The organism is Undibacterium sp. Ji50W (genome assembly GCF_049340445.1).
Lineage (GTDB): Bacteria > Pseudomonadota > Gammaproteobacteria > Burkholderiales > Burkholderiaceae_D > Undibacterium.
This window is the reverse complement of the sequence record NZ_JBMPOX010000008.1, coordinates 115,344-173,014: the sequence shown is the minus strand read 5'-3', so window position 1 is coordinate 173,014 and position 57,671 is coordinate 115,344. Positions and strand designations below refer to the sequence as shown.

57 protein-coding genes and 2 pseudogenes (1 of these 59 only partly in view) are annotated in these 57,671 nt (G+C 50.1%); 30 read left to right on the top strand and 29 right to left on the bottom strand.

What is annotated here, in order from left to right; genetic code table 11:
• Positions 1-71: 71 nt before the first annotated feature.
• The 3 genes from pal to ACO0K9_RS14130 all read right to left on the bottom strand — a co-directional run bounded on the left by pal (position 72) and on the right by ACO0K9_RS14130 (position 2,801).
• Complete coding sequence (gene pal / locus ACO0K9_RS14140; protein ID WP_422986006.1) at positions 72-593, bottom strand: peptidoglycan-associated lipoprotein Pal; 522 nt, start codon at positions 591-593, stop codon at positions 72-74.
• Between the two features lie 223 nt (positions 594-816).
• Entirely contained in the window at positions 817-2,142 is a 1,326-nt protein-coding gene (locus ACO0K9_RS14135; RefSeq protein ID WP_422985940.1) for an ATP-binding protein, read from the bottom strand.
• Positions 2,139-2,801, bottom strand: a complete 663-nt coding sequence (locus ACO0K9_RS14130; protein ID WP_422985938.1) for a response regulator — start codon at positions 2,799-2,801, stop codon at positions 2,139-2,141. Before ACO0K9_RS14130 ends, ACO0K9_RS14135 begins: the two co-directional genes overlap by 4 nt.
• Positions 2,802-3,010: 209 nt before the next feature.
• On the opposite strand from ACO0K9_RS14130, the gene ACO0K9_RS14125 reads away from it, so the two are divergent.
• From ACO0K9_RS14125 to ACO0K9_RS14110, 4 genes are all read left to right on the top strand, one after another.
• Positions 3,011-3,475: a cell division protein gene (locus ACO0K9_RS14125; RefSeq protein ID WP_422985936.1), complete on the top strand. Its 465-nt coding sequence runs from the start codon at positions 3,011-3,013 to the stop codon at positions 3,473-3,475.
• Positions 3,472-4,932, top strand: a complete 1,461-nt coding sequence (locus tag ACO0K9_RS14120; RefSeq protein WP_422985934.1) for a TIGR01777 family oxidoreductase — start codon at positions 3,472-3,474, stop codon at positions 4,930-4,932. Before ACO0K9_RS14125 ends, ACO0K9_RS14120 begins: the two co-directional genes overlap by 4 nt.
• A gap of 22 nt (positions 4,933-4,954) precedes the next feature.
• Positions 4,955-5,413, top strand: a complete 459-nt coding sequence (locus ACO0K9_RS14115) for a hypothetical protein (RefSeq protein ID WP_422985932.1) — start codon at positions 4,955-4,957, stop codon at positions 5,411-5,413.
• A 119-nt stretch (positions 5,414-5,532) separates the two neighbouring features.
• Complete coding sequence (locus ACO0K9_RS14110) at positions 5,533-5,664, top strand: hypothetical protein (RefSeq protein WP_422985930.1); 132 nt, start codon at positions 5,533-5,535, stop codon at positions 5,662-5,664.
• Positions 5,665-5,756: 92 nt separating this feature from the next.
• On the opposite strand, the gene ACO0K9_RS14105 is transcribed toward ACO0K9_RS14110, so the two are convergent.
• The 4 genes from ACO0K9_RS14105 to ACO0K9_RS14090 form a co-directional block, all read right to left on the bottom strand.
• Positions 5,757-7,463: a long-chain-fatty-acid--CoA ligase gene (locus ACO0K9_RS14105; RefSeq protein WP_422985928.1), complete on the bottom strand. Its 1,707-nt coding sequence runs from the start codon at positions 7,461-7,463 to the stop codon at positions 5,757-5,759.
• A 254-nt stretch (positions 7,464-7,717) separates the two neighbouring features.
• The gene (locus tag ACO0K9_RS14100; protein ID WP_422985926.1) at positions 7,718-8,944 is read right to left on the bottom strand and encodes an acyl-CoA dehydrogenase; all 1,227 of its coding nucleotides are present in this window, start codon (positions 8,942-8,944) and stop codon (positions 7,718-7,720) included.
• 62 nt (positions 8,945-9,006) lie between these two features.
• Complete coding sequence (locus ACO0K9_RS14095; RefSeq protein WP_422985924.1) at positions 9,007-9,771, bottom strand: SDR family oxidoreductase; 765 nt, start codon at positions 9,769-9,771, stop codon at positions 9,007-9,009.
• 172 nt (positions 9,772-9,943) lie between these two features.
• Entirely contained in the window at positions 9,944-10,675 is a 732-nt protein-coding gene (locus ACO0K9_RS14090) for a histidine phosphatase family protein (protein WP_422985922.1), read from the bottom strand.
• Between the two features lie 101 nt (positions 10,676-10,776).
• Here ACO0K9_RS14090 and ACO0K9_RS14085 point away from each other — a divergent pair, with 101 nt between their 5' ends.
• A complete protein-coding gene (locus tag ACO0K9_RS14085) occupies positions 10,777-11,688 on the top strand; it encodes a LysR family transcriptional regulator (protein ID WP_422985920.1) in 912 nt (303 codons plus the stop codon).
• A gap of 55 nt (positions 11,689-11,743) precedes the next feature.
• On the opposite strand, the gene ACO0K9_RS14080 is transcribed toward ACO0K9_RS14085, so the two are convergent.
• The 8 genes from ACO0K9_RS14080 to rpsP form a co-directional block, all read right to left on the bottom strand.
• A complete protein-coding gene (locus ACO0K9_RS14080) occupies positions 11,744-12,076 on the bottom strand; it encodes a DUF3579 domain-containing protein (protein WP_422985918.1) in 333 nt (110 codons plus the stop codon).
• 509 nt (positions 12,077-12,585) lie between these two features.
• Positions 12,586-13,158, bottom strand: a complete 573-nt coding sequence (locus ACO0K9_RS14075; protein ID WP_422985916.1) for a GNAT family N-acetyltransferase — start codon at positions 13,156-13,158, stop codon at positions 12,586-12,588.
• A gap of 115 nt (positions 13,159-13,273) precedes the next feature.
• The gene (locus ACO0K9_RS14070) at positions 13,274-14,224 is read right to left on the bottom strand and encodes a CobD/CbiB family protein (protein WP_422985914.1); all 951 of its coding nucleotides are present in this window, start codon (positions 14,222-14,224) and stop codon (positions 13,274-13,276) included.
• A 118-nt stretch (positions 14,225-14,342) separates the two neighbouring features.
• Entirely contained in the window at positions 14,343-15,011 is a 669-nt protein-coding gene (locus ACO0K9_RS14065) for a CoA pyrophosphatase (protein ID WP_422985912.1), read from the bottom strand.
• A gap of 181 nt (positions 15,012-15,192) precedes the next feature.
• Positions 15,193-15,576 carry a 50S ribosomal protein L19 gene (rplS, locus tag ACO0K9_RS14060; RefSeq protein WP_186947495.1) on the bottom strand — a complete coding sequence of 128 codons (384 nt, stop codon included), beginning with the start codon at positions 15,574-15,576 and terminating at the stop codon, positions 15,193-15,195.
• Between the two features lie 130 nt (positions 15,577-15,706).
• Positions 15,707-16,453 (bottom strand): tRNA (guanosine(37)-N1)-methyltransferase TrmD, encoded by a 747-nt coding sequence (trmD, locus tag ACO0K9_RS14055; protein WP_422985910.1) that lies wholly within the window; start codon positions 16,451-16,453, stop codon positions 15,707-15,709.
• Between the two features lie 169 nt (positions 16,454-16,622).
• Positions 16,623-17,165 carry a ribosome maturation factor RimM gene (rimM, locus tag ACO0K9_RS14050; protein ID WP_422985908.1) on the bottom strand — a complete coding sequence of 181 codons (543 nt, stop codon included), beginning with the start codon at positions 17,163-17,165 and terminating at the stop codon, positions 16,623-16,625.
• 11 nt (positions 17,166-17,176) lie between these two features.
• Positions 17,177-17,425, bottom strand: a complete 249-nt coding sequence (gene rpsP, locus ACO0K9_RS14045; RefSeq protein ID WP_186947492.1) for a 30S ribosomal protein S16 — start codon at positions 17,423-17,425, stop codon at positions 17,177-17,179.
• A gap of 185 nt (positions 17,426-17,610) precedes the next feature.
• Between rpsP and ACO0K9_RS14040 the strand changes: the two genes are divergently transcribed.
• Together ACO0K9_RS14040 and ACO0K9_RS14035 are read left to right on the top strand one after the other, a co-directional pair.
• The gene (locus ACO0K9_RS14040) at positions 17,611-18,042 is read left to right on the top strand and encodes an NINE protein (RefSeq protein ID WP_422985906.1); all 432 of its coding nucleotides are present in this window, start codon (positions 17,611-17,613) and stop codon (positions 18,040-18,042) included.
• Positions 18,043-18,204: 162 nt separating this feature from the next.
• On the top strand, positions 18,205-19,140 hold the full coding sequence (locus tag ACO0K9_RS14035) for an alpha/beta hydrolase family esterase (protein ID WP_422985904.1): 936 nt from the start codon (positions 18,205-18,207) through the stop codon (positions 19,138-19,140).
• A 346-nt stretch (positions 19,141-19,486) separates the two neighbouring features.
• Here the strand turns inward: ACO0K9_RS14035 and ACO0K9_RS14030 are convergent, their stop codons facing one another.
• The 5 genes from ACO0K9_RS14030 to ACO0K9_RS14010 all read right to left on the bottom strand — a co-directional run bounded on the left by ACO0K9_RS14030 (position 19,487) and on the right by ACO0K9_RS14010 (position 25,671).
• Positions 19,487-20,386 (bottom strand): hypothetical protein, encoded by a 900-nt coding sequence (locus ACO0K9_RS14030; RefSeq protein WP_422985902.1) that lies wholly within the window; start codon positions 20,384-20,386, stop codon positions 19,487-19,489.
• A gap of 226 nt (positions 20,387-20,612) precedes the next feature.
• A complete protein-coding gene (locus ACO0K9_RS14025) occupies positions 20,613-21,524 on the bottom strand; it encodes an alpha/beta hydrolase family esterase (protein WP_422985900.1) in 912 nt (303 codons plus the stop codon).
• Positions 21,525-21,840: 316 nt separating this feature from the next.
• Entirely contained in the window at positions 21,841-23,631 is a 1,791-nt protein-coding gene (locus ACO0K9_RS14020) for an acyl-CoA dehydrogenase (RefSeq protein ID WP_422985898.1), read from the bottom strand.
• A 269-nt stretch (positions 23,632-23,900) separates the two neighbouring features.
• On the bottom strand, positions 23,901-24,830 hold the full coding sequence (locus ACO0K9_RS14015; protein WP_422985896.1) for an electron transfer flavoprotein subunit alpha/FixB family protein: 930 nt from the start codon (positions 24,828-24,830) through the stop codon (positions 23,901-23,903).
• An 88-nt stretch (positions 24,831-24,918) separates the two neighbouring features.
• Entirely contained in the window at positions 24,919-25,671 is a 753-nt protein-coding gene (locus ACO0K9_RS14010) for an electron transfer flavoprotein subunit beta/FixA family protein (protein ID WP_422985894.1), read from the bottom strand.
• 529 nt (positions 25,672-26,200) lie between these two features.
• Here ACO0K9_RS14010 and ACO0K9_RS14005 point away from each other — a divergent pair.
• The 10 genes and pseudogenes from ACO0K9_RS14005 (at position 26,201) to ACO0K9_RS13960 (ending at position 37,645) form a co-directional block, all read left to right on the top strand.
• On the top strand, positions 26,201-27,454 hold the full coding sequence (locus tag ACO0K9_RS14005) for a cytochrome-c peroxidase (protein ID WP_422985892.1): 1,254 nt from the start codon (positions 26,201-26,203) through the stop codon (positions 27,452-27,454).
• A 53-nt stretch (positions 27,455-27,507) separates the two neighbouring features.
• On the top strand, positions 27,508-28,881 hold the full coding sequence (locus tag ACO0K9_RS14000) for a hypothetical protein (RefSeq protein WP_422985890.1): 1,374 nt from the start codon (positions 27,508-27,510) through the stop codon (positions 28,879-28,881).
• A gap of 9 nt (positions 28,882-28,890) precedes the next feature.
• On the top strand, positions 28,891-29,427 hold the full coding sequence (locus ACO0K9_RS13995; RefSeq protein WP_422985888.1) for an FMN-binding protein: 537 nt from the start codon (positions 28,891-28,893) through the stop codon (positions 29,425-29,427).
• Entirely contained in the window at positions 29,424-30,254 is an 831-nt protein-coding gene (locus tag ACO0K9_RS13990; RefSeq protein ID WP_422985886.1) for an FAD:protein FMN transferase, read from the top strand. Before ACO0K9_RS13995 ends, ACO0K9_RS13990 begins: the two co-directional genes overlap by 4 nt.
• Positions 30,255-30,287: 33 nt before the next feature.
• A complete protein-coding gene (locus ACO0K9_RS13985; RefSeq protein ID WP_422985884.1) occupies positions 30,288-30,776 on the top strand; it encodes a DUF4405 domain-containing protein in 489 nt (162 codons plus the stop codon).
• A gap of 353 nt (positions 30,777-31,129) precedes the next feature.
• Positions 31,130-31,273: pseudogene (locus tag ACO0K9_RS13980) on the top strand (two-component sensor histidine kinase); the annotation flags it as partial.
• Between the two features lie 305 nt (positions 31,274-31,578).
• On the top strand, positions 31,579-34,485 hold the full coding sequence (locus tag ACO0K9_RS13975; RefSeq protein WP_422985882.1) for a TonB-dependent receptor plug domain-containing protein: 2,907 nt from the start codon (positions 31,579-31,581) through the stop codon (positions 34,483-34,485).
• Complete coding sequence (locus tag ACO0K9_RS13970; RefSeq protein WP_422985880.1) at positions 34,485-35,510, top strand: PstS family phosphate ABC transporter substrate-binding protein; 1,026 nt, start codon at positions 34,485-34,487, stop codon at positions 35,508-35,510. The genes ACO0K9_RS13975 and ACO0K9_RS13970 overlap by 1 nt, the downstream gene beginning before the upstream one ends.
• The gene (locus ACO0K9_RS13965) at positions 35,507-36,538 is read left to right on the top strand and encodes a PstS family phosphate ABC transporter substrate-binding protein (RefSeq protein ID WP_422985878.1); all 1,032 of its coding nucleotides are present in this window, start codon (positions 35,507-35,509) and stop codon (positions 36,536-36,538) included. Before ACO0K9_RS13970 ends, ACO0K9_RS13965 begins: the two co-directional genes overlap by 4 nt.
• Before the next feature lie 15 nt (positions 36,539-36,553).
• Positions 36,554-37,645: a PstS family phosphate ABC transporter substrate-binding protein gene (locus ACO0K9_RS13960; RefSeq protein WP_422985876.1), complete on the top strand. Its 1,092-nt coding sequence runs from the start codon at positions 36,554-36,556 to the stop codon at positions 37,643-37,645.
• 274 nt (positions 37,646-37,919) lie between these two features.
• Here ACO0K9_RS13960 and ACO0K9_RS13955 read toward each other — a convergent pair whose 3' ends face one another.
• Positions 37,920-38,687 carry a hypothetical protein gene (locus tag ACO0K9_RS13955; protein WP_422985874.1) on the bottom strand — a complete coding sequence of 256 codons (768 nt, stop codon included), beginning with the start codon at positions 38,685-38,687 and terminating at the stop codon, positions 37,920-37,922.
• Positions 38,684-39,736 (bottom strand): YncE family protein, encoded by a 1,053-nt coding sequence (locus tag ACO0K9_RS13950; RefSeq protein ID WP_422985872.1) that lies wholly within the window; start codon positions 39,734-39,736, stop codon positions 38,684-38,686. Before ACO0K9_RS13950 ends, ACO0K9_RS13955 begins: the two co-directional genes overlap by 4 nt.
• Before the next feature lie 214 nt (positions 39,737-39,950).
• Between ACO0K9_RS13950 and ACO0K9_RS13945 the strand changes: the two genes are divergently transcribed.
• The 8 genes from ACO0K9_RS13945 (at position 39,951) to ACO0K9_RS13910 (ending at position 48,453) form a co-directional block, all read left to right on the top strand.
• On the top strand, positions 39,951-40,616 hold the full coding sequence (locus ACO0K9_RS13945) for a response regulator transcription factor (RefSeq protein WP_422985870.1): 666 nt from the start codon (positions 39,951-39,953) through the stop codon (positions 40,614-40,616).
• Complete coding sequence (locus ACO0K9_RS13940; protein WP_422985868.1) at positions 40,613-42,022, top strand: ATP-binding protein; 1,410 nt, start codon at positions 40,613-40,615, stop codon at positions 42,020-42,022. Before ACO0K9_RS13945 ends, ACO0K9_RS13940 begins: the two co-directional genes overlap by 4 nt.
• An 89-nt stretch (positions 42,023-42,111) precedes the next feature.
• Positions 42,112-43,113, top strand: a complete 1,002-nt coding sequence (locus ACO0K9_RS13935; RefSeq protein ID WP_422985866.1) for an ABC transporter substrate-binding protein — start codon at positions 42,112-42,114, stop codon at positions 43,111-43,113.
• Positions 43,113-43,934: an ABC transporter ATP-binding protein gene (locus tag ACO0K9_RS13930; protein ID WP_422985864.1), complete on the top strand. Its 822-nt coding sequence runs from the start codon at positions 43,113-43,115 to the stop codon at positions 43,932-43,934. Before ACO0K9_RS13935 ends, ACO0K9_RS13930 begins: the two co-directional genes overlap by 1 nt.
• Positions 43,935-43,950: 16 nt before the next feature.
• Positions 43,951-44,829 (top strand): ABC transporter permease, encoded by an 879-nt coding sequence (locus ACO0K9_RS13925; RefSeq protein ID WP_422985862.1) that lies wholly within the window; start codon positions 43,951-43,953, stop codon positions 44,827-44,829.
• A 323-nt stretch (positions 44,830-45,152) separates the two neighbouring features.
• Positions 45,153-45,698 carry a hypothetical protein gene (locus ACO0K9_RS13920; RefSeq protein ID WP_422985860.1) on the top strand — a complete coding sequence of 182 codons (546 nt, stop codon included), beginning with the start codon at positions 45,153-45,155 and terminating at the stop codon, positions 45,696-45,698.
• Positions 45,699-46,054: 356 nt separating this feature from the next.
• Entirely contained in the window at positions 46,055-47,542 is a 1,488-nt protein-coding gene (locus tag ACO0K9_RS13915) for a substrate-binding domain-containing protein (protein ID WP_422985858.1), read from the top strand.
• Between the two features lie 41 nt (positions 47,543-47,583).
• Entirely contained in the window at positions 47,584-48,453 is an 870-nt protein-coding gene (locus ACO0K9_RS13910) for a hypothetical protein (RefSeq protein WP_422985856.1), read from the top strand.
• Here the strand turns inward: ACO0K9_RS13910 and ACO0K9_RS13905 are convergent.
• Positions 48,442-48,720, bottom strand: coding sequence for a DUF6444 domain-containing protein (locus ACO0K9_RS13905; protein ID WP_422985854.1), 279 nt, complete (start codon positions 48,718-48,720; stop codon positions 48,442-48,444). The genes ACO0K9_RS13910 and ACO0K9_RS13905 overlap by 12 nt on opposite strands.
• Positions 48,721-48,955: 235 nt before the next feature.
• Here ACO0K9_RS13905 and ACO0K9_RS13900 point away from each other — a divergent pair, with 235 nt between their 5' ends.
• On the top strand, positions 48,956-49,645 hold the full coding sequence (locus ACO0K9_RS13900; RefSeq protein WP_422985852.1) for a DUF1345 domain-containing protein: 690 nt from the start codon (positions 48,956-48,958) through the stop codon (positions 49,643-49,645).
• 232 nt (positions 49,646-49,877) lie between these two features.
• On the opposite strand, the gene ACO0K9_RS13895 is transcribed toward ACO0K9_RS13900, so the two are convergent.
• The 4 genes from ACO0K9_RS13895 to alaS form a co-directional block, all read right to left on the bottom strand.
• A complete protein-coding gene (locus ACO0K9_RS13895) occupies positions 49,878-50,105 on the bottom strand; it encodes a sulfurtransferase TusA family protein (RefSeq protein ID WP_186947484.1) in 228 nt (75 codons plus the stop codon).
• Between the two features lie 396 nt (positions 50,106-50,501).
• Positions 50,502-51,017: an NUDIX domain-containing protein gene (locus tag ACO0K9_RS13890; protein ID WP_422985850.1), complete on the bottom strand. Its 516-nt coding sequence runs from the start codon at positions 51,015-51,017 to the stop codon at positions 50,502-50,504.
• A gap of 101 nt (positions 51,018-51,118) precedes the next feature.
• A complete protein-coding gene (locus ACO0K9_RS13885; RefSeq protein ID WP_422985848.1) occupies positions 51,119-51,637 on the bottom strand; it encodes a GNAT family N-acetyltransferase in 519 nt (172 codons plus the stop codon).
• Entirely contained in the window at positions 51,634-54,246 is a 2,613-nt protein-coding gene (gene alaS / locus ACO0K9_RS13880; protein ID WP_422985846.1) for an alanine--tRNA ligase, read from the bottom strand. Before alaS ends, ACO0K9_RS13885 begins: the two co-directional genes overlap by 4 nt.
• Before the next feature lie 295 nt (positions 54,247-54,541).
• On the opposite strand from alaS, the gene ACO0K9_RS13875 reads away from it, so the two are divergent.
• Positions 54,542-55,216: a hypothetical protein gene (locus tag ACO0K9_RS13875; protein ID WP_422985844.1), complete on the top strand. Its 675-nt coding sequence runs from the start codon at positions 54,542-54,544 to the stop codon at positions 55,214-55,216.
• A gap of 61 nt (positions 55,217-55,277) precedes the next feature.
• Here ACO0K9_RS13875 and ACO0K9_RS13870 read toward each other — a convergent pair.
• Positions 55,278-55,389, bottom strand: a pseudogene (locus ACO0K9_RS13870) (helix-turn-helix domain-containing protein); the annotation flags it as partial.
• A 197-nt stretch (positions 55,390-55,586) separates the two neighbouring features.
• Here ACO0K9_RS13870 and ACO0K9_RS13865 point away from each other — a divergent pair.
• Positions 55,587-55,955: a VOC family protein gene (locus ACO0K9_RS13865; protein WP_422985842.1), complete on the top strand. Its 369-nt coding sequence runs from the start codon at positions 55,587-55,589 to the stop codon at positions 55,953-55,955.
• Between the two features lie 219 nt (positions 55,956-56,174).
• Positions 56,175-56,516, top strand: coding sequence for a hypothetical protein (locus ACO0K9_RS13860; RefSeq protein ID WP_422985840.1), 342 nt, complete (start codon positions 56,175-56,177; stop codon positions 56,514-56,516).
• A 90-nt stretch (positions 56,517-56,606) separates the two neighbouring features.
• Here the strand turns inward: ACO0K9_RS13860 and ACO0K9_RS13855 are convergent, their stop codons facing one another.
• On the bottom strand, positions 56,607-56,921 hold the full coding sequence (locus tag ACO0K9_RS13855; RefSeq protein ID WP_422985838.1) for a DUF1330 domain-containing protein: 315 nt from the start codon (positions 56,919-56,921) through the stop codon (positions 56,607-56,609).
• 135 nt (positions 56,922-57,056) lie between these two features.
• Between ACO0K9_RS13855 and ACO0K9_RS13850 the strand changes: the two genes are divergently transcribed.
• Positions 57,057-57,671: the 5' portion of a LysR family transcriptional regulator gene (locus ACO0K9_RS13850; protein WP_422985836.1), read on the top strand. The gene runs 294 nt beyond the window's last position; 615 of the gene's 909 nt are visible here — the first part of the coding sequence; the start codon lies at positions 57,057-57,059; the stop codon falls past the right edge of the window.

Below are 57,671 nucleotides of genomic sequence, written 5' to 3'. Positions count from 1 at the left end.
GCATTTGATCGCTATCAAATGTGCCGCGCATGGTTTAGTCATATAGCGGAAGCATAGCTCCCCTATAAGTATTACTTACCAGAATAAACGATATCGGCGCGGCGGTTTTCTGCCCAGGAAGCTTCGTCGCTACCAGTTGCTTTTGGTTTTTCCTTACCGAGGGAAACTGCTTCCATTTGTGCTTCAGGCACGCCCAGCAGGGACAAAGACTTGCGCACGGCTTCAGCACGTTTCTGACCCAGTGCCAGATTGTATTCGCGGCCACCACGTTCATCGGTATTACCCTGGATCAGGATTTTTTTAGCTTTGTTGGCACTCAGGTTTTTGGCATTGCCATTCACTACTGTTGTAAATTCAGATTTGACGACGTATTGGTCAAAATCAAAATAGACGCTGCGGTTAGCGAGTTCGTTGAAGTCATTCTTACCAGCGTCTACGGTAGTCACTGTCGTGGCACCATCGCCGCCTTTTGGTTTTTCTAAACCGGCTGTTTTTTCTTCTTTAGCCCCGTCTTGTTTTGCTATTGGTGTACTGCAGGCTGCCAATAAAACTGCTACTGCTGCCAGGCTGGCCGCGCTTTTGATTGTGTTGATTGCACGCATGAAAATTTCCTCGAAGTTTTAATTAATCAATTCAAACCTGAAGCGGGAAAGTACACACCACAGGTATTACAAAACTTCGCTATGGTGCCTTAGGAAACTTAGGTGAATCTTAAAAAATACCTGTGGATGGAGATAAAACAAGGATTTTTTCCTTGAAATTGGTGATTTTTACAATATTTCCCGGCTTATTTTCAACTCGCTTTCAAGCCTTTTTTCAACTTGCATGGCGCAGGGAAGCCGGAAATTGTATGCGCACTTCCAGCCCGCCGATGGCAGCATGGGCCAGTTGTATGCGTGCCTGATGGCGATCGGCGATGGCTTTGGCAATCGCCAGGCCCAGACCGCTGCCGCTGGTACTGCTGCCCGCCACACGGTAAAAACGATCAAAAATGCGTTCACGCTCGGCTTCGGGAATGCCGGGGCCAGAATCCTGGATCACCAGTTGTATGCCCCCAATATCATCAATCAGCGTAATGTAGACTGCCTCTTCGTCATGGATATAGCGCACGGCATTATCAAGCAGGTTGCGTATCATGACGCGCAGGCTTTCGGCATCGCCCATTAATTCTGTATTGGCGGCCATCTGGCTGCTGATGCTGATTTTTCTGGAAACGGCAAACGGCATCACGTCGCTGATGGCCTGTTCCACACAGGCATTCAGCAAGGTCGGGCAGAAACTCAGAGCCGCCTGCGAAGATGGATCTTGCCTGGCCAGTGCCAGCAGCTGTTCCACCAGGCGCGATGCTCGGTCCACCCCGCCCAACAGACGGTTGACTGCCTGGGCATGGGTGTTTTCATCCTTGGCACGGCCCAGATTTTGCACCTGCAGGCGCAAGGCCGTAATCGGCGAACGCAGTTCATGCGCGGCATCTGCCACAAAGCGCTGCTGTGCCTGCAAGGCCTGACCCATGCGGCTAAGCAGCGAATTCAATTCTGTCACCAGCAACGACACTTCACCCGGCAAACCTTTGTCTGACACCGGGTCAATAGAATTGGCGCGGCGATTAGCCAGCTCACTACCAATGCGATTGAGTGGCGCAAGTACAGAACTGACGCCCCACCAGGCGGCACAAAACAGCAAGATGGAAACCGGGATGACCGGCCACAGGGTACTGAGGGCAAATGAAAATGCGCGCTCACGACGGGCACTGATTTTTTGCGCGACCTGGATCACGCGCTTGTTTTCTTCAGCGGCATACACGCGCCAGTCACCATTTTCCAGGTTGACGGTGGAATAACCCAGCGCTGCCTGCTTAGGCAAGCTGCGATGCTGGCGCGACTGGTAGACCCGGGCGCCATCTTCTGACCATACCTGTACCACAAAATCAAAGTCATCGATCTCGGTACCGGGCAGGGTATGCCAGTCTACCTGGTCAAAATCACCATCTTGCAGGGCCAGTGCCATTTGCTGCATGTGGTAGTCAAACAATTTGTCGGCTTCGCTGATGGCGGCGTGCAGGGATGTGGCAAACTGCAGGGCGGCTGCCGTCAAAATGGCGACACCAAACAGCAGCATCATTTGCAGGCGCAGGGATTTCATGCGTTTTTCTCAACCATGTAACCGACACCACGCACATTGACGATGAATTTCTGGCCCAGTTTTTTTCTCAAGCCGTGGATATATACTTCAACGGCATTGCTTTCAATTTCTGAGGTATAGCCAAACAGTAGTTCTTCCAGCCGGCTGCGCGACAGGATGGCACCTGGCCTGGCGATAAGGGCGTCCAATATGGTCCATTCACGCGCTGACAAGATGACTTGCTCCTTGCCGTTGAAGACCAGGCGCGTGGTGGAATCCACCTCCACTTCGCCACAAACGTAAGAGCTGTCCACCCGTCCGCGTGAACGGCGCAGCAATGCATGCATGCGGGCAATCAGTTCATCCAGGTCAAAGGGCTTGATGAGGTAATCGTCCGCCCCGGCATGCAGGCCCTGCACTCTTTGCGCTACGGTATCACGCGCCGTCATCACCAGCACTGGCAGGGCATCACCACGCTTGCGCAAGGCTTTCAGGATATCCATGCCATCGCGCTGCGGCAGGCTCAGGTCGAGCAGCAGCACATCGTAGCTATGAATTTGCAAGGCTGCCTCTGCCGCTTCGCCGCTGGTCAACCAGTCGACCAGGTTGGATTCACTTTCCAGCGCGATCTGGATGTTTTCACCTATCATGGGATCGTCTTCGACGAGCAGGACTTTCATGTTTAATATGGGTTTAATATGGGTTTAATATGGGTTTAATATGGGTTAGATACGGGTTTGGTCTGTGAGGAAAACGTGCAGCGAGGATTGTACGCTATGGCTTGAGTTGAACGATATGTTAATGAATATGCCGCAAATGACTTGACAGGTCATGCTATATGATCTTTAATTTCTGTAATGACAGAAATTAAAGAAATGAAGGAAAAGAAATGCCACAGAAGCAACATCCCTTACTTAGAACCTGGTTGATACGCTGGCTGTATGCAGCAGCCATGGTCCATTTTGTGATTGGCGCCCTGCTCCCATGGATAGTGAACATAGGGCTGGTTGAGGCATATCACCAGCTCATCGAACGTCACTTCTGGCCGCAGGCCGCACCCGATGCGGCCCGCAATATGCAGGTCTGGTGGATGAGCCTGTTTGGCCCAACCGTGCAGACGGTCGGCTTGTGGATGGGTGCGCTGGTGTATCTGGGCAACCGGCACCGCAGTCGCTTTGCCTGGCTATGGCTGATGATAGGTATCCTGGTATGGGCACCGCAGGATATGCTGATTTCCATGCAGGCGGATATGCTGGTGAATGTCTGGGTTGATGCGTTTGCTGTATTGAGCATGATCCCGCCGCTGTTCATACTTTGGAAAATGGATGCTCCCGTCTCTGGAAGAAATCTATGAACACTCACCTCATTGCCCTGCAATTGATGGCCGCACAAGGCTTGCTTGGCGCATTCGATACTCTCTACCATCATGAGTTAACCGAGGCGCTGCCGCAACGCGCCAGTGCCCGCACAGAGTTGGGCATACATGCCACCCGCGCCCTCATCTACAGCTTGCTCTTCATGGGTTTGTCGGCATGGACATGTCATGGTGCCTGGGCCATCGTGTTGTTGCTGGTGTTTGGTGTGGAAATAGTCCTGACCTTGTGGGATTTTGTCATCGAAGACCAGACCCGCCTTTTGCCAGCCACTGAACGCGTGACGCATACCGTACTTGCAATCAATGGCGGTGCCTTTATCATCTTGTTGATATTGAATACTCCTGCATGGTTTGCCGCCCCTACACAAATGCTGTGGCAGCCGCAGGGCTGGCTCAGTGTGTTCCTGGCCCTGTGTGGTGTAGGTGTGGGCTTCTCTGGCATCCGCGACGGGCTGGCTGCACTGCGTCTGGGCAAGCTGGCTGACAAGGAAAAACAGGCATCCATCATCCATTTCAGCGAGAAATCAGAACAGGTTCTGGTCACTGGCGCCACCGGCTTTATCGGCAGCTTGCTGGTCAAAGCCCTGCTGGCCGATGGTCAGCAGGTGACCATACTCAGCCGCAATCCAAAACAGGCAAGCTGGAAGTTTGATGGCAAGGCCAGGGTCATTGCATCCATGCAGGAGCTACCTGCAAATCAGCGCATTGATGTCATCATCAATCTCGCTGGCGCACGCATACTGGGCTGGCGCTGGTCAGAAAAACGCAAGACAGAATTGCGCCGTAGTCGCACCGGTTTGACAAAAGAAATCACTGCGTGGATCAGTCGTGCAGAAAGCAAACCCAGGCTCTTGCTGGCAGCTTCAGCCATCGGCTATTACGGCATACAGGCCCCGGGTGACGACAAGGAATTGACCGAAAACGCAGCATCACAATCCATCTTCATGTCAGAACTGTGCCAGGAATGGGAGCAGGCCAACCAGGCTGCCAGCACTTACGGCGTCAAGGTCGCCAGGATGCGCTTCGGCGTTGTCCTGGGCCAGCAGGGTGCATTGGGCATGATGCTCCTGCCCATCAAGCTGGGTCTGGGTGGTGCGCTGGGTAGTGGCAAGCAATGGCAATCGTGGATACATGTACACGATGTATTGCGCGGCATTGCCCACCTGTGGCAGCATGAAGCCAGCCTGCCACCGGACAGTGCTTATAATTTCACCGCACCTGAAGTAGTCACGCAAAAACAGTTCAGCAGTATCGCCGCCAATGTCTTGCATCGCCCCAGCTTCTTCCCTACCCCTGGCTGGCCTATGCGCCTGATGCTGGGTGAGCAAGCTGATTTATTACTGGAAGGCCAGCGCGTGCTGCCAGCAAAATTATTGGAAGATGGTTTTGTATTTGATTACCCAGATTTGCGCAGCGCCCTGATAAACCTGGTCTAAACCGACTGATTAAGATGCGAAGATGCCTATGCCACGCAGAAGACAAATCAAATCGATAGCTGCAGGAATTGCGGATAGCTTTAACAGCCGCAATAATGATCTTGAAGGCTATTGGACCATAGGCAAGCTTTGCCGCTTTGCACATGCACATACTACTTCTTTGCTTGCACTGAATTTGCTCAATATCATCTGTGCTCCGGCAAACACAGAGTTCAATGCTGTAATGCATGACTATAAGGTGAAGTTGCGTGTCATCATGAACAAGCAAGGTATTCCAGAAGACTGGCTAAAGGCAGCAATAATAGAGATTGATTTTCAGCCTGACTATGAAGCATATTTGCACTATTTTCGTTCTGCACTGGGAAGCCCCTACACTGTCACTGCCAAATTGATGACGGACCAGGGAAAAATATACAGCGCCAGAACTGGCGGTAATTGCAAACCTCATGATCCGCTAAGGGAAACCCGACGAAGCGTTTAACTGTCATACGAGATACCCTCACTTGAAATTTGAGATTAAATCTCAATCTATTCTGCAAATTCACAGAGCAAGCCATGTTTTTCCTGCGCCATCCTCAGCCTGTAAGGCCAAGAAAAGCCGTGCCTGAACTACAAGTCAGTAGCCAGAACCAGGCAATAGATACCAAAACCATCGTGGTGGACCGCAGCAAAGAAGAATTGCGTACGCTGCAATTGTCGATGCAAGCCAAAGCGCCTGCTGACAGCAAGTAAAAGAAACAAAAATACTGCGGCTTCCCTCACAACGAAGAAAAGCCGCAGAAGCGCTCACAACACAAATGGAATGGATAGTTGAACTGATTGGCTTATGAAGCGGCCCCTTCCCGCTTCCTGGCCTCTTCTTCATATAATTCTTTCTTGGACAATTTGCCTACCGGGGTTTTCGGTAATTCAGCGCGAATGTCCATGGCTTGCGGCATTTCATGCTTGCCCAGTCTGTCTTTGAGGAAGTCTTTCAATTCATCAAAACTGAAGGCGGCCTGCCCTGCCTTGAGTTTGATAAAGGCCTTGGCAGCCTGCCCGCGATAAGCATCGGGGATGCCGATGACACTGACTTCGGCCACGGCTGGGTGTTCATAAATCGCTTCTTCGATATTGCGTGGATAGACGTTATAACCGCCTGACAAAATCATGTCCTTGGTACGATCAACGATGTACACAAAACCGTCTGCATCCATATACCCGACGTCGCCGGTGCGGAAGTACCCATCGGCAGTGAAAGCTTCACGAGTGGCGTCTGGCTTGTTCCAGTAGCCTTTCATGATATTCGCGCCGGCCACGCAGATTTCCCCGCGTTCACCCAAGGCTAATTCCTGACGTGGATCATCGATACTGACAAACTTGAAGCGTATGCCCGGTGTTGGCAAACCGCAAGAACCTGTCTTGCGCACGGCACCCAGTGGGGTAAAAGTGCCAGTGGGTGAAGTCTCGGTCATGCCCCAGCCTTCCAGCAGGGTACAGCCCGTCAATGCCTGGAATTGTTGCAGCACTTCTGTCGGCAAAGGGGCGCCGCCGGAATTACAGAACTTCAGTGCGCTGAGATCATATTCTTTGATTTGCGGATGATTGATGATGGCGGTGTACATGGTGGGCACGCCTGGGAATACAGTGATCTTCTTGTTCGCCAGATCCTTCACCACGGCATCGGTATCAAAGCGGGTATGCAAGACAATTTCTGCCCCCATGCGCAGGCCAAACAGCATGTCCACCGTCAATGCATAGATGTGGAATAGTGGCAGCACGGCCAGCAGTTTTTCTTTACCCTCTTCCAGCACACGGGGCTGGATATTGGTGGTTTCCATGATCTGGCTGCAAGCCGTGGTCAGGTTACCATGCGTGAGCATTGCGCCCTTGGGCAGGCCGGTAGTGCCCCCCGTGTATTGCAGGGTAGCGATGGTTTCCCTGGGGTCTATTGCCGGGATGGGGATGTAGTCGCCATCATTGCCCAGCAGCTTTGCAAACAGCAGATGCCGTGTATCGGCAGGGATGGTGCTGAGTTGGCCGGCCTTGTCCAGGTTCGCTTTGACAGCATCCGGGTAAGGCGTCATCTCCGGGATATTGCCGATGATGAGTTTTTGCAGGCGGGTATGGCCCAGCATCTTGGCCATTTGCGGATACAGCATGACCATGTCCAGCGTCACCAGCATGTCGGTATGGCTGTCGGCAATTTTATGCTCAAGCACTTTCTCGGCGTCCAGCGGTGAATAATTGACGACGGTGCCACCGGCCTGCAAGATGGCAAAAAAGCTGATGACGTAGTGCGGTGTATTCGGCAAATACAGGCCTACATGTACCCCAGACTTCACACCCAGTTGCTGGAAACCTTTGGTGGCTTGATTCACCAGCTTTTGCAATTCGGCATAGCTGGTTTTTTTCCCCATGAATTCCAGAGCGGGCAGGTCTGGCCATTTGGCGGCAGCATCATGCAGCAATTGCGGCACGCTGCTGATGGGCAGCTTGGCATCCCAATGCACGCCTGCGGGGTAAGATTTGATCCAGGGAGTGTCACGCATTTTTGTCTCTCTTTTTAAGTGGGACTTACGCAAAATCGCCCCAGCTGCGTTGTAGCGACCGTCAGTACAAACTTTGTACTAAAGTACTGTCTTCGTCGCTACGCCTTGCTGGGACAATTTTGCGTAAGTCCCGTTTAGAACCGCTTTAAAATGTCAGCCAACTGGGAAGTTAACGCAGGAAAAGCCCTGCCTCAAAAAAGAGGAAGAGCCAATCCGGAACTACCCGCAAATCGCACTTATGAAACTACAAGTATTTATTTTTTCTCCATATATTTTTTCAACTCCATCTTGCCTATCTGATTCCTGTGTACTTCATCCGGGCCATCGGCCAGACGCAAGGTACGGGCTTGTGCGTAGGAATATGCCAGGCCAAAATCGTCAGACACACCACCACCACCATGGGCCTGTATCGCCCAGTCGATGACCTGGCATGCCATGGTCGGCGCGGCTACCTTGATCATGGCGATTTCTTTGGCTGCGGCCTTGTTGCCGACGGTATCCATCATCTGTGCCGCATTCAGTACCAGGAAGCGCGCCTGGTCGATCAGGATACGGGCATTGGCAATACGTTCCAGTGTCACGCCCTGCTCTGCGACCCGTTTGCCAAAGGCTACGCGTGTCAAAGAGCGTTTGCACATATCTTCCAGTGCGCGTTCTGCCAGACCAATCAAACGCATGCAGTGATGGATGCGACCAGGTCCCAGGCGGCCCTGGGCAATTTCAAAACCACGGCCTTCACCCAGCAAGATATTGGATGCCGGTACCCGCACGTTTTCAAACAGGACTTCGCCATGGCCATGCGGTGCATCGTCATAACCAAATACCGGCAAGGCGCGCAGGATAGTCACGCCGGGCGTATCGCGCGGCACGATGATCATCGATTGCTGCTTGTGACGGTCGGGGTTGGCCGGGTCACTCTTGCCCATGAAGATGAATACTTTACAGCGCGGATCATTGGCACCAGAGGACCACCATTTGCGGCCATTGATGACATATTCATCGCCATCACGGACGATGGATGCTTCGATATTGGTGGCGTCAGAAGAGGCGACTGCCGGTTCTGTCATGGCGAAGCAGGAACGGATTTCACCACGCAATAAAGGCTTCAGCCATTGTTCCTGATGTTCTGGTGTGCCATAGCGGGCAAACACTTCCATATTGCCGGTGTCAGGTGCCGAGCAATTGAATACTTCGGGCGCCCAGACGGCGCGGCCCATGATTTCGCACAAGGGTGCATATTCCAGATTGGTCAGACCTGCGCCATGGCCAGATTCTGGCAGGAAGAGATTCCACAAACCGGCATCGCGGGCCTTGGCCTTCAGTTGCTCGACCACTTTGGTCGGTATCCAGGCATTGCCGGCCTTGCGGTTGGCAGCGATCTCACCAAAGAAAGTTTTTTCATTCGGGTAGACGTGCTCATCCATGAAGGCGATCAGGCGTGCCTGCAAATCTTTGACTTTGGGGCTGTATTGAAAATCCATGATGTATCCTTTATTAATATGCTTCTGTCAGGCTTGAAATTGATGCGTCATTCGGGCGGAAGCTAGCTGACCAGATACCCACCATCGACATTGATGCAGGTACCTGTGGTATAGCTCGACGCATTCGATGCCAGGTACAAGACCGTACCGGCCATTTCATCTGGTTCGGCAATGCGCTTCATCGGTATGCGGGTCAGTGCTTTTTCGAGGATGACGGGGTTGTGGAACAGGGCCGAGGCAAACTTGGTATCCGTCGCCCCCGGCAGCAAGGCGTTCACGCGCACACCCATGGACGCGCATTCCAGCGCAAAGGATTTGGTCATGGCGATGACTGCCGCCTTGGTGATGGAATAAATCCCCTGCATGGCACCTGGCACCACACCGTTGACGGACGCCACATTGATGATGCTGCCACCACCATGTTTTGCCATCAGTTTGGCACCGGCAGAAGACATGAAGAAGTAGCCGCGTATATTGACGTCCACCGTTTTTTGGAAAGCACCGACATCGGTCTCGGTGATATGCCCGAAATGCGGGTTGGTGGCTGCATTGTTGACCAAAATATCCAACCGGCCATGCGCGGCTGTAATGTCGGCAAACAGGGTATCAATCTGTGCCATTTCACCGATATGGCAGGCGCGTGCTTCTGCCTTGCCGCCAGCAGCGACTATCGCTGCCACCACGGCTTCGCAAGCTTCGGCCTTGCGGCTGGAAACGATGACATAGGCGCCGTTAGCAGCCAGGGTTTTGGCCACGGCTTCACCTATGCCACGGCTGGCACCGGTAACCAGTGCGACCTTGCCGGTTAAATCGAACATTGCTGTCATCTCTAATCTCTCTTGTTTTTTAGAACCTGTTTGCGATCTGTGGCGAGCGAGCGTCAGCGGGGTAAGGGTAACAAAAACGCAGCGCAAAAAGCGGAATGTACTTTGGTACATGAGCATTTTGAGCAGCGCATGAGCCCCGATCACGCTCGCGCTTAAGATCGCAGACAGGTTCTTATACGTAGGTAATTGCTTTTGGGTTATTCAACACTTCAAGATGCGAAAAATTATTCAGGTAAGCCAGCGCAGGGCGCAATACGCCTTCTGCTGTCGGCTGCAAATGAAAACGCGTCACGGCACTGTTTACCAGCGACCAGTTGAGTTCGGCAAAGCGCGGGTCTGGAAAGCCCAGCACATGCTGGCATAGCGCCGAGATAGTGCCGCCAGAAGTGAACACGACAATGTTTTTGGCGTCATCAGCAATCGCCAGTTGTTTGTGCATGGCAGCGACACAACGCTGGCGAAATGCATTCCAGCTTTCCACATACTCGGCATCATGCTCACCCGACATCCAGCGGCTGATGGCCTGGGCAAAAATGTCCTGGAAGGCTTGTTTGCCATTCGGCGTATTCATGAGGAAATGCTTGACTGCTGCCGGATCATCAAAAGCAGGTACATGCCGCGCCAGGACTTCATGGTGGTTGTATTCGTTGAAACCGGCATCGCTATGCCAGCCAGAAGTGTCCAGTGCATCAAGGTCTTGTTGCCGCATTTCTGCGATACAGGCTTGCGCGGTTTGCTGATGCCGCTTCAGGGTCCCGGTGACCACCCGCGATACCTGCATGTCGCGCGCTGCCCACCAGCGCCCCAGATGCCGTGCCTGCTGTTCGCCCAGTTCAGACAATTGATCATAGTTCTGGCTGCCGAATGAAGCCTGCCCGTGCCTGACCAGATATAAAGCTGCCATTACTTCCTCTATCAATAAACTTCAGTAAAACAATGAACAAAGTGTATGCCCGCGACTATAATTGATCAAATGAATAGTTATTATCTGAATTAATTAATCTCATGCATTTATCTCGCGTCGACTTGAACTTGTTCACCGTCTTTGTTGCCATCTATACCGAAGGCAGCGTGACCCGTGCCAGCCAGCAACTGAACCTGACGCAACCAGCCATCAGCCATGCCTTGAACCGCCTGCGGCAATTGTTCAATGACCCACTGTTTGTCCGCCAGGGCCAGGCCATGGTATCGACGCCACTGGCGCGCAGCATCATAGAACCGGTACGGCAAGCCCTGCGCGGGCTGGAAGTGACACTGACCGAGAATGACAAGTTTGACCCGGCGCTGGCCAGCAAGCAGTTCAACCTGGCCTTGCGCGATGTATTGGAATCCACTGCCCTGCCGCCGCTGATGGAAAGCATTACCCGGCAGGCACCACAAATCAATCTGGCTGCGATACAGGTGGAAAGGCGGGAACTGGTCAGTGAACTGGCGGCAGGTAGCCTGGATCTGGCGATTGATATGCTGTTGCCACTACCGAACGAGATACACCGCCAGAAGGTGGTGCAAGGCAATACCGTCGTGCTGGCAAGACGCAATCACCCTGTCATCCAGGACAAGCTGGATCTGGACAGTTATATGCAGGCAGAACACATACTGGCCAGTTCACGTCGCAAGGGCATGGGTCTGGAAGATTTTGAACTGAGCCGCCTGGGTCTGCAAAGACGCATACGCCTGCGCTGCCAGCATTATTTCGCGGCCTGCAGGGTGGTCAGCCAGACCGATTTGTTGCTGACCATGCCGGAAGGTTATGCGCGTATTGCGAATGAACAGTTTGGTAACCAGATATTCCCGCTACCGGTTGCCATGCCTTCATGGGATGTGTACTTGTACTGGCACCAGAATGTGGAAAATGATCCGGCCAATCGCTGGCTAAGACAGCAAGTGATAGCGGCATTTCAGAACCAGACGGTTTGATCAGACGGTTAGAAACGCGCTGGCCCCGCATGGCTGAATTCAGATGGAAGGCGATTTATTTGCCGGTTTTTGGCTCGTCTGGCAGCAGGCAGGCATCGATAATTTGCAAATCATTATCTTTGGCAAAACTGACGACGAAATGATACGCCAGTGGTTCGATTTCACGTATGGCTTCGTTCACCACAACAGAACGCACGCCGTTCAGCAAGATAGGACGGACATACGGCGAATATTGCAGATGGGAGTGGCGGCCACCGTCGGGGCTGAAGCAGGACATGGCTCCACACAGGCGTTCTGCCCAGTCACTGGGGCGAAATTGCTTCCCATCGCTGGTTATGCCCTGGATGAAAAACTCGCGGACTTGTTGCGTTTTTTTGGTATCTGCCATGTGCTTGGCTTGCGATAAAGCAAGAGTGAATAAAGCTCAACATCATTATGTGATACCAAGCTTTCAAAATACTTCCATATTATATCTTATAGAAGACTTGAATCAAAATCGCCGGGTAGATATATTATGAGCCTTTGCAAAATCCGTTCCAGCATGTGAATGCTGACATGGTAATTGAGCCACTATAGTTCATTTTGAACCAGAGTAAAGATAGACATTTCCATATCACCCTCATGTGAACACAGACAGGCTACAGAGTGATGACTTGCGTTCTTCCCGCATGATGCTGCTTGAATTTTTTACAAACACCTTCTGACCGGCAGCAATCACTTGCTCAGCAATGCTTGTCTTTTCAGCACTTTTGGCAGGGGAAACACTTATATTCTTGGTGACATGGCGGGCAGTGTGATGTGCTGCCGTATGGGTAGCGGTAGTCGTAGTAGTAGTGGTAGCTGAGGTGCTGGTAGTAACAAGCGCTTGCCTACAGCCGCCCTCTCCTGACATGAAAATTAACTCTCGATAATGATCTGATACGGTAACGCCGGCCATTCCTGCGGTACCAAAGAATAAATCGATGCCGCTGCCGGCAAGCCACCTACCATCAAACGATTGCGGGCCGTGCATTCATGCAGGGCACCCAGTTTTCTGGCGACTTGCATGCTGAGTTCATTGCCTTCGGCCACCACGATCTCTATACGATTGAAACCCAGTTGTTTAAATCCGGCTTCAACCAGTATGCGTGCCACGCGGGTGGCAATGCCCTGCCCCTGCTTCGATTGCCTGATCCAGTAACCAAGGTTACAGTAGTTGTGCATCTTGCTGATCAGATTCAAGCCACAGGCACCCAGCAGTTCCTTGCCGTCTTCGGTAAAAATCCCGAATTCATAGGCAGTGCCTTCTGTGCGGCCAAGCTTGCAGACTTCAAACCATTCATGCGTGGCTTCTATCGTAAATCCGGCATGGCACCATGACATCCAGCGCCCGACGGTAGGAACGGATTCCAGCACCGTGGCAGTAAATTGTTCTGCATCCTGCGTTTCAAAGGCACGCAGGCAAATACCGGGGGCGATAATTTTTTTCATGTGATCAGCAGGCAGTTTTCATATCAGGACTGCGGCTGCGCAGATACGGCAACCAGCACATCACGTATGCAAGAAGAAAAAAGCTGGCCGCACTATGCATGGCCAGCTTTTTTATTTATACCCAGGCGGCAAAAGATAGCAGCACCAGCAGCAACATCCATAGCAGCAAGGCGCGCCAGACCAGGCCGACGGCGCTTTGCAAAGCTCTGGGTGAGGCTTCAGCACCGGGCTGGCTTTCCAGTTCCAGGCTATCGACATCGACGGCGCTGGCATCGGCCTGCAAGACCATGGCTTTTTCTTCCGGCTCACCCAGGCGCACGCCCAGGGCACCACCACCGGCGGAGAGGATGATGCCCACTGCTTCGTCTGACCAGCGGTCGGCATAGTTACGCCAGGAATACACGGCATCTTCAAAATTGCCGACAACCGCAAATGCGACCGCCGTCAGGCGCGCAGGTATCCAGTCTATCCAGTAAAACACCTGGGCCGCATAAACACCGAATTCTTCATTCTTCATGTGTTCGGGTTCATTCCATGCGCGCGACAGGTATTCGGCCACTCGGTACATGACGGCGCAGGCCGGACCGACTGGCATCAGGAACCAGAAAAACACGCCAAACACATTACGATGGCTGGCGATCAGCGAACGTTCTACCGCCAGTCTGGAAATTTCAGATACCTCCAGGCCGGTGGTGTCCAGATGCGTCCATTCAGCCAGATAACGGCGGGCAGCCTCTTCATCGCCTGAACTCAGGGCCAGTTGTATCGACGTGAAATAGTGGCTGTAGCGGCGAAAACCCAGGGTCAGGTAGACGATGATCACATTCCAGATCAGGGCCGCGATGGGGTTGAGGCGATGGCATAGCCAGTAGATCAGTGCCGTAGGTACCGTCAGCAAGCCAACAATGACCCACCAGCCCAGGCGACCATGCTTGACTTTACCCGCATTGAACGAAGCCTCGATTTTTTCAGCCAGCGTCTGGATTTGCGTATAGATAGGGTTATCTGCACGCAAGGGCTTGAGCTGCTCAATCAACAGAGCTAACAGAATCGAAATAAAGGTCATAATTGACTGGATTGATGTTGCAGCACCCGGCTGCAAACAATGAATTTGCAAATGCGGCAAGTGTAAACCGATTTGCCCAGATTATGAAGCTTTGTTCTACAGAGCAAGAATTTTGCTGTCATGCGCGCAAAAAATGAAACAGGTTGCGCAGCATTCCGGCAGTGGCACCCCAGATGAAATGCTGTTCATAAGGCATGGAATAAAACTGCCTTTGGCCGCCACCATCGGGTAATTCGAACAGGCGGCGCTGATGGTGCTGGCCATCCATCAGGAAAGCCAGTGGCACTTCGAAAATGGAGGCGACTTCGGTAGGGTCCGCCCGCAGCTCAAACCCGGGGTCCACCAACGATACCACGGGGCTGACGCGGTAACCGGTGCCAGTATGATAATCCGGCAAATGGCCCAGCACATCAACATAGCGACGCTGCAGGCCAACTTCTTCTTCGGCTTCACGCAGGGCGGTTTCTACCGGATTGATGTCTTCTTCTTCGAAACGCCCACCAGGGAAGCTGATCTGGCCAGGATGATGGTTCAGATTGGCCGCACGCTCGGTCAGTAGCAGGGTCAGGCCGCTCTTGCGGGTGACGATGGGTATCAGTACCGACGCCGGGCGGAAAGGCAACTTCCTGGACAGGGAATGTTCATCATTGATTTCTGGCGTCCACGGAGGAGGCTGGGCAAAACGTTCACGTAGCCAACCCGGGCACAAGCGGCTGACAGGCACCGCCGGCTCGGCAGCCACGGACAGGATGGGCAGGGATTCAGGATTCAGAAAAATGTTGCTCACGATGAAAAAGTCTGCGACCAGATCGGCCCGGAATTGCCGAAGCAATACCGGGAATCAAACCAAACCGGACACTATTTTGCCCGTTCAGGTTCATTAGGGTGTGTTGATCTAGAAAATTTTTAAAAATACAATAAAAAAAGGATGCCTGAGCATCCTTTTTTTGATACGGCAATAACAGATATTACTCTGCTTTTGCAGCAACAACCTTACGTGCTGGCAATTTCTCTTTAATACGAGCAGATTTACCAGAGCGTTCACGCAGGTAGTACAACTTGGCGCGACGTACGTCACCGCGACGTTTCACTTCGATAGAAGCGATCAGTGGGGAATACAACTGGAATGTACGCTCAACGCCTTCGCCGGAAGAAATCTTACGGACGATGAAGTTGGAATTCAAACCACGGTTACGACGGGAGATCACAACGCCTTCGTAAGCCTGTGCACGTTTGCGTGTACCTTCAACAACGTTGACGCTCACTACAACTGTGTCACCTGGCGCAAAGTCAGGGATGTTCTTGCCGAGGCGAGCAATTTCTTCTTGCTCTAATTTTTGGATCAGATCCATTTTTTACTCCTATGACCATCTTGCCGACGCTGCAAAATCTGGTTCTGACTGATGCCCGGTAGAGGATGGGGTTTAACATGTGAATCAATTGATTCACGCTTAAAGATTCCAGCCCTGAGACTGAAAAATACTACAAACTGCTTAAAAACTTTTCGTCGACCTTGCTCAACAAACCGGCAGCACGGGCTGCGCTGATCAAATCCGGGCGTTTCAGCTGACTGGCTTGCAGTGCACGCTGACGACGCCATTTTTCGATCTCGGCATGGTTGCCGCCCAACAGCACGGCAGGCACGGCTTCGTCTTCAAATACTTCTGGCCTGGTGTAATGCGGGCAATCCAGCAAACCATTGACAAAACTGTCCTGCACTGCCGACGCCTCATCATGCAAGACCCCGGGGATTTGCCGTATAACGGCATCCATCAGGGCCATGGCTGGCAATTCACCGCCAGACAGCACAAAATCACCGAGACTGATTTCTTCGTCAACATAATTGTCGAGCAAACGCTGATCAACGGCTTCATATCTGCCACACAACAAGACCAGACCCGCAGCTTCAGACAATTGCATGACCTTTTGATGGGTCAGCGGTTTGCCTTGAGGCGACAGATAAATGACTTTGGGTAATACCTGCGCTGTGACAGCCTGGCGCTGCTTTGCCGCGTCAATTGCCGACTGCAAAGGTTTTGCCATCATCACCATGCCGGGGCCACCACCATAAGGCCGGTCATCCACGGTACGATGTTTGTCTGTGGTGAAATCACGTGGATTCCACAGCTTCAATTCGCATTTTTGTTGCTCGAACGCCCGTCTGGTCACACCTGATTGGGTAATGGCAGCAAACATTTCGGGAAACAGCGTAATGACATTAAACTGCATGGCTATGCCTTCTGAGAACCTATTTACGATCCTACTGCGCGAGCGTGATCGGGGCTCATGTGCTGCTCAAAATGCTCATGTACTCAAGTACATTCCGCTTTCTGCGCTGCTCTTCACCCCGCTGACGCACGCTCGCTACAGATCGTAAACAGGTTCTGAATTCATCACCTTAATAATCACTACCCCAGTCGACCTGGATTTTGCCTGTCTTTTGATCCACTTCCTTGACGAAAGTCTCTACAAAAGGAATCAGGCGTTCGTGTTTCGACAGTTCATTCTCAGGCACATCCGCTGCCGCCACCCGTAAAATCGGATGTGCACCGTTGTCCATCAAATCCCTGACGACACCTAAATTTTCACCCTGAAGATTGTCTACCTGCAAACCTATCAGATCGAGCCAATAGAATTCACCGGACCCCAAAGCAGGAAAATGCTTGCGAGAGATTTGTACAGTCGCGCCTTTCAGTGCTTCTGCGGCATTTCTGTCAGGCACACCTACCAGCCGCGCAACCACGTCTTCACCATGGATTTTGACTTCCATGCGATCGACATCACGCAACTCGGGCTTATCCAACCACCAGGTCTTTGCTGACAGCATTGCATCAGCATCAGCAGAATAAGGACGTATCCTTACCCAGCCATGAATACCAAATGCTCCCGAGATATAGCCCACCAGGACCAGATCATCAGGAACATGAACTTCAGCAGACATCAAAGCGGCTATTAAGCTGCTGCTTTGGAGGATGCTACCAAACGAGCTACTGCTGGCGACAATTGCGCGCCAACACCTTGCCAGTATGCCAGGCGATCTGCTGCTACACGTACTGTTTCGGCATTACCAGTTGCTACAGGATTGTAGAAACCGATACGCTCGATAAAGCGACCATCGCGACGATTACGGGAATCAGTTGCAACGATGTTGTAAAAAGGGCGCTTTTTTGCGCCACCACGAGCTAAACGAATAACGACCATAATATTTCCAAAAAATGTCTGAACGCGGAAAAAGCTGTAGATTATAGCCTGTTTCTTAAGCAAGTCGCAAGGACTACCTTACTTTTCCCTTGCGCAAATGCATTTTCATTGATCAGCGTGACTATTCCGACACATCAGGGCGGCTTGACATACAATCACAGCTTCACTCTTGATGACATGCTGCAATGACACTCACCAATAACAATACACCGCATAAAAATAAAGCCCTGACAACATTCCTGGCCGCCGTATTTGGTTCTATCGGCGTGCACCGCTTTTATCTTGCTGGCAAAAAAGACAAATGGGGCTGGTTGCATTTCAGCTCACTGCCACTCAGCATGGTCATCCATTATTTCTATTTTGGCAAACCTGAAATCGTGCAATACAGTCCCCTGCTGATTTCTTTCCTGGCCGCCATACTGGAAGCGCTGGTCATGGGCCTGACATCGGATGAAAAATGGGATGCCAGGCATAATAGCAAATCCGGCCAGACCAGCGACTCAACCTGGCCACTGGCCCTGCTGCTGGTACTAACCCTGGGTGTAGGTGCCTTTGTACTGATCGCCGCCATCGCCCGCACCTTTGATCTGTTGTACACAGGCGGTGCATACGGCTGAAAAAATGGCGCCTGTACGCATATAGCGTGCGCCCTTGGTTTCAATTGTTGAAATGCCCTCAATCGTCATCATTGAGGGCATTTTTTATTTAAAAGTGAAGTCCATTTATGTGTCACGACATAAACAGGACTTACGCAAAATTGCCCCAACTACACCTATCCTTTGAGAAACCTCTCTTGCAGGGGAGGTCCGTTACGTCGGCAGGCAGAGAAAAGTGAAGCCGGTCGCTTCATCAACGGTAGCTACAGCAATGCGCACGGCAAGCGTGGCTATAAACTGTACATTCCCTCTTCTTATACGGGGCAAGCCTTGCCACTGATAGTCATGTTGCATGGATGCACCCAGGGACCGGATGATTTTGCCACCGGCACAGGCATGAACCTGATCGCCGAACAACAGCAATGTATCGTTGTCTATCCCGCTCAGGAACAGGGTGCAAACAGCTCAAAATGCTGGAATTGGTTTAAGGCAATGGACCAGAAGCGCGACCAGGGCGAACCCGCCCTGATTGCCGGTATCACACGCGAAATTATGGCCAATTACCATATCGACCAGCGCCGCGTATTTATCGCAGGCATGTCGGCGGGTGGTGCCATGGCGGCGATCATGGCAGATGTCTACCCTGAGCTGTATACAGCAGTAGGAATACATTCCGGCTTGCCATTCGGTGCGGCGAGCGATTTACCTTCGGCATTGGCCGCCATGCGTGGTGCTGCCAGTCAAAGTAAAGCGTCGTCTAGCGGTGCCGCCATACCTATCATCATTTTCCATGGCGATCAGGACCACACTGTCAACAGCAAGAATGCCGACCATATCATGACGCGCTATCTCGACAGCAATCCATCAGGAATGCTCAGCGCGCAAAAAGAAAGCGGTTACGGAAAACATGGTCGTCGCTACACGCGCACGCACTATGCGGAAAATGACTCTTCCGGGCAAGCTGGCATCAAGTCCGCCCATGCTGAACATTGGGTAATTCATGGAGCTGGTCATGCCTGGTCCGGCGGCAACAGTCAGGGTAGCTATACAGATGCATCGGGACCTGATGCCAGCACCGAAATGCTGCGTTTCTTTCTGTCACAAGTAGCCTTGCCGTAATGGAGAGGTGGGTGAAAACCCAGGAACATGATCGTCAGACACACGCCAGAATTAAAGACCGGTCACAGGCCGATATTTAATTCTGGTTACAAGATTCCATGATGTATTGATGTCTGCCTGCAAGCCGCAATGTCATGGATATAGTTTCATTTTTCTGAAACGCATTTCATCCATACGATGAAATGAAGGTGACAGAATTAGCGCACAAACAAGGCGATCAGGATAACGATAGGCAGAGGTATGCCAAGTAGTAAAAGTAAAATTGAACGCATGATAGGCTCCGAAAAATTATAATACGATGTAACCCCTTGTAGCCCCTTGCCCCACGAAAGAGCAAGGGTGAGGACTATGAAATCAGATGTGCCTGATCCCGCTGACGGCCGCCCAGTGTGGCTGCCAGGCTGGCGACAAATGCCCCCAGCAGTAAGGCTACAAACATCCACAGGGCAGAATTTGCAGCTGCCTTGCGCGCCTGGTCAGCAGCTACTTTGGCTGCGTTTTTGGCATCTGTTACTTGTTTATTCATTTGATCAAAGATCGCATCAACGCGTTTTGTTGCATCCATCGGTGTCATTTCCGCCCGCTTGGCAATCATGCTGGACAAATAGTCACGGTCACCCATTGACAATCCACCGGCCGCTATACCTGTCGATAAGATCCGGCCCACTTCCATACGTAGGGCACTGTTATTGCTGTCTGCAAGAACCTGCCCGGAGCGTAATAGCATATCCGCATAATAATCAACCCGTCTCGTTTTTGCATTGTCTGTCGTTGATGCTGATGCCGCTGTTATCGCCGTTACTTTCGCGGCATTCCCCGCTACATCCACTGCGCCACTTACCATACTGTGAACAGCACCGGCCAGTAAGCCCACTGTCAACAAAGAAGCCACGGCCCATGCCAGCATGCCATGCGCGGTGTCGCGGAAGTACACTTCGTCGTCGTGCACATTACTCCATTTGACGCGTAAGCGGCCGGCTATGTAACCACCAACACCGGATGCCGCAAGCTGCGTAAAAGCAAGCCAGACAATCGCCGATATGCCCATTACCGCCGCGTTATACGACCATGGTGACACCGACGATAAACCCAGACCTGCCCCCAACATCAAAAGTATCAAAGAAAGTGCGGCAGCCGTCACAGCACCTGCCAGCACCGCGCCCCAGGACACGCCCGACGTTCCTGAACGGGAAGCATTTTCGTGGTTGACTACCCGCCTATTTTCGTCCGTCGTATTGTTGTTCATAAAGGTATCCATCCGCTTTCAATTGGTTTTATTCACAATGAGATTTCAAGTGTTTTCACTAAAACATTCAAGAATGAACTCAGCATATGCACGAGGTTTTTTGATGTCTGTGTGTTGACCAACACTGCATAATAAATTTCGTGCCAGCGAAAAAAATCAGGCACACACGTAAAAACAGCGGGGCAAGAAAGAGCAGTGCAAGAACGCCGGGCCAGGATGTGAAATTTCAGCTTGGATAGGCAAATTGCTTGTTGGAAAAAGTCCAGATCATGCCGGACGCGTCAGGGCCTTTAGGATCACTGTAGGCATGGCCCGCAGCGCCGCCACTCCAGGCATGTGCCAGTCCGTTCACCTCGCACAAGCTGACCATGATTTGCTCCTGAATGCGATAGTCGGTGATTGTTGCCGGGTAACGTGCGCCGCGTTGTACGGTACGTGGCTTGCCCGCTTTCGCGCCCGCCTGCTTGGCCCATTGCTGCGCCAGCAGTGCGCCATTGACAGGTGCAACGACGTGGTCTTTACTGCCCTGTATGACCAGCAAAGCAGGTAACTTCGCTCCTGCTGGCAGTGATTCGGCAACCAGCCTGCGCCCACGCATGGCCGTGATGGCTGTCGCGGAGGAATGTGCAAGCCCTGTTGCAATGCCCGAATGCATGGCAAGTACCCGAAAGCGTTCAGGGCGACGTAGCGCCACAAGTGCGGCCATACTGGCTCCGGCCGACAATCCGGCCAAGGCGATGCGGCTACTGTCTACCGGCTGCGACAAACAGATTTGATCGATCACCGCATCGATAGAACCGGCCTCGCGTTGCGCCCTGCCCGACCGCGTGTCATACCAATTCCAGCAAGCCTGAATATTCGCCAGACGCTCTTGCTCCGGGTACAGCACTAGAAAGCGTTCGCGCCTGGCAATTTGATTCATTCTGGTGCTTGCCGCCAGTGCTTCAGCATCTTGCCCGCAACCATGCAGCATGACCATCAGAGGAAGCGACTCCGTGCGCCGCACGCCCGGTGGTTTATACAGACGGTAACGCCGTGCACCTGTCATGCCGACAGTGACTCCAGCCTCCCCGCTGTCCTTAGCGGTGGGTCGTGCTGTGGCTGGCAGGTGTTTGGGTGTTTTCGGTACTGCCGTCAAGGTTTTCTTGATCACCCTGCTCGTTGTTGTCCTCGCTTTCCTCGCTATCTTGTTGATGATGCGTGTGAAAGATTTTCTCCATAATGTCTTGCTGCTGCGTTTAGTCATCCTTTGATGGTAAAGGTGAATGCTAACAACCTCTATGCGCTAACGTACACAGGATTTACAGAAGATCAGGCAGGGAAAAGTAAACAGGCAGTAACGCAGTAACGCAATTACGATTACACCAAAGCGGGATTTGAGTATAAAAAAACGGATCATTCATTTGAATGATCCGTTTTTTTTAAACAGACAATTTATCTTCCTGCAGCCATCATCAGAACTGGTCTTCAGCTAAAGCCATGACACCGGCACTGCCATCCACAATCGCCGACCGCAAGCCTTGCGCGGCGGACAGGATATGGTCAGCAAAATAACGTGCCGTGGCGATCTTGGCTTTCATGAAAGCGGCATCGCCCTCGCCTGCATCCAGTTTTTGCTGGGCGATGATGGCAGCACGTGCCATTTGCCAGCCACCAAAGACAATACCCGCCAGCTTCAGGTACAGGACGCTGCCGGCAAACACGCCTTTGATATCTTGCTTGAAGTTGGTGACCACATAATCAACCACGCTTTCCAGTGCAGCAGTACCGGCTGCCAATTGACGCTGTATCGCCAGCATGTCGACAGAACCTATGGCCGCCAATTGCGCCTCGGTCGCACGCATGTCGGCGATAAAGGCTTTGGCAGTGGCACCACCATCGCGTGACGTCTTGCGGCCCACCAGGTCATTCGCCTGGATGGCAGTGGTGCCTTCATAAATCGTCAAAATCTTGGCGTCGCGATAGTGTTGTGCCGCGCCGGTTTCTTCGATGAAGCCCATGCCGCCATGTACCTGCACGCCAGTCGATGTGACATCCAGCGACATTTCAGTCGACCAGCCTTTGACGATAGGCACCAGGTATTCATACTTGGCCTGGTTGGCCTTGCGTACTGCTGCATCGGCGTGATGATGGGCGAAATCGCTGATACCGGCAGCCACATAAGCCAGCGCACGTGCGCCCTCCGTCTGGGCGCGCATGGACATCAGCATGCGGCGTACATCCGGGTGATTGATGATGGCAACCGGGCCAGCGGAGCCCGCCAGGTCACGCGACTGCACGCGGTCTTTGGCGTATTGCACGGCCTTTTGGTAAGCGCGCTCTGCCACGCCTATGCCCTGCATGCCAACGCCAAAGCGGGCGGCGTTCATCATGATGAACATGTATTCGAGGCCACGGTTTTCCTCGCCAACCAGGGTGCCCAGAGCACCACCGTTATCGCCGAATTGCAATACTGCAGTCGGGCTGGCCTTGATGCCCAGCTTGTGTTCTATCGATACGCAGTGGGCGTCATTGCGCGCACCAAGGCTGCCATCGGCATTCACCAAAAACTTCGGTACGATGAACAGGGAAATACCTTTCACGCCTTCCGGTGCGTCCGGCGTGCGTGCCAGTACCAGGTGGACGATATTTTCTGCCATATCGTGTTCACCATAGGTGATGAAAATCTTGGTGCCAAACACTTTGTACGTACCATCGCCTTGTGGTACCGCCCGTGTGCGTACCATCGCCAGGTCAGAACCGGCTTGTGGTTCGGTCAGGTTCATGGTGCCGGTCCATTTGCCGGAAATCAGGTTTTCCAGGTAGATGGCTTTTTGTTCGTCGCTGCCAGCGGTCAGCAGGGCTTCAATCGCGCCATCGGTCAGCAGTGGACACAGGGCAAACGAGATGCTGGCCGCATTCAGCATTTCTATGCACGGCGTCGCCACCAGCTTGGGCAAACCCTGGCCGCCAAATTCTTGCGGATGCTGCACACCCTGCCAGCCTGCCTCTCCAAACATCTTGAAGGCTTCTTTAAAGCCCTTGGTGGTGAAGACTTCGCCGTCTTTCCAATAGCTGGGTGCCTGGTCGCCAGGCCAGTTCAGCGGGGCGACCACTTCACCGGCAAACTTGGCGTTTTCTTCCAGCACGGCTTCTACGGTTTCTGCCGTCGCATCTTCACAGCCAGGCAAGGCATTCACTTGCGCCAGGCCGGCCAGTTCATTGATGAGGAACAGCATGTCCTTGACAGGGGCAACATAGCTCATTTTTGTATCCCAAAAAAAGAAAAGGGGCAGGTCAGGAAGATCGCCTTAATGATGCGATAAACCGCTTACCTGTCCCCGTCAAGCCACCGCAGCGGCCAACAAATTAGAACCTGCTCACGATCTTACTGCGCGGGCGTGATCAAGGTTCATGCGCTGCTCAAAATGCTCATGTACTTAAGTACATTCCGCTTTTTGCGCTGCGTTTTTTGTTACCCTCGGCCTCGCTGACGCCCGCTCGCTACAGATCGTGAACAGGTTCTTAGGTTTTTTTAGCCCAGCTCAGCAACCAGTTGTGGAACGATTTCAAACAAATCGCCAACGATGCCATAATCAGCTACCGAGAAAATCGGTGCTTCCGGATCTTTGTTGATGGCGACGATGGTTTTGGAATCTTTCATACCGGCCAGATGCTGGATCGCGCCAGAGATACCGACGGCGATATACAACTGCGGCGCAACGATCTTGCCGGTTTGTCCCACTTGCCAGTCATTCGGTACAAAGCCGGCATCCACCGCAGCGCGGGATGCGCCCATGGCTGCACCCAGCTTGTCAGCCAGCGGTTCCAGAATCTTGAAGTTGTCGCCAGAACCCATGCCACGGCCACCAGAAACGATGACTTTGGCAGCGGTCAGTTCAGGGCGATCAGACTTGGCCACTTCGCGCGAAACAAAAGCGGATTTACCAGAATCAGCAACCGCAGTAATTGTTTCAACAGTCGCAGAGCCACCAGCGGCAGCGGCATCAAAACCCGTGGTACGCACGGTGATGACCTTGATAGCATCGGTCGATTGCACGGTAGCGATGGCGTTACCGGCATAGATAGGACGCTCGAACGTATCAGGGCTGTCTACCTTGGTGATTTCAGAAATTTGCGAAACGTCAAGCTTGGCTGCTACGCGTGGCAAAATGTTTTTGCCGTAGGCAGTTGCCGGTGCCAGGATATGGCTGTAGCCGGAAGCGATAGCCAATGCCTGTTCAGCCACGTTTTCTGCCAGGCCATCTGCAAAATGCGCTGCATCTGCATGCAATACTTTGCTGACGCCAGCGATTTTTGCTGCCGCTTGGGCCGCAGCACCCGCATTATGGCCAGCAACCAGTACGTGTACATCTGCGCCGCATTGTGCAGCGGCAGTGATGGTATTCAATGTGCTGCCCTTCAGGCTAGCATTGTCGTGTTCAGCGATGACGAGTGTAGTCATGATGTCTTCCACTTGATATGCTGCCAGGATCCCTATCCCGACAACAAAAATTATTCTTAAATTCTGTCTCTAATTCAGCGGTCGAAAATTAACCAATAACCTTGGCTTCATTTCTCAGCTTGGCAACCAGTGTCGCCACGTCAGGCACCTTGATACCGGCGCTGCGTTTTGCTGGCTCGGTAACTTTCAAAGTCTTGACGCGAGAAGCAACGTCCACACCCAGGTCAGCCGGTTTGACATTGTCCAGTTGTTTTTTCTTGGCCTTCATGATGTTAGGCAAAGTCACATAACGCGGCTCATTCAAACGCAAGTCTGTGGTGATGATGGCTGGCAGTGTCAGCGACAATGTTTCCAGGCCGCCATCCACTTCGCGGGTGACGGTGGCTTTACCATCAGCAACCGTGACTTTGGAAGCAAAAGTCGCCTGTGGCCAACCCAGCAAGGCTGCCAGCATCTGGCCGGTCTGATTGCAATCGTCATCAATCGCCTGTTTGCCGAGAATGATCAATTGTGGTTGTTCTTTGTCAGCCAATGCCTTGAGCAATTTGGCCACAGCCAGCGGTTGCAGTTCTGCATCGCTTTCAACCAGGATGCCACGGTCAGCACCAATGGCCATGGCAGTACGCAGGGTTTCCTGGCATTGCGCCACACCGCAAGAAACAGCCACGACTTCAGTCACAACGCCCGCTTCTCTCAAACGGGTCGCTTCTTCAACAGCGATTTCATCAAATGGGTTCATGGACATTTTAACGTTGGCGATATCAACGCCAGAGCCATCAGATTTGACACGTACTTTGACGTTGTAATCGACGACGCGTTTGACTGGTACCAGGACTTTCATAGTTCTGCCTTTATGAGCTAATTGGGAAATACCGAAGGTGATACGAATATAAACTGCTTAAATGATGAATACCAAAACTGAAATTTTGACGCCTGACGCTGCCACTAAGCTTGCAGTTCTAACCAGACGCACCGAATTCTGTACGCAAAGAACTCTTCACGCATTAATTTTTCACGCTTTTATTCTTGATACTACTGCGCTTTCGCATCCATAAATTGACGTATACGTAAATTGTAGTGATTATAAAACGAAAACATCAACATTTTGCATAATTTAGCACGAGCGTTCTTTTTAATCCACTTTCGCAATAGAGAAGAAAGTCTAATTGAATCTGATTGCCTAACGTATATGTCGCTCAACGGGGTTAGCTTCTCTGGCAGGCAATCTGGTCTACAAAGAGCCAGATTGCAATGCAAATATAGCAATTGCAAAACCTGCGCTTGCTTGGCGAGCGATTATTAATTTATAATAACAATCATTCTCATTTGCGTTTATATCACCCCTGCCGGGCGTACCTACGGATTCAATGATGTCATTTATTTCAGATGTCCTGAAAAGGACTGTCGCGATACCTTGTTTTTCTCAAAACCTGTCCGCTATAGCTGTTGCCGCCATTGTGTTGAGCCTGGCTGCATGTGGGGGAGGCAGTAGCAATAGCAGTACTGCGGCCAGTGGCACGCCCGCGGTACAGGATGCCGGCATGAGCGCGGCGGCACAATTGGGTGAGAAGATCTTCAAGGATGTGAGCCTGTCAGCCTCAGGCAAGATGTCTTGCGCAACTTGTCATGACGCTGACAACGCCCATGCCCAAAAAAATGACCTGAGTGTGCAATTGGGTGGGCCCAATCTGGACGTGCCAGGTTTTCGTGCCGTGCCCTCTTTGCGCTATCTGGATTTGACTCCGGCGTTCTTTTTTGCTTCCGATGGCACACCCACTGGTGGTTTTACCCGCGATGGCAGGGTCAACACCCTGGCACAACAGGCAGAGACACCCTTCCTGGCAGCGCATGAGATGGCCAACAAAAACAGGGCAGATGTGGTTACGAAACTGCAAAGAGCCAGTTATGTGAGTGAATTCAGGTCAGTCTTTGGAAATACCATTTTTGACAACACCGATACAGCATTTGAGCGGATTTTGTATTCGTTACAGCAATACCAGAAAGAAGACAGCGATTTTCACCCCTATGACTCAAAGTACGATCAGTTCCTTGCTGGCCGCGCTAAGTTAAGTGATGCTGAATTGCGTGGCCTGGCTTTATTCAACAATCCTGTTAAAGGTAATTGCGCGGCCTGCCACATCAGCAACAAAAGTGCAAACGGCGCGCCACCCTTGTTTACCGATTTCACGTTCGACAATCTCGGTGTCCCGCGTAATACAGCCATTCCGGCCACGGCGGACCCCGCCTATTTTGATTTGGGCCTGTGTGGCCCGGATCGTACCGACCTCACCACACGTGCTGACTTGTGCGGCGCTTTCAAGGTACCAACACTGCGCAATGTAGCAACCCGCAAAGTTTTTTTCCATAATGGTAAATTCAAGACCTTGCGTGATGCTGTGAATTTTTATGTGCGTCGCGATACCAATCCTGAAGAGTGGTTCCCCTATGGCGCAAACGGTAATGTCGTCAAATTCAATGACTTGCCTGCTGCGTATGTTGCCAACGTGAATACCAAGGAAGTGCCCTATAACCGCCAACGCGGCATGGCCCCTGCCCTATCGTCTGACGAAGTGGATGATGTCGTCAAGTTCCTGGCAACACTCAACGATGGCTACAAACCTTGAGCATTTGAACTGGTCAACGTCACATAGAAATTTTGAATAACTGGAAAACCATCATGAAAAAATCGTTCTTGGCCAAAGCAGTATTAGCGACCCTGATCTCCGGGACATTTGCCGCCCCTGTGTATGCAGGTGAAGCCGAATTGCTGCAAAAAATAGAAAAACTGGCAGCAGAGCTGGAAGCCATCAAAGCGGAGCTGGTAGCAACCCGCAAAAAAACTGAAGTGGTTGAACAAAAACAGGATGTCATGATCAGCAATGCAGCCAAGGCGCAAGCAGCGTTACCTGCTGCACCGATTGCACCAATTGCACCCATTGCGCCACTGGCGTCAGCACAAACGAATGACGGCAACAATGAAGGCTTGCACAAGTCTGTGCAACAAACCGTTGTCAGTAGTTATGGCGAAATTAATTACACCCGTCCGCGTGAAGCCAGCAACCAGGCACAAACGGATGTCGCACGCGCGGTGATAGGCATCACTCATCGTTTCAGTGAAAAAACCAAAATGGTGGCTGAATTTGAATGGGAACACGCGGTCACCTCCAAAGACGACAATGGCGAAAGCGAAGTCGAACAATTGTATGTCGAGCATGAAATCAAACCCGGTCTGTCTGCCAAGGCAGGTTTGTTCCTGATACCAGTCGGCTTCATCAATACCAGCCACGAGCCGACTGCTTACTATGGTGTACAACGTAATTTTGTAGAAACCGCGATTATCCCCTCGACCTGGCGTGAAGCAGGTTTTGGCTTGTCTGGCTCCCACGACAATGGCCTGAGCTGGGACATTGGTCTGACCACAGGTTTTGACTTGACCAAATGGGATGCCAATTCTGGTGATGGCCGTGAATCACCTTTGCGCGCCGTCCACCAGGAAGGCCAACAGGCCAAATCGCGTGACCTGAGCCTGCATGCAGCCGCAAATTGGCGTGGTGTACCCGGCCTGTTAATGGGTGGATCGATATTCTCCGGCAAGGTCGGGCACGCTACGACCGACTTTGCAGCAAACGATGCCCGCGTCACACTGTGGGATTTGCATGCCCGCTACAATCCCGGCAAACTTGACCTGACTGCCCTGTATGCACGCGGTACCATCAGTAATACCGATGCACTGAACCTGAGCTTTGCTGGTCAACCCAATCCGGTACCGTCGGCATTTGCGGGCTGGTATTTGCAGGGCGCTTACCAGTTGTGGAAAAATGAAGACTATAGCCTGACACCGTTCCTGCGTTACGAGCAGTTTAATACCGCCAAATCTTACGCGACCATGCCTTTGGGTCTGGGCGTGGCTACTGGCCCGGATGAAAAAGTGACTACCATCGGCGTTAGCTTCAAGATCGGTGAAGGTGTAGTGCTCAAGACAGATTATCAAAAATTCAAACAGGACAGCAGCCGTGATCGTTATAATCTCGGCGCTGGTTACTCTTTCTGATGTAAATTTATGTCCAAGCTTGCTCCTTTATCCTTGATTGCTGTTGCCGGTTTCAGCGGCAATGCTTTTGCCACGCAATACCTGAGCATGGAGCAGGCACAACAGGCGATATTTCCCGAAGCCAGCAGTTTTAAGTCACTGCCATTGCAACTCGACGCTGCGCAAATGAAGCAGGTAGAAAAGCTGGCTGGCTTGCCCGCACGCTCAGTTGCCTGGCGTACAGTCGCTGCTTACAAGGACGATAAATTGCTGGGCTACGTCGTATTTGATGACGTGATAGGCAAGTTTGAATTGATTTCCTATGCGGTGGGTTTGCAAGCAGATGCCAGTGTGCACCAGGTAGAAATACTTGCTTATCGTGAAAGCCATGGTTTCGAAATCCGTAATACCAACTGGCGCAAGCAATTTGTGGGCAAGACGGCCACCAGTGGCCTGGCGATAGGTGAAGGTATTGCCAATATCAGTGGTGCTACCTTGTCTTGCGCGCATGTCACTGATGGGGTGAGACGTATTGCCGCCATTGTCCAGGTTGCTCTTAAGAAATGAAACGCCGCGCTCAACCAGGACTGGGTACTCTGGTTGAAATCAGTCTGTACGATGATCTGGATGAGTTGCAAAGCCGTGCGGCCTTCCAGGCTGGTTTTGCGGCAATACATGACATTCATCGTCTGATGAGTTTTCATATGCCTGACAGTGACATTAGTCGCTATAACCGTGCGGCTGTCGGCAAGCTGTTGAAAATTAATACGCACACTGCCAAGGTGTTGATCACTGCCAGGCACATGCATCAAGTATCAGACGGCTTGTTTGATATTCGTGTCGCCAGGCGTCTGGTTGAATGGGAATATTTACCGACCCCTGCACCGCTATTTTCCAGTACCCGGTCCAGCAGCGCTGCCGAGATGTATGACGTGTCGCCTGATGGCGAGATTGAAAAATGTAGTGACGACTGGCTGGACCTGGGCGGTATTGCCAAGGGTTACGCCGTAGATTGTTCCATTGCTGCCTTACAGGCCTGTGGTGTACAGCATGCCTGCGTCAATGCCGGTGGTGATTTACGCGTACTAGGCCGGGCTCAGACGGTGCTGATACGTGACCCACATCATCCACAAAGTGCAGCAAGACAGATGCAACTGGCTGATCGGGCCATGGCGACGTCGGCCAGCTATTTTTCCCGCAAAGACAAGGCTGACAAGGTGTTGAGCGCGCTAGTCCACCCACTGACAGGAAAAGCCATTGTTGACCAGCATAGCTATACTGTCGTTGCACCAAATTGCGTATCGGCCGATGCCCTGACCAAGGTGATTGCCACCAGTGGCGATGCGCAACATCCATGTTTGCGCCTGTATGATGCAGAAGCTTTTATAATCTGAATCTTGATCCGTTTCCTGTCTGCTCACACTTACATGCGCACCAACAAACACAGCCTGCATCACCGTCATTTGGCGACTGCCACCGCCCAGCAATTCAAGCTTGAAAGCTGGCACAGGTATGCGCTATATGCGCTGGTCACAGTGCTGTTCGTCAGTGGTATCGCCTGGTTGCTGGCACGTTACTTCCTGCGTAGTGCGGGCGAGTTTGGTGAAAATATCCATCCGCTGGAACACTGGGCGATGCAAGCCCACGGTGCGTTCATTATTCCTTTGAGTTTTCTTGCGGGCGGCTTGCTGTTTCAACACATGCGCCGTGCCCACCGTGCACAACGTAATCGCAATAGTGGCTGGAGTATGATCGCTACCCTGGTCTGGCTGGCATTGACAGGCTATGCCCTGTATTACTTCGCCAGCGAAGCCTTGCGCCCATACTGGTCAGCTGCACATTGGATCATTGGCTTGAGCTTACCTCTGCTTCTGTGCTTGCATATACGTTTGGGGCGTCGTCATCCAGTTAATTGAACTAAAGTTGCAAAAGCTTTGCATGGGCTAATATTATGAACAATAATTTATGCTATGTTTGTGAGCAAAGTGAGCAGCTTAGTTTGATTGCTGTAGATCTAAATGGAAATTTATCAATGGTCGATCAGTAGGTTTGTACTACCAAACTGATTACACCGATAACAGGTCGCTTTGCTGAATGCGGTAAGCAGGTCGGGCATTTTCGTCAACTTATTCGCCTTATTTTAAGTGCGGTCGCCTCAGAAAACGGAAAACAATTTTCGGAGCGGCCCAGTGTCAGCTAAGTCAGTTTTCCTATTCTCTTCATTGCGCAAATATCTGCGTTATTTGTGGCACCAGAAACCAGCGTTAGCGACGAAATTGCATGTGACAGTGCCTTGCGTAGTTTGATGCCGTTTCTAATCTTGGTTCCCATCCTGCTTTTGATCGTGGCTGACCTTGTCCGCAAGATGTTCCGTCCCATCGCTTCTTTGTCAGTAGAAATCGACCTGCGCGCGTCAGTGGTCGCGTGCGTTGACGTAGGCAAACAATGCCAGATAACACTCACTGACGCATTTAAGCAACATCTTTTTCATTTAAGAACGTCGATCCAAAGCTTAGCAAGCGCCTACCAGTGCACGATTGAATCAATCCATTGATCTTGAAAAAATCAGAAACAATTCAGGTTAGATTTAGTTTTATAGCGCAACTTCCTATTCAGAACATAAAAAAGTTCTGGGAACCATACTCATAATGGCGCCAGCGAAATAGGAGACAGCTTGTCACCCGCGTGATTGGCTGAATATATAAAAAAGGAGACACAATGAAAAACCGTACCAAAATGAAAAAGGCGTTCACTGCTAGTTTGATGTTGGCGACTGGAATGAGTTCCCCGATTTTTGCCTCAGCAACTCCACAGGATCGACAAGCAGAACCCGGAACCAGCGAAACCAAAACACAGCAAGTCGTAGTTACCGGTTCCAGTATGCCGGTTGATCCCGACAAAGTTGCTGTAAGCGTAGTAATGGTTGATGCTGAACAGATGGCAAAGACTGGAGTCAGTTCCAATCTACTGGATATATTACGGAAACAAATACCCTCTTTTCAGGGGCGCGGTAATGCGGGCAGTAGCAACGCCAATAACACCAACCAAAATACTGCAGGCGGTTCGCAAGTGCAGTTGCGTAACCTTGATACTTTAATTTTGGTCAATGGTCGCCGCCTGGCAATCAGTAGTATTGCCGGCATTGGCGGCAAGGCCTTTGTGGACGTGAATCAGATTCCTCCTTCAGCAATTGAAAGAATAGAGGTTCTTCCTGACGGTTCATCGGCAATCTACGGATCGGATGCCATCGGGGGTGTCGTCAACATTATTCTAAAATCGAATTACAATGGGGCTGAACTCAATGGTCGCTATGCTACTGCGAACGATTACTCAGAACAGTCCACTTCTTTCACTCTCGGCAAAAACCTTGGCGCGTTTAACCTGACCGTATCGGGCAGCGAATCAAGCAACACACCACTATACCAACGCCAAAGGCCATTCTCTACCCCAATCACCGGGCGTATTTCTGTGGTGCCAGGAACCATAGGCGGTGCATCCCCGGGTATACTTGCGGCCAGCATTGACACCCCCGGCAATAACAATCCAACAGGTGCCGGCGCGATCAGCTCTTCAATTGCTGCCCTTTTTGCAAACGGTACCTATGTACCTGCAAGTACTGCTGGCATTGCTAACAGCTATGATATTTCCCAATTCCAGACCTTGTTGTTAAAGCAAGAACAGCGAGCGCTCAGCGCGAACTTGACTGGCGACCTGATCCCAAAGAAATTAAGCTTGTTTGCTGATGCAGAAGTATCGAGAAACAAGAGTTTCACTCAATTTTTGCCTATCACTACGACGCTGACGGTGCCAGCCGGTGCGCCGTCAAATCCGCTAAATACAAATTTTTCTGGCGTGAATTTTGCGTATTGGCCATTACCTCGCCAGTTTAACAATGACGCAGAGACCTCGCGCGCAACGATAGGTTTACGAAGCAATCTCGGTGACGGATGGGGTTGGGAAACCGCCTATGTCCACAGCCAAAATGATTTACAGCAAAGGCAATCGAATGTCATCTACAAAACTAATCTTCCACTCGCTGTTGCTGGTGGATACGACGCCAACGGCAATGCAGTAGCAGGTGGTGCGTATAGTAAAGTATATAGCGGTTTTTCTAAGAACAATGCTTTGGTATTGCAACCGGCCCTGGACCCTTTCGCACGCAGTAAAGGAGTCAACATAGCAGCGTTGGCGAATGTCTATGGGACAGAAGTGATCGATACTTCTAGCCAGCTCGATTCGTTTGATGCTTCAGTACACGGTTATGTGATGAAACTCCCGGCAGGTAAGCTAGGGTTCGCTGCAGGCATTAGTTCGCGCAAGGAAAGTCTTTCAGCACATACCGATCCAAACGGCAACAATACCGGCGCCACCGCACAGCAATGGATAGGCGGGACGTATGCAGACGCCTTTGACAAGAGCCGCACGGTTGACGCTGTCTATGCAGAATTTCGGGCACCTATCACGAGTGCCACTTGGGCACTGCCTGGACTGCATGCCCTTGACCTTGTCGGTGCTTATCGCTACGAACGTTACAGCGATGCAGGAGAAGCTACGGTACCAAAGATAGGTTTTCGCTGGCAGCCCTTTAGCGCAGAGCTGACGGTTCGAGGCGCATACTCGAAATCATATACTGCACCAACATTGTTCGCCAAGTATGGTCCGACCGACACACGTACGGTTGGCAGCGGCGTTATTACCACTGTATTTGGTATTGCTAATCCGGGTTTCAATGGTGAAGATGGCAACAACCCTGGTCTGGAGGCCAGCAAGTCGCAAACGCGCTCTTTAAGTTTTTCATGGGAGCCAAATGGCCTACCTGGACTGACCTTAGGTGGTGAATATCACGACGTATCACAACGCGGATATCCCGGAGGAATAGGCTTTACCAATATTCTGCAAAGCGTTGATCAACAAGGTTCGGCATCTCCATTCTCTGCCAATCTGGCAAAGGGTAATTTCCCTGGATTGCCAGGCGCGATCGCTTTTACAAATCCTGGGGAATTAGGTAATTATCTGCGAGCCGACCCGAACAATGCTAACAACGTGTACGCAATCGATCGTTTTACTAACTTGGGTGGCTTACGTGTAAAGTCATACAGCATCAACGCTGAATATGAAATGCCTACCGATGCAGGCGCATTCTCTATCTCTACCGCAGGAACAATTTTTTCGTCTTATCAATTCCAGGCTTTACCATATCAAAAATTTTATGAATATGCTGGTACTGCAACCAATGGCGGCACCGGCGTACAAGGAACCTTGCCCAAGTATCGTTTCTATACGGTTTTCGGATGGAAAAAGAATAACTGGGATCTTACGATAGGTAATACCTATGTGTCAGCTGTAACCGACCTTGGTGCCGGTGGTTTGGTGTATGAAACCAGCACCACCTTAAAACCTATGGATGTAAGTTCATATTCCAGTTGGGATATCCGTCTTGCCTACAGCGGCGAACATTTAATGGGTAAATACGGCAAAGCTTGGACTGTCGCGTTTGGGGTTAACAACATCACCAATAAAATGCCACCTCTTTCTCCGCAGGCATTTACTGACAACAACGCCGACGCAGCAAGTTATTCGCCTATCGGACGTTTGTACTATCTCACAGCAAACGCCAAATTCTGATGACTTATTCACGATTTTCATTTTTGCTGATTGGTGGTGCACTGCTTTTTGATTCACTCACCGCTTGTGCACAGCCCAGGGCTGAATATGTGGCAGATAAACCTGTCAGTGGTTTTATTCGCATTTGGGGGCACGGCAGCTTAAATGAAAATTATCTGGCGTCGTTAATGAGCGCTTGGGAATTGGGCCTTCATCAGTTTCAGCCGAATATACGTTTTCAAACCACACTCAGAGGTAATTCTACTGCAATTGGTGGTTTATACACTGGAGCAGCTGATGTTGCATTGATCGAACGCCGCCCAATTTCCATCGAGCTTGATGCCTACCAGGCTATCTTCAAGCAGGATCCTTTTGAAATTGTGGTGGCTACCGGCAGCCTAGACGTACAAAATCATAACCCTGCACTGGTTGTTTTTGTTCATAGCAATAATCCACTTAAGAGCTTAACGTTAGCGCAACTGGATGCAATAATCAGCGCGGATCATCGCCGCAGCACAAAACCGATACACACCTGGGGTGAACTTGGCCTTACTGGCGCATGGAAAAACAAGACCATCAAGGTATATATTCCTGCCATTAGCTCAATGGAATCGCAATTCCTGGAACAAACTGTGATGGGTGGTAGCCAGAAATGGACAGCGAATCTGCGTGAATTCAATGCGGTGCCCAGACACTCAGATCCGGGTCGAAAAATTCTTGATGCACTGGCCAAAGACCAGTATGCAATTGCAGTGTCAACTATGGTCAATAAAAATGTGCAAGTTAAACCGCTGTCACTGGCAATCAACGAAAATAGCCCTAACATTTATCCTTCCCGTGAATCTGTTGCACAACGCAGCTATCCCTTAACCCGGAGCATCTCCATTTTCATCAATCATACGCAAGGACAAACAATCACTCAGCCATTAAAAGAATACTTGCGTTATATTCTTAGTGCACAAGGTCAGGCAGACATCGAACGCGACGGTATGTATTTTCCTCTGAATCCAGAAATCTTGGCGCAAGAACGGAGTAAGCTTAATTGAAAATACACTCTTTTCTGCTGTTTGTCATTGCACTCGCTTTCGACAGTGCCTATAGCAAAGAGCCGGACTATCTGGCCAATCTTTCACCATACCATGCGCACCGACCAGTCAGTGGAACCATACGCATAGGGGGGAATCCATATATACCCGAATTAATGCAGGCATGGCAGGACGGTTTTCAAAAACATCAGCCTGGTGTTGGCTTTGTGACCGATATGAAAGGAACCGAGACAGCAATGGCTGGACTGTACGCCAACATTGCAGATATTGTTTTCATCGGCCGAGAGCCCTACCGCCCCGAAATAGAAGCATTTGAAGATTGGTATGGCTATTCACCAACGGGCGTCAAGATAACTTCCGGTAGTTATGCAACCCAGCACAAAACCTTTGCGCTGATGGTCTACGTGAACAAGAAAAATCCTTTATCCAAATTAAGCTTGAGTCAACTTGATGCACTGTATGGTGTGGAACGTAAGCGTGGCGCAAAGTCTGCCATCCGAACCTGGGGGCAACTTCGATTGAGCGGCTCCTGGCGTCATAGACCAGTGCACGTGTATGGCTATAATTTCGACACCGGTATGGCTGGTTTCTTCAAACTCACCGTACTCAAAGGAAGTGATCGTTGGAATCCCGAGTTGCGCGAATTCGACAATGGTCGTACTGCAGACGGTAATGTGATTAATGCCGGCACCTATATCCTGAATGCACTAGCCAACGATCCTGACGGCATTGCATTTGCAAATGTACTTTTTGAAAATACGAGTGTCAAAAGCATTTCTCTTGCAGAAAAGAACGGTGGTCCCTACTTCGCTCCCAGTAAGGAAATGGCATGGCGTCGCGACTATCCACTAACGCGCTATAGCACTGCATTTATTAACCGTCCCCCAGGACATGAAGTAGATCCAAAAGTTGAAGAATTCCTGCGCTACATTTTAAGTAGAGATGGTATGGAGGCCGTTGTTAACGATGCGGCCTTTTTACCTTTAAATATAGAAGAAATCCGCAATGGATTAAAAACTCTGGACTGACACAGTGGAGACGTCATGCCCTCTTTAAACTTTAAATTACCGCTTGTACTTACACTACTCCATTTAAATTGTTCCGTTCAAGCTACATGCGTACTAAATGAGCTTCCCAAATACCAACCACAACAACAGGTTTCTGGCACGATTCGTAACTATGGTTTCGGATTAGGTGGTGTTTTAAAAAAATGGGAAGAACAGTTCCGCCATTACCACCCTGATATACATTTTCAAGATACCTTACCTAGCAGCGATACTGCATTTCCTGCACTGGTCACGGGCCAGACTGACCTTGCTCCTGATGGTGGTGAACCTGCAATTACAGAGATACTTTCCTTCTTCGAAGTATACGGTTACCACGCGCTCGATATTACGGTTGCATCTGGCACCTATGATGTGGATGGCAAGTCACCAGGAATTGTGGTTTATGTCCATCGTGACAATCCTCTTTCGCGCCTGACGATAGCTCAATTGGATGGAATTTTCGGAGCCGAACGCAACGGTAGTTTGCGCGGTTTCAAATGGAGCCTCAATGACAAACGCAGTGACGAGGAAAACATCCGTACCTGGGGGCAACTAGGCTTGTCCGGTGAATGGGCCGACAAGGCAATTCAAACCTATGGCCACGCACCGTCGGGGACTTCGCGTTTTTTTCAATTGAAAGTACTAAAAAACAGTGACAAATGGAATCAAAATTTACGCGAATACGTAGAAACAGGAAGCAAAATGATTTCGGATGATGATCTCGCGCAAGAAGGTGGGCTTCAGCATATGCTCAGCAAGGAACTTGCCAATAACAAATACGGGATGGCCTGGTCTATTGCCCCGCAGGCAAAAAAAATATCAGGCATAAAAGCACTAGCACTTGCTGCAAAGGAAGGCGGTCCCTATATCGCGCCAAGCAAAGCAAGCTTTCAAGACCGCAGTTATCCCTTAGTACGGAATTTGTATATTTACCTCAATCGTAAGCCTGGGACAGCCATAGAGCCGAAACTCAAGGAATTTCTGCGTTACGTTTTAAGTCGCGAAGGGCAACAAGAAGTCACTGTCAATGGCAGCTACTTACCCCTCCCCCCCACAACGGTATGCGAACAATTGGAAAAATTAGAATAAATAAGACTTACGCAAAATCGCCCTAGCTGCGTTGCAGCTCCTCGCCCCAGAGCCACGCACTATTCGTACTGTCTTCGTCGCTGCGGTGTAGTCGGGGTTTCAGACAACATATTGTCGGGCCACGAACCGAACATCCCCCTGCAAGGGATGCTCCCCAAAGCAACAGCATGGCTGGGATGATCTTTCGTAAGCCCTAATAAATTTAAAAATAAAACCTGACTATCTCTGGCTCCAACTGCGTCAAACAAGCGATAGTCAAATTTTTCTATTCCGTTTATTTGTGCATTGCGTAACTCCAGGTGAGCCCCGCGCGCAACTCACTAATGTTTTCTCCACTGCTACTGGCACGACGGAGAGCGACGTCAAAGGAAAGGTCCTCACTGTGTTTCCAGATCATGCCCACTAATACTGATCCCGTGCGTCCGCCAGATTTGTCCCGTTCGATGTAAGTTTCTGCCACTGGTCTGACCTTTTCTTCAGCATCTCCTTCGATGATCAAACCCAGAAATCGCGCCGCATTCTGTGCTCGTGTTCGCGTAAGTGCAGCATTGAGATGAACCGTGGCCACATTGAAGCGATGAGATATGATCCCGGCGCAAGTGGCACCATTTCCTGACACACCATGAATTTCAGGTAACAGCACGCCACATTCAGCGGCTATACTGACACCGCTTCCGCCATCCTGCAGATTACCTGTGCGGAATAGATGCTTGACCGAAAGTGCTGTGTCACCGAGACTCGTTTGATATCTGACATCGTTTGCAGCTATCAGATGGTTGATGCGTCCCTCCAATACAATTTCAGTATTGCCGTCGAAACCGAAGTTTGCGACAAAAGACGGTACGACCAGAGTTCGATCTGTACCATTTTTGACGTACCCCAGAGGACCAAGCTCAAGTTCGAAAATGCCAGGTTCAGCTACACTCGCATCCGTGCCATCAAATGGGCGATACGCGTGGGCAGGAACTGCTAACATTCCCGTAGCCATTACCATCATCAACGAGCCCAGCCATTTGTGATTGTGATGTTTCGCCACCTTCATTTCATTTCCTTAATGAGGGGTTCAACATTGTAATTCAGCACTGCAGCACCAGTATTGCCGTCCCCTGGAGACACTGCCGCATAAAAGCGACTGAGTTGAGGTACAAAAATGGCTGTCTTGGCACCATGTGCTGAAGGCACACGCGCTAGTTCATGGTAATGATCGGCATCATCCTGTTGATATACGCCAATGAAATCGTCACCGGCCAAATAAATGCGGCGATTCTGTTTATCGAAAATCGCTTCGTTTGTACGTTCTGGTGCAGCAAAGCTGGCAACAGTCGCACCGGTTTTGGTATTCAAAATGAGTAGTTGATAGGGCTTACGTGTCACTACAAACAGGCGCTCACTGACTTCGTCAAATGCCATTGCCGCATTCATTTTTCCTTCGGCAATGGGCCAGGTTTTGACAACAGACAAGTTTTCTTTATCGACAACCGCGACGTGATTCATACCAGTTACGTTGATGTATAGATGCTTGCCGGTTTCTTCGATGGCCATCGCTTCCACTTTGTCTGTATCAAATTTCAACTCACCGACTTGCTTCCCTGTGTGGGGATTTACTTTTGCCAAAAAGGAATTCGCGAGATTACCGTTTTTCCCGCCAGTGACTATGTACATGTTCTTGGCATTGGTGTCATAGCCCATGGAATCAGCACCAGGCTTAAGCTGAATAGAACCTATAAGTTGATATGTACTTGCATCAAAAATCTTGGTGTGGCCGGCACCGCTATCGGTAACCACAAGTCGATTGCTGTCTTCCAGATAAAGGATACCGTGTGGTATTTCAACGCCGTTGATCGTCTTCAGATGTTTTCCTGAAATAAGGTCAAACACTTCCAGCGTTCCGTGATCTTCGGCCGCCAGGAAAAGACGCTTCCCCTTTACATCCACTGCGAAATGATCAAAATCACCTGTATATTCAGGCAATTCGACGCGATTGTCTAAGTGCAGCACGGTTTGCAGCGGTTCCGCACTATGTGCCTGACTGGCAAGGAAGCCAAGCAGCACCAGTGAACAACCAAAAACTGTGGAATGTCGCAAAAACATTGTGAATCTCCTATGATTTGATAAACAGCAAGTCTCAGTGCATCATGGGGATTCATCCTGAAAGCAACCTGAACGTGGTATGAATGATCTTTCAGCGATGTAAAATTCAGGAAGATTTCAGGTTAATGCGTGATGATCTGTATGGCCAATCTGATGTCGTGTTCCTGCAATTCGGCAATAAACATTTTATGCGCGGTGTTAAAGGAGTTTCAATATGAAAATCTTGATCGTCGAAGACCAGCAACGTTTAGGCTTATTTCTAAAGCAAGGCATGTCCGAGCATACTTACACGGTTAGCTGGGTAGGTACTTGCAGCTCGGCCCGTGACGCCTTGTGTGAAACCAGTTATGACGCCATCGTGCTGGATTTGGGTCTGCCCGATGGTGATGGACTTGATCTGCTGAGGGAATGGCGCAAGGCCGGCTTCAACGAACCTGTGCTGATACTTAGTGCACGCGATACCGTAGAAGATCGCATCAAGGGTCTCGATCTGGGTGCCGACGATTACTTGCCAAAACCTTTCAGTCTGGAAGAATTATTGGCGCGCGTTCGCTCGCTATTAAGGCGCCACTCGACTACGAAAGAGACCGTGCTCGAACATCGTGGTATCAAACTAGACCTTCTTGGACACACTGTTCACGTCAACGGTAAGTCGATAGACCTTACCAGTCGGGAATTTGCATTGCTTGAAATCTTCATGCATAACATCGGACGCATCCTGCCACGCACCCTGATTGCCGAAAAAATATGGGATGCCCACTACGATGTTGACACCAATCTACTCGATGTTTATATGAGTAAGTTGCGGGGAAAATTCGATACCATTCCAGATCAACCACTGTTCAAGACCTTTCGTGGCGTTGGTTACCAGCTACTATGAATCACGTTACCACAAAGGTAGGTAAACAGCATTTCATACTACAAATGAAATCAATTAGTACGCGCCTGGCAATTTGGTATGCCATGGCGGCGACGGTGACTTTGACTTGTCTGTTTGCTGCTGGCTATCAAATGCTGGAGCGCCATCTTATTCATGGCTTAGATTTGTTGAACGCGTCACAGTTTGAACAAATCAAAGCGCATCTCCATCCGGAACATGAAACGGTAGACCCAGACCGTATCGAAGAACGTCTTCGAAGTATTACCGAATATTCAGCAGTACTGTTCTACGTGGATGTTCACAGCGCACAAACTGGCACTATCTTTCGCTCCCATAATTTGAAGGAACATTTAATCCCAGATATTAAGGGTGAGCACTCGTTCAATGTATACGTTGACACAATCGGAGAATTACGTGTCACAGAATTCATCATAGGTAATTTTGATGTTAACATTGCGACTCCGCTGACAGCGGTACGCGTTGTCATGGAGGGGTATGCCGAAGTGTGCCTGGCATTGCTAGGATGCATGCTTGTTGCCAGCCTGGCCATCGGTTTCTGGCTTAGCCGGATGGCATTGCGGCCCGTACGCAGCATTAGCGAAGCCGCCAATCATATTCGTTCTGACAACCTTGACGCTCGTATCCCTGTTACAGACGTGCAAGATGAAGTTTCTGATCTGGCGCGCATGCTAAACCATATGTTTGACCGGCTTGAATCGTCTTTCAAGCAAATTCGTCGTTTTACTGCCGAAGCATCTCATGAATTGAAAACCCCATTGTCACTGGTTCGTCTGCATGCCGAGAAAATGTTGGCGGATGGTGGGCTAAGCCCCGCACATGAAGAAGCCGTTCACGTCCAGCTAGAAGAACTCGCCCGATTAAATCAAATTATTGAAGAGCTTCTTTTTTTGTCCCGGGCTGAAGCTCGTGCGATAACGCTGGATCTACAAGAGCTCAATCCAACACAATTCCTGCAGACCTTTGCACATGATGCCAGAGTACTGTCCGAACACTATGGTATTCACTATTCCCACGTCCACGACGGTGATGTGCCAGTAGTATTTGACGATAAGCGCCTGCGCCAGGTACTTCTTAACCTACTGACCAATTCCCTGTCAGTATCGTCAGCGGGGGCAGCAATCACCCTGCGCTCTTTGATTGTCAACGGCGTCTGGAGCCTTTGCGTCGAAGATGAAGGACCTGGCGTGCCGGATGATCAGCATGAACGTATCTTTGAACGGTTTGTGCGACTAAATCTCAGTAGCACCAACTATCAGGGAAATGGCCTGGGCCTTGCGATCTGCCGCAGTATTATTGATCTCCACCACGGTAAAATTTCTGCCACTCCAGGTCGCTTTGGGCGCGGCTTGCGCATAGTGATTGAACTTCCTGCCGTCATTCATTAAGAATTTCTCAGAATCGTTTCAGGTTGCATTTAGTTTGATGGAGCATTCTGGCTCAAGCAGCATCAAAACTACAACTTGGGAGATATCGAATGAATGTCAAAAGCAAATTTTGCAAGGTGATCACACTGATTTCTGTTTTTATTGCGGCTGGTCCTGCCTTGGCAGGCGACAAAATTACCTTGATGGTTGGCGGCTATGAAAAGCAAATTTATCTGCCAGCAAAGCTCGCAGAGTCCCTAGGCTATTTCAAAGCAGAAGGTCTGGAAGTGGAATTGCTAAACGAGGGCTCCGGTGTCGATGCAGAGGGTGAACTGCTGACAGGCGCTGTGCAAGGTGTCGTTGGATTTTATGATCATTGCGTCGATATGCAGAGCAAAGGCAAATACATGCAATCGGTCGTCCAGTTGGCACAGGCACCGGGCGAGGTTGAATTGGTGTCAAACAAATACCCACAAATTAAATCCATGGCCGACGTAAAAGGTAGAAACCTGGGTGTTACTGGCCTTGGTTCTTCCACCAATTTTCTAACGCAATTCCTGGCGGTGAAAGCGGGAGTTCCATTAGGCCAGTTCAATTCCATTCCTGTGGGGGCTGGTCAGACCTTCATTGCAGCAATGCAGCAAAACAAAATCGAACTTGGGATGACCACAGAACCAACTATTACTCGCTTATTAAAAACCGGTGAAGCGAGAATATTGGTTGATTTGCGTACCATGGAAAGCACCAAGCAAGCACTGGGCGGCACTTATCCGGCCGCTTCACTTTACATGACCAGCACTTACATAGAAACCCACAAGGAAATCACGCAAAAACTGGTCAACGCGTTTGTCAAAACCTTACGTTTTATAAATACCCACAGTGCGTCGGAAATCACTGACAAGATGCCCAAGTCGTTCTATGTTGGTGACAGAGACAGTTATGTTAAGGCACTAGACGGCGGTAAAGGCATGTTTACTGCTGATGGCATGATGCCAATTGGCGGTCCAGAAACAGTACTTGCGGTTTTGTCCGGTTATTCAAAAAATCTGAAAGGCAAGAAAATCGATTTATCAAAAACATTCACTACAGAATTTGTTAAGAAGGTCAAATAATGACTGCCACAACAACCAAGCCTGTTCCGGCTGTCGAGTTGATCCATGTCAGCCGACGATTCCTGACGCCAGATGGTAAGTCGATGACTGCCATTCGCGACTTCAATCTGACCATTCAACAAGGAGAGTTTGTTGCCATCGTTGGCCCGACCGGTTGTGGTAAGTCGACCACTTTAAATCTAATAACCGGGCTGGCCAAACCGTCTAGTGGAGAGGTGCGTTTATTCGGCGAACCTGTGAACGGAATCGATCCACGTATTGGGTTCGTATTCCAAACAGATGCATTATTCCCCTGGCTTAACGTGATTGACAATGTCATAGCCGGCCCGATGTTCCGTTTCCACCCCAAAGAATTAGCATACGAATTAGCTCGCAAATGGCTGGCGTGTGTCAATCTGAGCGAGCATGAAGCAAAGTACCCACATCAACTCTCGGGCGGAATGCGCAAGCGTGTTTCATTGGCACAAACCTTTATCAATGAGCCGCAAATATTACTGATGGACGAGCCATTTTCGGCACTTGACGTCCAAACACGTGTACTAATGCACGACGAATTGTTGCGCCTTTGGTCCGAAGCCAAAGCCTCCGTATTGTTTGTGACCCATGATCTGGAGGAGGCGATTTCACTGGCTGATAAAGTGTATGTATTGACTGCAGGTCCTGCGACAGTCAAATCTATCTACGAAATTGACATTCAACGTCCAAGAATCGCTGCCGAGATTCGTTACGAAAAAAAATTCATCGATATTTCCCAGACTATTTGGAACGACCTGAGAGACGAGGTTATGTTGGGTGCTGCTCGCGCCGAAATATCATCTTAATCGCAACGAGGATATTATGATCAATTCAAATACTACATCTACAGCTCCTGTTTTTCGTATTGGCACGTCCGATCTTGAGATTGAAGCCGCTGCCACCAAAGCAGCCCGCAAACGCAAGAACACGATCATTTTTTGGCGTTGGCTGATTTTATTTGTTTTCCTGGGGGGATGGGAAATAGCATCAGATTACAAGCTGATAGACGAATTTTTTTATTCATCTCCAAGTGCCATTTCGGTACGTTTGTATCAATGGACAACAGAGGGGGTAGACGGTGTCTCGTTGTGGTATCACCTGTGGGTAACCATGGAGGAGTCACTGTTGGGCTTTTTCACTGGTTCAATAGGTGGCATTTTGACGGGGGTTGTACTTGGGCGTAACCACATGGCAGCAGATATATTCTCAATCTACATTAAGGTGATCAATTCGATTCCGCGTGTAGTGCTTGCGCCAATTTTCATTATGATTTTTGGCCTTGGCTTAGGTTCAAAAGTGGCCCTGTCTTTCGTTATGGTGTTCTTCGTCGTATTTTCAAACGCCTTCCAGGGAGTCCGCGAAGCTGATCGCTCGCTCATTGCAAATGCATTGATACTAGGTGCCAGCCAATGGCAATTGACCCGCTCAGTGATTGTTCCATCGGCTATGAGCTGGATTTTCGCTTCCCTGCACGTAAGCTTTGGTTTCGCGATCATTGGCGCCATAGTTGGTGAATTCGTTGGTTCTCGTTACGGTATTGGACTCCTCATTAATATTGCTAAAGGCGGATTTGACTCAGCTGGCATGTACGCTGCCATCGTCATTGTAATGGTAGTTGCCTTGGGAGCATCCTACTTGATGACGGCCATCGAGAATCGCATAGCTAAATGGCGACCGGTCACCACACATGAAGCGATCTGAAACCATTCTTTTTATATGAATGAGCCTCAGAAAATCATTGTTATGTCTATCAAGGGAGGTGAGCATAAGGAAAAATATGGTGTTTTTTTGAACCCTTAGTTTGAGAAAAATAGACCGCTTGCCGAAAGTCCTTTTTGGGTCATTATCATATGTTCTTACACCCAAAATTCGCGCGAATTTTTACTCGAAGTGTTAGCGTTATTCTTGACGCAATCAGTTTATTTTCATTTAATGTACGAAACGTAAAATCGACTCAGATCATGTCATTCATGACTTCGATTTTTGTATTGGAGACTGCCCTACAAGGCATATAAAAGGAAATCATGAAAATATTTTCAAAATTAACGTTAATAGCTGCGTTAGGCATTGCAGCTTCACTTTGTGAGCAGTCACTGGTATTCGCGCAGGTTGCACCAAGTGCCCCGGCTAAAAACTGGACCGCGCCGTCTTACCGGATATATGCTCAAACTCTTTCGGACGAGATCATGGCGGCTCATCCAGAACTGATCAGTGTCACCTTTCACGGTGTGCCTCCTGGTTTGTCAAAGGTATACACGATGTTTGCTGGCTCCTACCCAGAAAGAATAGGCAATCCAGATGACCCGGACGACGTCATGATTATCGAGACTGGTATAACTATACTGGACCCACGTTGGCACCGTACCAAAGACCCTATCCGTAAATTTGTACCCATGTTGCCGTTGCGTGATGCCGCAGGAGAAAACATAGGCTTGCTTGTTTTAGCCTACAAAAATCCGGTAGGTAGTGGCTACGACGATGCACACTTTTTCACGGTCTCAACTGCTTTGCGCAATGAATTGCAAAAGAAAATTCCGAGCTATGCAGCATTGTTTGAAAAAGCAAAATAAATTTATTCTATTTGAACAAAGAAAGCGCAGCTTGGCTGCGTTTTCTTGTGAAAGAGAAAAACAGCTTTCTTTCAAGACCACACCAAATCTGTAAATTTTTCCCCAAAAATTTAGCCATGCAATTTCCCTGTTTTCATACTGTCTCACTGCAGTTCATTTGATAAAACGAGGATCATCTATAACAGCCACTATTTTGCAAACACACCCATTTATCTTAGTGGCGGGGTTAATTGCATTTACACATATCATTTCGAAATACCACTGCCTGCCTACACCCTGTACTTAATTCTCTTCAGGTTCAGTTCAGGTTAAGCAGATATTTTTTCCGGATTTGTAGTCTATTCTGAGGATATTTGATGAACCTGTCGTCGATTTCTGTTTGTAGTCTTTTGTGTGCTTGGCTCACCACCGCCAACATTGCGTTCGCAACGACAAGTCAATCGTTACCAATTTATAAAATGGAAACAAATTTGACAGGAACTATCGACAGCATCGGTGACAATAAGATGCAGGCGTTAATGAATGCTTGGTTTTCTGGGCTACAAAGCCATCAACCTGGCCTTCGCAAAGGTTCACGTTGGGAGCACAAGAGCGATGCCACTTCAATCGGCGCATTGATGTTCGAAAATGCCGACCTGGCTCCGCTTTCACGCGAACCACTCCCGTCTGAAATTGCCCCATACGCTCACCAATTCGCAGGCGACATGATGAAATCGCCATTATTGATACGTGTCGCAGGCACCTCTGATAAACCAGCATACATTGCCATAAATAAACGAGCTGGCGCACCTGTCGCACCGAAAATACAGGAATTTCTGAATTTTGCACTTAGCGACGAAGGACAGAACATTGTTGCACAACAAGCTCAATTTGAAACCTTAAGTACCGAAGATATCAACCGGGAACGTGCCAAATTACGAGCTTTTCTCCCACCACTCGACTCGGCATTACCTACCTATCGTCCAGATGCAAACGTGCACGGGTTTATTCGCAGCATAGGTAGCGATGGCATGAAATCCTTAATGGATCGCTGGATGCGCGAGTTTCGCTTGTTGCAGCCAGGTGTACGCAAAGGGGAACGTTGGGAACATCTGGGCACCTTGAATGGTTTTCATGCCCTGATCGCAGGGGAAGCCGACATCGCCCCAATGGGAAGGGAATTATGGCCTGCGGAAAAAGCAGCATACGCGCATGTGCAACATCAGTCAGAGCCCCTTGAAATACGTGTTGCGCGCGGTGGCTTCAATACCCCCCAACGAACCACAGCCCAAGCCATTTTTGTACATCCATCTAATCCATTAGCGCACATCACGACGGCACAATTAAAGGCAATCCTTGGTGACACACCCACCATCACGCATTGGGGACAACTTGGCGTGGGTGGAGAATGGGAGAAGCGCCCAATCACTATTTATATGCCACCACAGATCGCTCCAAATACCATGTCCATGCAGATAGCGCTCTTACACGGCGGTGCGTGGAACAAAGCTGCGCAGACTGGTTCCATCGTCGACACAGCAAATGCCTTAGCTCGTGAGGCTGGGGCTATCGGTTTCGGTGGATTGGAAGAAGGAGGCCCCGGGCTCAAGTCATTAGCAGTTGCAATAAATAACGATGGGCCGTTTTATGAAATAGATGCAGAAAACGTGTCCAACGGGAACTATCCTCTAAGTCGTTATATGTATATTCGCCTTAATCACAATAAGGGTGAATCAATAACACCGCCGATCCGGGAATTTTTGCGTTTCATTCTAAGCCGTCAGGGCCAAGAGGCTGTTCAATATTCGGGCTATTTCCCATTGACACTTGAGGAAGTAAAAAAAGAAATGGAAAAACTCAAATAAGCTGATTCAAGCCCTCTCGAAAAAATACTAAAGGAGATCACATGAAATACTTTGCATTCTTAATTCTGGCGACAGTCCTGACATGCACAACCTTAGCTCAGGAAACTACCAAAATTTATGCGCAGCACCTGGTAGATTTGGAACTAATCCAGCATACTCAAGTAGCAGCACTGACAATATACGCAACCGTACCGAAAAGTTTGAAAAAATCGGCTGTTGCGTCTGCTGGAAGTATGACTGATCAAGCCATCAGTGTCCCCGAACTGGATTCAATGAGTGATACGCAACTAACGCAGAGAATTAGCTCTGGTGGCAAACACCTTCATACTATCTTGCCTTTACTCGACGTGTCTGGCGAAACCATAGGTACGGTCGTCATCACGCTACCTTACAAGAGCGGCGATGATTCCTCTGCACTTTACAAACAATCGGAACAGATACGTGATGAATTGCGTCGACATGTAATAAATGTAGCCAATCTGATGGATCCGGTACCGTATGTAGCGAATTTTCCAAACAGCCCTTATGCGCAGAAATTGGTAGATGAAACGATGGCCCGGCATCCGGAACTGCTTGTACTTGCCATGCACGTAGCGACTTTATCTGGCGATGACTACCCTATCATTGCTTCTAGCATAGGCCGTATTGGAAAGAAGGCTGATAGTGATGACCGCCAAGTAATCGAAACAGGAAAATCCATCTATGGAGCGTACGGCGTGAGCAAGACTCGTTTTGGAATTGAATTACCAATGTTCGACATCACCGGAAAATTAATCGGTGCACTAAGCGTCGGATATTCATATAAAACAGGCGACGATCAAGAAGCATTGTTGAAGCAGGCACAGCATGTCGAAGCCGAACTACGCGCAAAAATACCCTCTTTATCTACCTTGCATAATTCAATAGACTAGACGCAACACAAGCGGCCAGGCGCTTGAGTGTTTTATCCGGACGCCCTGGTGCTCACCTACCTTGCCTCCTGTCTGGCGCAAGGATTTCGGCTTGCGTTGCAATCCAACTGTTGACGGTGGTTTGCTGGAATTGTGGCTGTCTTTAATCAACCTCGCTTCCAAGACATTGATGCGCACCATCATCGCATTGAGCGTGCTAATTAATTCCACAATGAGCACATCTTTTTGCTCGCTACTTAACTCTCTGAGGTCGGGAATTTTTATCATTCCCTGCACTATGCAGCACGTCAGAAATGTTTACAAATGCTGAATAGTTACGCCTGGGGTTACCAATGGCAAACTCAAGGGCTGCGATTTTTTTACACGCAAAAGGTGTAGTATCTATAGATGGCTGAACTTATCCGCGAGTTTGGATAGCTGATCCATTTAGGTTGTTCATGTACATTGCATTCAATTATCTTAACATGAATACAAAATTTTAAAAATCAAGTAACGTACGCAAATGACAAACACTTCCTTGCAACGATCTTCTCTATTCACTCCAATTCGCGTGGTCTTTGCACGACCAAGGCTCTTCATTAGCGCTTTAATTGGTGTCGCTACAGTTCTATTTTTACCACTATCGCTTGCCCAGCACACGATTACGAGATTGATCATAGGCTGGAATGTGGGTGCAATTCTGTATTTGATACTTGCCCTTAAAATGATGTTTTGGTCCAATCATGAACGTATCCGCAAACGTGCACTGGAACAAAATGAAGGCCGGTTGACCATTTTAAGTTTAGTTGTCATTGCCGCATTGATGTCAATTGGTGCCGTCGTTGCAGAATTGGCAGTCGTCAAAGAGATGCATGGGCAATTGCGTTATGCACATATTGCACTGACTGTACTTACGATTTTGTCTTCGTGGGCATTTACTCAATTGATGTTCGCGCTGCATTATGCCCATGATTTTTATGCGGCAGAAGCAAGAGGCAATTCAGGTGGGCTGGAGTTCCCGGGTGGACACGCGCCCGACTACGGTGACTTTTTATATTTCGCGTGTGTCATCGGCACTTCAGGGCAGACTGCAGATGTCAGTTTTTCATGCCGTTTTATGCGAAGAATTGGCACACTTCATTGTATATTAGCCTTTTTCTTCAATACCACAGTATTAGCTTTAACAATCAATATTGCCTCGGGATTGTTCTGAATTTTTCCGTATCATGCTGCTTAAGAAATGGTGCCTGATGCGGCTTTGATGTGCTGCGTCTTCTTCAGCAATATGCCCGTGACCGCAAGCTGTTTTATATGCATGAAAAAGCCTTTAAGTTTTTACTTAAAGGCCATTTCAACAATTAAGCCGAACGGCTGTAGTTTGGAGAGATAATTTACCAGGGAAATTTAGTCAGCATCTGCCTGGATTTTATATGATCAAGACAAATTTATTTGCGCTTGATGAAGTATTCAAACTCTTTACTGCCTTCCATGTGCGACAGCAATTCATTGCCGGTCTGCTTGGAGAAAGCCTTAAAGTCGCGGACAGATCCAGGATCAGTCGCCAAGACATGCAAGACTTCACCGGTAAGCATTTCTGCCAGTGCCTTCTTGGTCTTTAAAATTGGAAGAGGACAGTTCAGTCCGCGTGCATCCAGTTCTTTATTGAATTGCATGATTTTCCCAGTAATACAAATTGAATAAGCTAATTTGCCCGACAATTGATGCACCAATTCTACCGGAATTTTCATTCACATGGTGCAACGCAGCAGACTAACAACAGGAGAGTTCAACTTCTTTAAAGTTCTCGCACAAAAATAGTGCGCCACAAAAAATTTCCTGTCTACAGCCTACGTCTTCATCTTAGTCATTAAACTTACTACTGACTTACTTTACTCAGGTATTTGATCAAAACAATTGTAAAATCCGCAGATGTTTGCAAGTATTGCATCAATTTGCCGATTACTTGCATCGTACTGCAACACTTTATTGTGCAAATGCACAGAATCATATGGCGGTTTTTGCACACGCATTTCCCGACAACCGCTGTCGGGCGTGTTGCTTGGTGTTGCCTAGCTTTGCCATTCCATATACACCGGCTCCAGGCCGCGCGAGCGCATCCAGTCTGCCATGGCGTGGCCAGTGCCGGCATTCCAGGGCCGCAGTTTTTCTGGTGCGATCAGGCGGTATTCAAGCAGTTCTGGTGACAGGCGAATCTCGCCAGATGCCTTGACGTGATAGGCGATGATGAGTTCGTTTTTTTTGATGAATTCGTAGACGCCGATGAGGGTGATCTGGTCGGCATCGAGATTGGTTTCTTCCTTGAGTTCCCTGGCGACGCCCTGCTCTGGTGTTTCGCCACGTTCCATGAAACCGGTGATCAGGGCAAAGGTTTTTTCTGGCCAAGCGGCATTGCGGGCCAGCAGGATATGGCCTTCGACTTCGACCAGGGCCGCCAGTACCGGCAAGGGATTATCCCAGTGTGTCCAGTGTCCATCCGGACAAGCCAGGCGTAGCTTGCCAGCTTCCTGTTCATCCGGACGTTCTATCAGTGATGTGGCACAAACGGGGCAAAATTTAATTTCCATGCAGACCTCAGACTGTCATTCGCTGGTGGCTGTGACGCTGGGTAATTGGTAGCCCTGGCTAAATATTGGCACAGGCAGCCAATTCCCTGGCAGCAGCCGGTTTATGTTTGTTTTAGCGGCACCATAGCTTGGCGAGGATGCAAGCGCGCCATGGCATAACTATCGACAAATTCGCCGTTGCGAAAGGCGTAGGCACGCATGGTGCCTTCGATGTCGAAACCAAATTTCTTGTACAGATGTATGGCTGCGGCGTTATCACAAAACACGGTTAATTCCACGCGCAACAGGTTGAGCCAGTTATCCGAAATATGCAATAGCTCGGTCAACAATGCCGTGCCTATGCCGCGCCCGGAAAACGCATCTGCCACGCCCATGCCCACGCTGCCTACATGCTGACGCCTTTGGGCTTTTTCCAGATGCAGGCTGGCTGAACCAACCACCACGCCATCATAGATGGCGACCAGGCGGGTGTCTTTGGGGTCGGTCTTTTCCAGTCGCTCCTGCCACATCTCTAATGAAGGATGTGGCAGTTGCAAAGTGCCTGAATAGGTGCCGGTACTGGCGAACACCCGTTGCAGTTGGGCCGCATCTGATACTTCAGCGCGACGTACGTGTATCATAACTTGGCGCTGACCCATTCGCTGACACCAGCCAGTGCTTTTGCCAGGCCACTGGCATCCGTACCACCAGCTTGTGCCATGTCAGGGCGGCCACCACCTTTACCACCAACTTGCTGGGCCACAAAGTTGACCAGGTCACCGGCCTTGACTTTGGATGTGCTATCCGCAGTCACACCGGCAATCAGGCTGACCTTGCCATCATTGACGGCGGCCAGCACGATGGCGGCGGTTTTCAGCTTGTCTTTCAGCTTGTCCATGGTTTCACGCAGGGCGGTTACATCAGCACCTTCCAGCGTTGCTGCCAGCACTTTGATGCCTTTGACATCCACTGCCTGGTTGACCAGTTCATCACCCTGGCTGGATGCCATTTTGGATTTCAGCGTAGCCAGTTCTTTTTCCAGCGCCTTGACGTGATCCTGCACCTGACCAATACGCAGCGTCAGTTCTTCTGGCTGGGTTTTCAGGGCTGCTGCTGCTTCATTGATGCGGCTGTTCAGGTTTTGTACCAGCGTCAGCGCAACTTCGCCCGTCACCGCTTCTACACGGCGGATACCGGCAGCAACGCCGCCTTCAGCAACGATCTTGAACAGGCCGATATCGCCAGTGCGGGATACGTGGGTACCACCGCACAGCTCGCGCGAAGAACCGATGTCGAGTACACGTACTTCGTCGCCATATTTTTCACCGAACAGTGCCATCGCACCATGCTTGACGGCATCGTCATAGCCCATGACTTGTGCCTGGGTGGCGGCATTCGCCAAGATTTCACGATTGACGATGGTTTCTACCTGACGGATTTCATCAGTTGTCATCGGCGCATTATGGCTAAAGTCAAAGCGGGTTTTTTCTACATCCACCAGCGAGCCTTTTTGCGATACATGGCTACCCAATACTTCACGCAGGGCCTTGTGCATCAAATGCGTGGCAGAGTGATTGCGCATGGTTTGTGCGCGGATTTCTGTCGCCACTTCGGCTTTCACGCCTTGCGCAATGCGAAGGCTGCCGGATTTCAACACACCATGGTGACCAAACACATCGGCTTGCACCTTCAGCGTATCGCTGACTTCAAACACCGTACCATCCGCTGTCACCAGAACACCAGAGTCGCCCGCCTGCCCGCCAGATTCAGCATAGAAAGGCGTGGTATCAAGTACCACGATCGCATGCTGGCCTGCCTTGATTTCATTGACGGCGCTGCCATCCACATACAAAGCGATGACCTTGGCTTCATGCTGCAACTGGTCGTAGCCGACGAATTTGGTTTTATCGCCGCTGTATTCAATTGCCGCAGCCATCTTGAATTTGCCGCCTTCACGCGCTTTCTTCCTTTGCGCTTCCATGGCCACTTCAAAACCAGCTTCATCCAGAGCCACTTTGCGCTCGCGGCAAATGTCTGCTGTCAGATCCAGCGGGAAACCATACGTGTCGTACAAGGTGAAAGCTGTTTCGCCATCCAGGCTTTTGCCATCTTTTGCCAGCGCCGCTTCCAGTATCTTCATACCGTGTTCCAGCGTTTCGCCGAAACGTTCTTCTTCCTGCTTCAAAACCTGGGCAACACGTTCAGCCGCTTCAGCCAGTTCAGGATAAGCAACGCCCATTTCCTTGACCAGATCAGGCACCAGCTTGTAGAAGAAAGGCTGGCTTTGACCGAGCTTGTGACCATGACGCAAGGCACGGCGGGTAATGCGGCGCAGCACATAGCCACGGCCTTCATTGCCAGGGATGATGCCATCAACGATCAAAAAGCCAGCGCAGCGGATGTGGTCCGCAATCACGCGCAGGGAATTGTTTTCCAGATCCGTACAGCCGGTTTCGCGTGCAGCAGCCTTGATCAGGTTCTGGAAAGTATCGATTTCATAGTTGGAATGCACGTGCTGCAAAACTGCAGACAAACGTTCCAGACCCATGCCCGTATCCACGCATGGTTTAGGCAAAGGGTGCAAGACGCCAGCTTCATCCTTGTTGAATTGCATGAACACCAGATTCCAGATTTCAATGAAACGGTCGCCGTCTTCATCAGGCGAGCCTGGAGGGCCACCCCAGATTTCCGCACCGTGGTCATAGAAAATCTCAGTACAGGGGCCGCAAGGACCCGTGTCGGCCATTTGCCAGAAATTGTCGGATGCGTAACGCGCACCCTTGTTGTCGCCAATGCGGATAATGCGCTCTACCGGCACGCCGATTTCGTTTTTCCAGATATCGTAGGCTTCGTCATCTTCCTGATAAACCGTGACGGTCAGCTTGTCTTTTGGTAAACCATAGACAGCAGTCAACAATTCCCACGCATAGTGAATCGCATCTTTCTTGAAATAATCGCCGAAAGAGAAGTTGCCCAGCATTTCAAAGAAGGTATGGTGACGCGCGGTATAACCGACGTTTTCCAGATCATTGTGCTTGCCACCGGCACGGACACTGCGTTGCGCTGTCGTGGCACGGGTGTAGGCACGTTTATCCTGGCCCAGGAACACATCCTTGAACTGCACCATACCAGAGTTGGTAAACAGCAAGGTCGGGTCATTGCCGGGGATCAGGCTGGAAGAGCGCACACGGGTATGGCCCTTGGATTCGAAAAAGCTGAGGAATTTATCGCGGATTTCTGACGAGTTCATAGAGTGATAGTTCAAAGCTGAAAAATAGGGGTAATTTCTGATTATACGGTATAAATTCGGCTGGATATCTATGGGGGGGTCATGGCTTATGTCTGGGATTATTGGAAAAAGTGCCTTAAAACCTAAGACCTCTCAACACAGAGGCACGGAGACACAGAGCAAATCGGAGGAAACCACAAGGTGTTTTTTGATGATCTGACGTTGTTTTATCGTCATCAATATTGATGGAAAATACAGGAATATAGACAATATGATGACTTGCGCTTGTCATGGGATTGGGATTTAAATAGGACATATGGATCTTTCAACAATTTATATTCAAATTTTGTGCCCTAAAAAAGATCAAGGGTTTTTGTCATCGTGGGACGCCATCGGTGCCGAATTTTCAAAGCACTTTAAGATAAAGGTCCCTGAGTTTTCGGAGAGTAGTTTTGAAGAGCGTTTTCTTTTGCGTGAAAATGAAATTGATGAATCGAGTCCGTTATTTAGGTTTCAATCTCGGGATTTCGGTGATTTCAAGCTGATCGACATCCAAGAGACGGTTTTCCGCAACAAGGTGCCTACAATTTTTTCCTCCGAAGAAAATGTTTCTGTGTTTAAAAACATGGTGGATATGGGGCTGATCCATGAAATAAACTGGTTCAACAAAATTGATAAGGGAAAGTTCTTCTTTCGCCATCAATCGCAAATTGGTATGTCAAAAGTTAGGCTATTGGAATGGTTCATAGTTCGTAGCTTGCAGGACGCTATCTCGCGCATCGAAGGCGGTAAGGTATTCGAATCGCTAAATATGAAGATTTCTGCCGAAATTTTTGACGTCGCGCTTCATGCAATTGGGGGAAGTGGGGTGGCAGAATTTAAGACTACTGATGGCGCAAAAATTTATGAGTATCTCGATTTTCAACTTAAAGAAAAATTAGGCCCGGCAAGCTATTCTAAATTTAGGAAAACTTTTGAGCCCGCGAGCTGAGGTGCGTATGGATTGATGGCGCTGGCCGTTTGGCGCTCGGCGTAGGCCGGCTTAGTGGTTTCCGAGCGCAGGTAGCGCCTAACGGTATTGCGGGAGATGCCGAGCCGCTTGGCAATTTCCCTTAGCGACACCTTGTCACGCAGGTGCCAGCGTCTGATTATTTCTAGTAACATGGGGATGGGGTTCAGGTCTTGCATTCATACATTTCCAATCCGGCGGACGATTACGTGATTATCAATCGCCCCGCCCTAAATACCCCTGAAAAAAATAGCTTTCCTTGATACAGTTGCGATCCAGTACTTATCAAATGGCTGTAAGCAGTCCAGGCGATTGAGTTTTGACATTTCAACCAGATTTTGCAGGGAGCGCCATGCCAGCAGTTTTAAACACCATTCTGATTTATGCGAAAAACCCGACGGCTACGGCTGAGTTTTATCGCAAGTTCTTTGACTTTGAAACCACCGGGGAAATAGTTGAGGGTTTGATCGAGCTTAACTCTCCTGCCTCTGGTGCCAGTATCCTGATTCATCAAGCTGCCAGGACTGTTAAGCTTGGTCAGGTAGGTGTGAAGCTGATGTTTAGCGTCGAGGATGTAGATGGTTTTAAAGAACAATGCGCGCAACGAGGCCTGGTCTTTGGCAGCACGCATCAGGCCAACGGGTATTCTTTTGCGAATGTCAAAGACCCCGATGGCAATTCGGTGGCGATATCAAGCCGTGCCTATCGCGCTGCGGTCTGAGCTATCAGGGGCGCGTGTTTGGATGAGGGCAATGAGGATACGGGCCTCGCGTAGGTGCGAATAGCCTGCGTATTCGCACGCATGTTGCTATGCCGAATTGCAACGGTTATATTTACCCAGTCATCCAAAAAATATCAAACCGCTATGTGCCATTGCCTAGAATCCTCTGCAAGCTTCGCCAGTCCGCTATATCGTTTTGATAGCTCACTGCACAACATAGTGGAAGCAAACAGCGAAAAATATCCCGCTATCTTTTCATCTGCACTATTGGATGCAAAGGAAGGCGAATTCATCAATACAGGTGGACATAGTTTTGTATGCAAAGAATGCGGCACCGACTGGTATCTTGAGTGGGCATCTGAACAAACAAGCTGGCCAATATTTGGCGTAAAAACAAAAACTGCCTACGCAACAAATGACAATGATGTCGGGCAAGCCCAGAGAGAATTGCTGACTTTGCTCTTGGGTGGGGAATCGAAAGCCAACTGCCTGGTAGCAGGCTGCGCAAAGCGTGCACTTCAAAACATATACCTTTGCGCGGATCATTATGGTTTCCCGTAGCCAGCTTAGGCTTGCGTGCGATTACGTTTCACTAATCGCACCTACGCGGGCTAATCGTACCCACGCGGGCTGGATCAAGCTTGCGGACTGCTACTGCACCCGTGTGGGCTGAGGGCCGTCATAGCCCTCAATCACAATGAGGTCAATCGTGCACACCTCCTTCCGGAAAGAAATGGCGTGTTGGTAGCCTGGGGAGTTCCAGCAGTCCAACGCGGCCTGATAGCTTGGAAACTCGATCACCGCATTGCGTGACCGGCTCTTGCCCTCCATGGTTTCCAAGGTGCCACCGCGCACAAGAAACCGTCCGCCGTAAAACGCCAGCGGTTCCGCGTTGGCGGCGATGTACAGTTGGTACTGTGTCGCGTTGCTGATATCGACACGGACAATCCAATAAGCTTTTGGCATAACGACTCCTGTTGTACTGACATGAATGAAAGGCTTCAGTGGTGATCAATCTGACTGACGCTGTCCGCAGTGTAGGTTTTCAGTATGTTTTTATAAAGTGAATTATTATGAACATTTAATTCTTGAAATGAGATCATGGATTTGATCGATTTGCGTTGCTTTCAGGCGGTTGTGCAGTACGGCGGCATTACACGGGCGGCCGAAGCTCTGCATCGGGTTCCCTCCAATATCTCTACCCGTATCCGCATGTTGGAAGAGAACCTGCAGGCAAACCTATTTGTGCGCGAAGGCAAGCGTATGCAACTTTCCCCACAGGGCAAGGTGTTGCTGGACTATGCCAACCGTCTGCTGCAATTGGCGCAAGAAGCGCGGGGCGCAATGCACGACGGTGCACCTCGCGGCATCTTGCGTTTGGGTGCAATGGAAAGCACAGCGGCTATTCGCCTACCGGCTCTGCTGGCGCGTATGCACCGACAGTTTCCGGCCCTCTCCGTCGAACTGAGCACGGGTGCCCCTCGACCATTGACGGCACGCGTGATCGTCGGCGAACTGGACGCGGCGCTGGTGTCAGAGCCCGTCTCCGACCCGCGCCTGTCTACTCAGCTGGCCTATGTGGAGGACCTGGTGATGATCGCCCCTTCAGGCCACCCAGTCGTGCGCAGCGCCCGCGACGTGCGATTAGACGCACTGCTGGTGTTCGATCCGGACTGCCCCCACCGGCAACGCCTGGAGGCATGGTGTGCCAAGGGA

Bases quoted from the DNA above. Each gene is read 5' to 3' on its own strand.
- ACO0K9_RS14135 (WP_422985940.1), bottom strand. From the start codon at position 2,142: ATGAAATCCCTGCGCCTGCAAATGATGCTGCTGTTTGGTGTCGCCATT.
- ACO0K9_RS14130 (WP_422985938.1), bottom strand. From the start codon at position 2,801: ATGAAAGTCCTGCTCGTCGAAGACGATCCCATGATAGGTGAAAACATC.
- ACO0K9_RS14125 (WP_422985936.1), top strand. From the start codon at position 3,011: ATGCCACAGAAGCAACATCCCTTACTTAGAACCTGGTTGATACGCTGG.
- ACO0K9_RS14120 (WP_422985934.1), top strand. From the start codon at position 3,472: ATGAACACTCACCTCATTGCCCTGCAATTGATGGCCGCACAAGGCTTG.
- ACO0K9_RS14115 (WP_422985932.1), top strand. From the start codon at position 4,955: ATGCCTATGCCACGCAGAAGACAAATCAAATCGATAGCTGCAGGAATT.
- ACO0K9_RS14105 (WP_422985928.1), bottom strand. From the start codon at position 7,463: ATGCGTGACACTCCCTGGATCAAATCTTACCCCGCAGGCGTGCATTGG.
- ACO0K9_RS14100 (WP_422985926.1), bottom strand. From the start codon at position 8,944: ATGGATTTTCAATACAGCCCCAAAGTCAAAGATTTGCAGGCACGCCTG.
- ACO0K9_RS14095 (WP_422985924.1), bottom strand. From the start codon at position 9,771: ATGACAGCAATGTTCGATTTAACCGGCAAGGTCGCACTGGTTACCGGT.
- ACO0K9_RS14090 (WP_422985922.1), bottom strand. From the start codon at position 10,675: ATGGCAGCTTTATATCTGGTCAGGCACGGGCAGGCTTCATTCGGCAGC.
- ACO0K9_RS14085 (WP_422985920.1), top strand. From the start codon at position 10,777: ATGCATTTATCTCGCGTCGACTTGAACTTGTTCACCGTCTTTGTTGCC.
- ACO0K9_RS14080 (WP_422985918.1), bottom strand. From the start codon at position 12,076: ATGGCAGATACCAAAAAAACGCAACAAGTCCGCGAGTTTTTCATCCAG.
- ACO0K9_RS14075 (WP_422985916.1), bottom strand. From the start codon at position 13,158: ATGAAAAAAATTATCGCCCCCGGTATTTGCCTGCGTGCCTTTGAAACG.
- ACO0K9_RS14070 (WP_422985914.1), bottom strand. From the start codon at position 14,224: ATGACCTTTATTTCGATTCTGTTAGCTCTGTTGATTGAGCAGCTCAAG.
- rplS (WP_186947495.1), bottom strand. From the start codon at position 15,576: ATGGATCTGATCCAAAAATTAGAGCAAGAAGAAATTGCTCGCCTCGGC.
- trmD (WP_422985910.1), bottom strand. From the start codon at position 16,453: ATGCAGTTTAATGTCATTACGCTGTTTCCCGAAATGTTTGCTGCCATT.
- rimM (WP_422985908.1), bottom strand. From the start codon at position 17,165: ATGTCTGCTGAAGTTCATGTTCCTGATGATCTGGTCCTGGTGGGCTAT.
- rpsP (WP_186947492.1), bottom strand. From the start codon at position 17,425: ATGGTCGTTATTCGTTTAGCTCGTGGTGGCGCAAAAAAGCGCCCTTTT.
- ACO0K9_RS14040 (WP_422985906.1), top strand. From the start codon at position 17,611: ATGACACTCACCAATAACAATACACCGCATAAAAATAAAGCCCTGACA.
- ACO0K9_RS14030 (WP_422985902.1), bottom strand. From the start codon at position 20,386: ATGAACAACAATACGACGGACGAAAATAGGCGGGTAGTCAACCACGAA.
- ACO0K9_RS14020 (WP_422985898.1), bottom strand. From the start codon at position 23,631: ATGAGCTATGTTGCCCCTGTCAAGGACATGCTGTTCCTCATCAATGAA.
- ACO0K9_RS14015 (WP_422985896.1), bottom strand. From the start codon at position 24,830: ATGACTACACTCGTCATCGCTGAACACGACAATGCTAGCCTGAAGGGC.
- ACO0K9_RS14010 (WP_422985894.1), bottom strand. From the start codon at position 25,671: ATGAAAGTCCTGGTACCAGTCAAACGCGTCGTCGATTACAACGTCAAA.
- ACO0K9_RS14005 (WP_422985892.1), top strand. From the start codon at position 26,201: ATGTCATTTATTTCAGATGTCCTGAAAAGGACTGTCGCGATACCTTGT.
- ACO0K9_RS14000 (WP_422985890.1), top strand. From the start codon at position 27,508: ATGAAAAAATCGTTCTTGGCCAAAGCAGTATTAGCGACCCTGATCTCC.
- ACO0K9_RS13995 (WP_422985888.1), top strand. From the start codon at position 28,891: ATGTCCAAGCTTGCTCCTTTATCCTTGATTGCTGTTGCCGGTTTCAGC.
- ACO0K9_RS13990 (WP_422985886.1), top strand. From the start codon at position 29,424: ATGAAACGCCGCGCTCAACCAGGACTGGGTACTCTGGTTGAAATCAGT.
- ACO0K9_RS13985 (WP_422985884.1), top strand. From the start codon at position 30,288: ATGCGCACCAACAAACACAGCCTGCATCACCGTCATTTGGCGACTGCC.
- ACO0K9_RS13975 (WP_422985882.1), top strand. From the start codon at position 31,579: ATGAAAAACCGTACCAAAATGAAAAAGGCGTTCACTGCTAGTTTGATG.
- ACO0K9_RS13970 (WP_422985880.1), top strand. From the start codon at position 34,485: ATGACTTATTCACGATTTTCATTTTTGCTGATTGGTGGTGCACTGCTT.
- ACO0K9_RS13960 (WP_422985876.1), top strand. From the start codon at position 36,554: ATGCCCTCTTTAAACTTTAAATTACCGCTTGTACTTACACTACTCCAT.
- ACO0K9_RS13955 (WP_422985874.1), bottom strand. From the start codon at position 38,687: ATGAAGGTGGCGAAACATCACAATCACAAATGGCTGGGCTCGTTGATG.
- ACO0K9_RS13950 (WP_422985872.1), bottom strand. From the start codon at position 39,736: ATGTTTTTGCGACATTCCACAGTTTTTGGTTGTTCACTGGTGCTGCTT.
- ACO0K9_RS13945 (WP_422985870.1), top strand. From the start codon at position 39,951: ATGAAAATCTTGATCGTCGAAGACCAGCAACGTTTAGGCTTATTTCTA.
- ACO0K9_RS13940 (WP_422985868.1), top strand. From the start codon at position 40,613: ATGAATCACGTTACCACAAAGGTAGGTAAACAGCATTTCATACTACAA.
- ACO0K9_RS13935 (WP_422985866.1), top strand. From the start codon at position 42,112: ATGAATGTCAAAAGCAAATTTTGCAAGGTGATCACACTGATTTCTGTT.
- ACO0K9_RS13930 (WP_422985864.1), top strand. From the start codon at position 43,113: ATGACTGCCACAACAACCAAGCCTGTTCCGGCTGTCGAGTTGATCCAT.
- ACO0K9_RS13925 (WP_422985862.1), top strand. From the start codon at position 43,951: ATGATCAATTCAAATACTACATCTACAGCTCCTGTTTTTCGTATTGGC.
- ACO0K9_RS13920 (WP_422985860.1), top strand. From the start codon at position 45,153: ATGAAAATATTTTCAAAATTAACGTTAATAGCTGCGTTAGGCATTGCA.
- ACO0K9_RS13915 (WP_422985858.1), top strand. From the start codon at position 46,055: ATGAACCTGTCGTCGATTTCTGTTTGTAGTCTTTTGTGTGCTTGGCTC.
- ACO0K9_RS13910 (WP_422985856.1), top strand. From the start codon at position 47,584: ATGAAATACTTTGCATTCTTAATTCTGGCGACAGTCCTGACATGCACA.
- ACO0K9_RS13905 (WP_422985854.1), bottom strand. From the start codon at position 48,720: ATGATAAAAATTCCCGACCTCAGAGAGTTAAGTAGCGAGCAAAAAGAT.
- ACO0K9_RS13900 (WP_422985852.1), top strand. From the start codon at position 48,956: ATGACAAACACTTCCTTGCAACGATCTTCTCTATTCACTCCAATTCGC.
- ACO0K9_RS13895 (WP_186947484.1), bottom strand. From the start codon at position 50,105: ATGCAATTCAATAAAGAACTGGATGCACGCGGACTGAACTGTCCTCTT.
- ACO0K9_RS13890 (WP_422985850.1), bottom strand. From the start codon at position 51,017: ATGGAAATTAAATTTTGCCCCGTTTGTGCCACATCACTGATAGAACGT.
- ACO0K9_RS13885 (WP_422985848.1), bottom strand. From the start codon at position 51,637: ATGATACACGTACGTCGCGCTGAAGTATCAGATGCGGCCCAACTGCAA.
- alaS (WP_422985846.1), bottom strand. From the start codon at position 54,246: ATGAACTCGTCAGAAATCCGCGATAAATTCCTCAGCTTTTTCGAATCC.
- ACO0K9_RS13875 (WP_422985844.1), top strand. From the start codon at position 54,542: ATGGATCTTTCAACAATTTATATTCAAATTTTGTGCCCTAAAAAAGAT.
- ACO0K9_RS13865 (WP_422985842.1), top strand. From the start codon at position 55,587: ATGCCAGCAGTTTTAAACACCATTCTGATTTATGCGAAAAACCCGACG.
- ACO0K9_RS13855 (WP_422985838.1), bottom strand. From the start codon at position 56,921: ATGCCAAAAGCTTATTGGATTGTCCGTGTCGATATCAGCAACGCGACA.